The sequence below is a fragment of the Geobacillus sp. 47C-IIb genome (assembly GCF_014679705.1).
In the GTDB taxonomy this organism is placed as follows: domain Bacteria; phylum Bacillota; class Bacilli; order Bacillales; family Anoxybacillaceae; genus Geobacillus; species Geobacillus thermodenitrificans.
On record NZ_CP061473.1, the window covers coordinates 3,403,817 to 3,460,002 of the forward strand.

Below are 56,186 nucleotides of genomic sequence, written 5' to 3' on the forward strand. Positions count from 1 at the left end.
AAATCAGATTCGTTTCTTGGAGCGGCGTTGGCTGAAACGCATGAACAAGTAAGCGATGCGTATATGGAAGGAACCGTTGAGGCAGCAGTTGACCAAGAAAACGGACCGGACATTCCCCTCTCCGGTCAGAGTAAAGCGCCAAAGGACGCGGAAAACGCCAAGGAATGAGTCCTTGGCGTTTTTTGTGCTAACGAAATCTCTGACTTGTTTGTGAAAAGGAAGGGGAAAAAGGAAAGAAAAACAGTTCGTACTTTCTGCCATTGCCGTCTATACTAGTAGTGCGCACGACGATTCACCGATACAAGGGGGATGATCATCGTGAGATGGCAGCGGGCTTTGTTAGCGTTGCTCAAAGAACGGAAAGACCAATCGATCGCATTGGCGATCGATACGTCGAACCGGCCGTCCCGTCCGGTGCTGATTCAAAACATCATCAAGCTGTTTGAGAAATTGCGTCCGGACACGTTGCTCGTCCAAGCGGATTTTAAAATTCGCGATGTATCTCCAGTTGGTATAGCTACACTTAAATATTTCAAGCATGGAAAATCGTCGTACACTGAAGTGCTCGAATGGGCCGCTACGCAAAAAATCGATACGTTATTTTATATCACCGATGTGACTGGATATTTTTACGAAGAATTGGAAGTGAACTATGAGGTATTTTGGCTTGTCCCGGATGATTATATGCCGCGTGTACCGTTTGGCAAGCTCATTCGCGTTGCGTAACATGGCAGGAATGCCCTTCATGATGAGGGGCATTCCTTTTTGTTAGAAAACTTAACAAAGTTTTTATTTATGAAAGCGGATTCTATAAAAATATACGTTGTATTCGTCTTAACCATGTTATATATTATAACATATAAAAGTAACAACAAATAACAAAAAGGGGGATGTACATGGGTGAGAAAACATTGATGTTTGGTCTTGATGCTCTTTGGGTGATGCTCGCGGCGGTGCTCGTCATTGGCATGCAAGCGGGGTTTGCCTTGCTTGAGGCAGGATCGACACGCATGAAAAACTCCGGGCATGTGGCCGGTAAACAAATTTTAAGCTTTGCGCTCGCATCTTTAGCGTTTTGGGCATTTGGCTTTGCTATTACGTTTGGAGCAGGAAACGGCTTCATCGGAACGGAAGGGTGGTTTTTACAAGAAGGGGAAGGGACGTTTGATTCGCTGTCGTGGGCGAATGTGCCATTGGCACTTAAATTTTTATTTCAGCTCGGTTTTGCCGGTGTGTCGCTTGCCATCGCCTGGGGCGGCTTTGCAGAACGGGCGAAACTGTCTGTCTATTTCGTTTTCGGAACGATTTTTACGATCGTTATTTATCCAGTCATCGGCCACTGGGTGTGGGGCGGTGGCTGGCTCGGACAAATGGGAATGCAAGACTTCGCTGGTTCAACAGTTGTCCATTTGCAAGGGGCCATCGCGGCGCTTGTAGCCACTGTATTGCTTGGACCGCGCATCGGCAAGTTCAATAAAGACAAAACACCGAATGTCATTCCTGGGCATAACCAAGTTTATACCGTGATTGGCGGTTTGATTTTATGGATTGGTTGGTTCGGCTTTAACGCTGGGAGTACGATGGCAGTTGGTGATGGGTTTTTCGGCTATGTCGCGCTGACAACGAATTTGGCTGCTGCGGCAGGAGCGATTGCCGCGATCTTGACAGCAAAAGTGTTAGTCGGCAAAGCGGACATCCCGGCGATGGTCAACGGCGTGTTAGCGGCATTGGTTGCGATTACGGCAGCATGCGCGTTCGTTGAACCGTGGGCAGCGGTCATTATCGGGGCTGTCGCGGGATCGTTCACGTTCTGGACGTCCGTTTACTTCGAACGTAAAGGGATTGACGACCCGATTTACGCTTTTTCCGTCCATGGTATTGCTGGCATCATCGGCACCATTTCAACCGGATTTTTCGCTTCGCCACGCTTAGTGGAAATCACCGGTGTCGGCAAAGCCGGTTTAGTATACGGTGGTGGATTCGATCAGTTGATTGTACAAACGGTTGGTGTGGTGGGTGCAGCGATATATGTGGCCGTCGTCTCGTTTGCCATCTTATATGTCATGAAGAAAACGATCGGGCTGCGCGTCACAGCGGAGCAAGAAATTTCCGGGCTTGATATTAGCGAACACGGCGCTTACGGCTATCCGGAACAGCTTGATCCGGCCTATCAGCCGAAGACAGCCACTCAGCGATAAAGATGGAGAAGAAAGCGATGTTGGCAGCGGTAACCGACCGGCTGAAAACGGCCGAGTCGGTTACCGATCTTCGTTTCTGCCATGACGAGTTGGTGCGCGAATTGCGGCGATGGCTGGCGCTTGAGCATATCGAACAGCTGGCGGAAGAGGTGGTCGGCGTGCATGAAGCCGTGTTTCGTCGCGTATTTTTCCTTGCCGAACAGGAGACAGTGAAAGGGGCTGTTGGCATCCGGCCGTCGGCCTGGTGTTGGTATGTGATGGGGAGCATCGGCCGACGCGAGCCGACGGTGTGGACGGATCAAGATCATGGCATCTTATTTACTTGCGTTCGAGAAGAGGAGAAGGGCTGTTACGAGTTTATTCGCCATATGGCGGCCATCGGGACGAAGATGCTGTATGAGATCGGTTATCCGTATTGTTCCGGCTATGTGATGGCAACTAATAAGCGTTGGGCGCAATCGATGAGCGACTGGGAACGGCAGCTATCTTCCTATTTAGATGGCGGATGGCCAAACGACCTTCGCTTTTTGTACATCGCGATGGATATGCGGCCGCTTTATGGTGACGTCGAATTGGCTGATGCAGGGAGGAGGGCGTTGTTTGCGGAGGTTGCTGACCGGCCGCTGCTGTTGGCGCGCATGGGGGAACATGTTCAATTTCCTCGTGTTCCGCTCGGTTGGTTTGGCAATGTGCAAACAGAACGATGGGGTCCGCACAGTGGGGCGATTCATATGAAACAAAGTGGTTATGTGCAGATCGCTAACGCTTTGAAATGGCTTGCTTGTCTAACGCGCGTGCCAGCGGTGACGACGTTAGAGCGGCAGCGGATGCTAGCAGAGTCCGGGGCATTGCCGTCAGCGCTTTCTATTGATGTTCAAGAGGCGCTTACGGTTTACTATTATATTCGCCTTAAATACAGCACCGAGGTGGAAGACGGGCGGGAATATGTATTATGGCAGACGCTCAACCGGGCGGAGCAAAAGCAGCTGAAGCAGGCGATGCGCACCGCGAAGCGGTTGCAGCGCTTCGTTGCTCGCCGGGTGGTCGGGATGTATGAATGACCGGCACCGTTTTTGGCAGCGGGCGCTTCGCTTATTGGCCCTGGGCGTTCCGCGCGGAGCATCGCCCGCCTTATTGGGCAACGATCAGTCACTGCAGCACGAAAGCTGGCTTCGCTCGCTGCAAAAAGAGAAAGACCGTTTCATTGATTGGCATGACCGTTTGACCGATATTCCGTTCGTCATCATCGATATGGAAACGACCGGTTTTTCGCCGCAGCAAGGTGACGAAATTTTAGCCATGGCAGCGGCGAAAACAGCCAATGGTCTCGTCACCGGCGCATATATGACGCTCGTCAAACCGGAAAAACCGATTCCGGAACATATTTCTGATTTGACCGGCATTGAAGCGAAAGACGTTGTGTTCGCCCCACCGCTTGCTGAGGCGTTGCGCACGTTTGTTCCATTTATTTCCGCAGGTGTCTTGGTCGGCTACCATATTGGCCATGATTTATCATTTTTGCGCCATGTGCTTTGGCGTCATTATCGGCAAAAATGGAGCTGGCGCTTTGTCGATATGCAACCAATAGTCAGCCTTGTCCGCCATCCGTGCCCGACGCTTGACGATGCCCTCGCTTGCTATGGCATTGACTGTCCGCGGCGCCATACAGCGGACGGAGATGTGGAAGCGATGGTGAAGCTCTGGGCGATTTTGCTCGGTGAACTGCGTGAGCTCGGCATTGAAACATTGCATGATTTGTATGCCGCCCTCAGCCGCCATTGATCTTCCTCGCAGCATTGGAGGAGCCGACTCTATCAGAATGAAGAAGAGTCCGGTCTTAATAGAAAAAGCGCCGAAGTCGGCGCTTTTTTGTCGATATTAAAGTGGCTTTGTCGGCGTTGGCTCGGCATAGCCTTCTTTATATTTTTCATCGATCATGTGACGGATGTCTTTCACCGATTTTCCGGCTTCATAAGCGGCGATCGACTCAGCGGCGATCTCTAGGCAGACGCCACATTTCGTCCCATGGTCATCCCAAACGATTGATCCATCTTGTTTATTTTCATAGACGAAGCAGTCGTAGTTGTTTTTATGCCCCGCTGCTTCGCCGCAGCCGCAATAGCACGGGATGTTCTCAAGCAGTTCGCGGTGCTCGGCGGCTTGTTGGTACAACACAGCCATGTCTTCCTCAAACACGCTTAAAAAGCTTGGCAAATGCTCAATCGATTTCGTTGTTTCACGAATATCGCCGTTGGCGGTTTTCGTTATATGCGAATGGCTTTGTTCTTGGCTGCTGTCATCGGCACAGCCTGACAGCAGAACGCTGAACGACAACATGCATGCTGCGATCCACGTCGGACGTTTCAATCTTCTTCTTCCTTTCTCTTCGATTCGTTTCATAGTTTGAATGTACCATACTTTGCGCCAGGCGGCAACGGACTTGCCGTCAGGCAGGCGCGCTGCTGTTTCCTTAAAATGGAGTGGGAAGCGGCAAAAGCGAACAAAAAAGCTGCACAAAGGAGCGAGGGGAGTGCTCCGTTTTGTACAGCTTCATGTTGTATCTTTATTGTTGTTCCAAGAAGTATTTCTCAATATCATCCAACATCAAATGAGCCGCGAGCACACCGCCAGCGGTGTTCCAAATTGTGTCGCTCACTTTGTACACTTTGCCTTGTTTCGCAACGTTTAAGTTTTGAAAGAGCGGATCGTTGATCCAGTCTTTTTCTATTTCGTTCGCTTTGCCGTCCCCCGTTTCATATGTAAAGTAGAACAAGATGTCGCCGTCCATAGCCGGGATGCGTTCTTTCGTCACGCCTGTTTCCGCGAAGTCGTTCACGTTTTGCGATTCCGGACGGGCGAAACCGAGTTGGTCCAAAATGACACCGGAGAACGAGTCTTTATGGTAAATGCGGACGTCGCCGGCCAGAAAGCGGACAATCGATACTTCCATCTTCAGTTTGTCGCCAAGTTTCGCTTTTAAGTCTTCAACGCGCTTGTCGTATTCGGCAATGACTTGCTTCCCTTTCTCTTCTTGGTTCACCGCTTTCGCATACAGCATAAAGTTGTCTTTCCAGTTGCCGCGCAGCGTCTCTGCGAACACGGTCGGTGCGATTTGTTTTAACTGCTCATAAATTTTTTCATGACGCATTTTGTTGCCGATGATTAAGTCCGGTTTTAAAGCGGCAATGGCTTCAACGCTCGGTTCCGATTCCAATCCAAGCTCTTTGACGCCGTCCATTTTGTCTTTGATGTGGTCATACCAAGGATCGCCAGTCCACGATTTGACAGCGCCGACCGGTTTTACGCCTAACGCAAGAAGCGCTTCTGTTCCTTCGTTCGTTAAAATGACGACCCGTTTTGGAGTTCCTTTGATTTCTGTCGTGCCCATGGCGTGTTCGATCGTGTAGCTCTCTTCTGCTTTCGGTTCGTTATCTTTCGCTGATTGGCCCGCTTCTTCCTGTTTTCCGCCGCAACCTGCGAGAAGAAGGAGAGAAAGGATGAAAACGGAAAGAAGAGAGCGATGTTTCAATTTCACAGTTACGTCCCCCTTTGGTGTTGATAATGAATTTCATTTACGATAGTATAATAAATAAAAGCGATAATCATTGTCAATATAAAATTAAAAAATATGAGAACATCACAAAAAATTATTGACGATGAGAGTCATTATCAAATAGACTTAACGATAGATATATAATTAATGAAGCAAGGGAGACCTCAGGAGAATGTTAGCAACAAACCGGCAAAAAGCGCTTGGCCTCATTGGGCTATTCATCTTGCTTCTTACTGCGATGTGGATGAGCATTGTATACGGATATACTGATACGAACTGGCGACAGGCGATAACAGCATTGATCGACAATAACGGCTCGAACGCCCATTTAGTTGTGGCGACGGTCCGGTTGCCGCGGGCGCTCATTGCCGCAGCGGTCGGTGCAAGCTTAGCGATGGCCGGGGCGCTCATGCAAGCGCTGACGAGAAATCCGCTCGCTTCGCCGGGCATTTTCGGGATTAATGCAGGGGCCGGTTTTTTCATTGTTGTTATGGTCACGTTTTTTTCCATCTCTTCCATGCAAATGTTGTCATGGGTCGCATTTATTGGGGCGGCGATGGCGGCGGCAATCGTGTTTGTGATCAGCGCCGCAGGAAAAGAAGGACTGACACCGCTGAAGATGACGCTTGCCGGCACAGCCGTCGCTGCCTTATTTGCCTCGCTGACGCAAGGAATGTTGGCGATGAACGAAAAAGCGCTCGAAGAAGTGCTCTTTTGGCTGGCCGGATCGGTCGCCGGCCGGAATTTGGAATTGTTGGTAACCGTCTTTCCGTATTTGGCAGCGGCCTGGCTCGGAGCCATGTTGTTGGCGCGTCATGTCAACATCTTAATGATGGGAGACGATGTAGCGAAAGGACTCGGACAGCGGACGAATGTGATCAAAGCCGCCGCTGCTCTGTTAGTCGTGCTGCTCGCTGGCGGATCGGTTGCTGTCGCTGGTCCGATCGGCTTTATTGGCATCATGGTGCCGCATATGGCGCGGGCGCTGGCCGGTATTGACCATCGCTGGCTGCTTCCGTACTGCGCTTTGCTTGGTGGGATTTTGCTGTTGGCTGCTGATATTGGGGCTCGCTACGTGCTCATGCCGCGTGAAGTGCCTGTCGGCATTGTCACCGCGTTGATCGGTGTTCCGTTTTTCGTCTACATTGCCCGCAGGGGGATCACCACGAAATGAAAAAATACATCACTGTCCGAATGGGAAACTATGTATCATTTTTCTATGACAAAAAAGCTGCTGTTGTGATCGCTGCGCTTGGGGCAGCTGCAGTTTTGCTTTTTCTCGTCAGCGTCGGCAGCGGGGAGATGAGCATTTCGCCAGTCGAAGCTGCCACTGCGCTACTTGGCTATGGTGAGGAAATTCACCAGACGGTCATTTTAACGTTCCGTCTGCCGCGCGTGTTGGTCGCTTGGCTGGCTGGAATGGCGCTTGCGGCAGCAGGTGCGATTTTGCAAGGAATGGTGCGCAATCCGCTCGCTTCACCGGATGTGCTCGGGATCACCGGAGGGGCGGCCGCTGCGGTCGTCGCCTTTTTGGCGCTGTTTAGCGACGAAAACAACTCTCTCACCGTCAGCATTCACTGGTTGCCGCTTGCCGCTTTTCTCGGCGCTACGGCTGCCGCTTGGGTTGTGTATATGTTGGCGTGGAAAAATGGTCTCGTTCCGCTTCGGCTTGTGCTTGTTGGCATTGGCATTTCCGCCTTGATGCAGGCGTTGACAACACTATTGATGATCGTCGGGCCGATTTACCGAGCGAATCAGGCGAACGTTTGGATCACCGGCAGCGTATATGGTGCCTCTTGGCAACATGTCTCGTTCATGGCGCCATTGGTCGTTGGACTGCTTCTTGTGGTTATGCTCGCGGCCCGGCATGTTAATGTGCAGGAATTAGGGGATGAGCTGGCAATCGGGCTTGGCAGCGCGGTTGAACGGCAACGTCTAGGACTTGTTTTGCTGAGCACAGCGCTTACTGGGGGAGCGGTCGCCTTCGCCGGCGGCATCGGATTTGTTGGGCTGATGGCGCCGCATATGGCGCGCCGGCTTGTTGGTTCAGCGTTTGGTGCGCTGCTTCCGACGGCCGCGCTGTTGGGCGGCGTGTTAGTCATGGGAGCAGATCTCGCCGGGCGAATGCTTTTAGCGCCGACAGAAATTCCGGCGGGTGTATTTACAGCTGCACTCGGTGCGCCATATTTTATTTATTTGTTGTATCGAAGCCGGAAAACATAAGGTAGCGTCAAAAGTTTTATGAAAACTCCACATCCGCCATCCCATGGAGCATCGTAAGGCATCCTTGGAGCCGGATTCGCCCTTGACCAACACCCGCCAAAGGTGTGAAAGGGACGTCAAGGGCGACGGGGACAAAAAAGAGGGCATAGGAAAGCCGCCCTTGCCCTTACCGAATTTTACCTTTGACGAGGTTCGGTTGGTCAAGGGTTCGCTTCGCCGAATCCGGCTGTTCTTCTGATCCATGGGCTCCGGCGGACAAAAAAGTTAGGCTGCCTCTTGTTGGAGGAAATCTTGAGCCATGGCGATCAGCTTCGTCCACCGGGCCGGCATATGGGGCAGATCGGCGAGCTCCGGGATGACGACAGGAACCCGGCCTTCGAGTGCACCGTGCGGGCGCAGGAAGTTGAAATACGCCACAAACAGCGTGACAAAGGAGACCGATCCTTCTTCCGCGCCAAATCCGTGAGTCGGCCGATAGTTGCCTTTAAACGTCCGGTTGAATCGCTCGATGATTTGTTTGAGCGCGCGGAACTCTTCGGACACCGGATCCTCATTGGTCAGTCCGATCACTTGGCGGACGTCAAACGGAATCCCGTGCTGGGCAAAAAAGTGCTGCGCCAGCAGGTAAATGGGATTGCCGTCGACGACGAACGACAAATCGTCCGGGATGGACGACAGCTTTCGCAGGACGTCATCGATGGCCCGGATGGCCGACAACGCATCCCGGTGGGGCGAGACGCGATACGACAACACCACTTTTTCACGGCATCAAACATAAAAAACAGGTAATGCCAGCGTCCTTTCACGCGAATATACGTCTCATCCCCACAGAACGAGCCGGACAGCTCGTACGGGAACTGGTCGACAAATGGCTGAATCATGAGCGCGACGCTATTGGCGTAGTTGAGTACCGTCTGATGGGAGATCGACACGCCATGCACATCCTTCATGATTCCGGCTGTCTGTCTGGAGGACATCCCATAGTTAACGTAGTACGTCAACACGAGTCCGAGGGTGTGCGACGACACCGCCAGACGAGACAAATCGACCTTTGGCTTTTTCGGCGACGATGGGGCCAATGGTTGAAAGTCAAACAAAAACTCACGGAACAGATACCGCACCTTGAAGGCTTGAGGGTTCTGCTGGAACCGTTGGCGTTCTTTTTGGCTCATCCGGCGAAGGTTCTTTTGGTAAAACGGGCAGTCGTTGTTCTTGCATTTGTAGATGTAGTAGTCCTTGCGTTCTTTGATTTTCTCAAGCGTTTGGAAGCAGTGCGGGCAACGAAAGACCGCTTGCTTTTTGAACCGATTTCGATGGTTGAACCGGCATTGGCACACTTTGCATTGGTACTGCCCTTTTCCGCCGTTGTTGGTGTACAGGTAGGATGACGGCGCCTGGCAACGGGGACACGTCAACGAATCCGGAACACGGTGTTTAGCGTTGTCCCGGCGTTGGATCGGCGGCAACGGACGGCCGTGCCGGGCTTCGTAGTCGGCTAAAAGCTGCCGGTAGTCGAGTGTTTCTGGGACATCGATGATGGGAAGGTCATCGACTTGAAGTTTTCGGTACGGTTTTCGAACCGGTTCGTCCATGTCTTTGCGGCTTAAGGATTTTCCTAATAAGGCACCAATTAAATAGACAATGATTTGATGTTGGGACTTGATTATTTCGAGCAAATAGGCTAATAATGGAGGTAACAAGCTTGTCACTCCTTTGTTTTGGGTGTTGGGTGTGGGGTTACCTCAATGATGGCCTAAAACAACGGGGGTGGCAAGCTTTTTTTATTCTCACCGTTGAAACTCAATGAAAAACAGTGAGTGTGGAGGATAAACTTTTGACAATACCAAACATAATGAGGGAGGGGCAAGCATGGAAGCGCTGCAGGCGAAAGAGTTGACTTTAGCGTACGGGGAAGCGCTCATTATTGATCGCTTGCATTTAACGATTCCAAAAGGAAAAGTGACGGTGTTGATCGGCGCGAACGGCTGTGGCAAATCGACGCTGCTGCGCGCTTTGGCTCGACTGTTAAAGCCGACAGGCGGCGCCGTTTTGCTCGATGGAAAAGAGATTGCCAAACAGCCGACCAAAGAAATCGCCCGCCGGCTCGCCATTTTGCCGCAGTCGCCTACAGCTCCGGAAGGGCTGACTGTGTTGCAGCTCGTCAAGCAAGGGCGTTACCCATACCAAACGTGGCTAAAGCAATGGAGCGAAGAAGATGAGCGTGCCGTTGCGCGCGCCTTAGCGGCGACCGGGCTTACGGAGCTCGCCGAGCGGCCGGTTGATTCACTTTCCGGCGGACAGCGTCAACGCGCGTGGATCGCCATGACACTGGCGCAAGAAACGGACATTATCTTGCTTGACGAGCCGACGACGTATTTGGATCTGGCACATCAAATTGACATTTTAGATTTATTGTTTGAGTTAAATGAAAAAGAACAACGGACGATCGTCATGGTGCTCCACGATTTAAACTTGGCTTGTCGATATGCGCATCATCTCGTCGCCATTCGCGACAAAACAGTGTATGCAGAAGGGAAGCCAGAACATGTCATTTCTCGCCAACTGGTGAAAGATGTATTTCAGATGGACTGCCAAATTACGTACGACCCGCTCTTTGGCACCCCGCTTTGCATCCCATACGGAAAAGGGCGGCACATTCTACAGAAAGAAGGCGTATCGTGATGAGGTTAAGCGAAGCAGAAATCAAAGCATTGGAAACGTACCGTTTCTCAAGCGGGACCGCTAATGTCTCGTCATCGATGTTGTTTGCTCAGCTGCTTCATGATGACGAGCAGCTCGCTAAGTATGTTGCGCACGTGCGCAACGAGATGGGGGCGGCGAATGACGCCGTCGCGGCATCGATGCTTGTCAAGCGGTTAAGCTTTTTGGCGCCGATGGCCTTATACGCCATGTCGATATGGAACAAGCGGCTTGTGCTCGATCCTAGACGAATTTGGCTGGATACGGATGACGAAGGGGAAATGTGGATGCCGCGTTTTCGCCTTGAGCCGCCGGAAGCGGAAGTGTGCGACATTGAGCGCAGCCGCTGGCGTGAGCAAGCTGTTCATGACGTGTTCGCCAGTTTGTTCGCGCCGCTCATCGCCCAATTGCGGCACCTGACGCGCATATCGCCGCTTGTCTTATGGGAAAATGTCGCGATTTACGTGTACTGGGTATATGAACGTTGGTTGGAGGACGAGTCGCTTGCCCCGGTTGCCGACCGGCTGCGGGACGATTTCCGCTTCCTCATTTATGAAGCTGATGGCCGCCTGTTTGGCCAAAAAGACAACCCGCTCCGCCGCTTCTTTAAAGGAGCGAGCGGTATGCAACGGACGACGTGCTGCTTGTACGTGCAAACAAAAGGAGGAACGTGTTGCCAAACGTGTCCGCTTAAAGCCCGCCAGCGGCAAACTGGATGACCAGTCGGCCGCTAGTGGGCGTTTTTCATTGGATGGAATTGGTTGATTTTTAAAAACGGAAGTGACGGTCATAGTGTATATTTCGATCTATGCCGAGGTAACGATGGTATGAAAAGATTGTAAACACAAGACGTGGCTTCTTACATAAGCTAAGTTGGTCGGTGAGAATCGAGCGGTTTGTCTAGAGGACCAAGCCAAGAACAAACATGGTTAAGAATCGTAATCTAGCCAAATGCCGTGGGATCGTATTGGTAAGTAAAGGAGTTGAAAAATCGATGGGAACACTCTCTTTACATATCGGGGAAATCACCAACAACCAGCCCTTTTGTGCAGGAGTTGTTCTCACTCGTGAAAATTGTCTGCCTGTGACATTGAACATAGATGGATTACCAAAGGATATGGAAAATACCTGCTGGAGAGTGGGCGGAGTTGGAGGAGGACAGGAGCTAGGCGAGTCAGTCTGGGATTGTGCATTACGCGAAGCCAAAGAAGAACTTAGCACAGGAGTAAACCTTCTTCATTCACCAGTTACCTATTTTCACGATAAAGATACTAAACGTCTCTATCAAGTATCCGTCATGGACCGTCCTGCCCCTCTATTATTGGAAAGAGTTGCAAATCCAAATCCTTGTCAACCGTACGCTCCAGGTCTTCCAACAGGCCCGTATATCTATTTTGCTTTGTTTCTGGCTGAACTGGAAGATTGGAGCAAACGTTGTCCAGGAGACGATGTAAAGGGCTTGTTGCTCTGTCCGATCGATCAATGGCATAAGGTGGAAAGTGGAATCGAGTTATCAAAACTGATTGAAGTTGGCGCCCCCGGTTTGGATCTAAATCGCCAACTTTGGTTGCCAAAGGACGAGTCTTTCTCCACAATAACTCGTATATTGAAAGAGAACAAGGAAATCAGAAAAATGAATGAGGAGAATAGACCTCTTGAATGAATTTCGTGATTGGATGAAATCGAATATCAGCCATCGATCGTGTCCAGTTTCAAGTGACAGACAGTTTGCAAATATTTTGGCTTCCGAAGGGAGATTTTTTAAATCGATGTATTTAGCAGTCTATCATGTTTGTTGTGATGTTTTTAAAAAATATTGGATATGTTTTTACTCTATCCAGTCAACATCTCCCTTTTTCCAAACATCTCCGTTTTTTCTTAGGGTAATGCAACAGTACGGGCATGTAAACTTCGTGACTTCTGGCTCAACTTTCAGTTTTCGATCACAATGCAGGCAAGTCATTTTGATAACGGGGTAGCGGGAGTTGCGAACCCATGCGATCATTGCCGCTATGAGAAAGAAAATAGGGGCAATCACAATGCCTACCATCGTGATTGTAAAAAAGATACCTAAGGATGCAAAGCCGGAGACGAAAGAGTTCCATTTGGCACGTTTCGGTTGTCGTTCACCGATAAAATGATCCACATCAAACATGTTCTCCACTCCAAGTTCATGCATGACAGAGAAATTGACAAAAAAGTGATTTATGCTCCATTATGATAATAACAAAAAAGGCGAGGGAAGGGCAGAACAAATTGTGATTGATTTGCCGCCAATTGAACAACAGCTTAAAAAGATTGATGCTGGCTTAAAGATGATTCAGTTTGATGTTGATAAAAAATACGTCATCCCCTAAGAAACATCGAACAACCTATCAATCCTACGATGCAAGATGCTATGTCTGTTTATTGGAGATTTATGTTATTAACATCTAAGGATGTCCATAAAAAATCAACAGTTTTTTGCCGAAAGAGAAAATAACAATCTTCAAAAGGAAAGCATGACAATGTTCACCGCTGGATAGGGGGGGAGTTAGCCAGCATCCTGTCCATATAGACGGGAGTTTCCAACGATTCCACGGCTTTAGCGGTGTGGCTTGTGTCAATAGTGGCATTGTTGAAAATTCAAACGACGCGGACGATCGTGGAGACAACTATTCATTTGGCGAAAAAGCTTGGATATGGAAGTGTTAGCCGAAGAGATCGAGACCGAGCCGCAAGTGTCGCTTCTTTCGAAAATGGATTGCCACTATGGAGTGACTTGAATCCTTCGCATGAGGCGAGAAAGCTGCAGCAATGGCTCGAACCGTACAACCGCGCTGTCTGTGGTGACCGGCCATTGTCACCTTGTCATTTCTGCACATGATTTTCCTCCGCTTATCGCACACTAAAATCGATCACTGTGCAAGAGGAGGAAAAAAGATGGAGTTTGCGCCAAGAAGAGTGATTCTCGAAGAATTTATCGACACACTCGAGCCGATGATGGAGACGTACGGACTTGATCAAGTCGGCATTTTCGAGGAGCGCGGTGAAGGAAACCGTTATTATGTCGGCTATACGATCAATAAAGATGGTGAGATGATCACGATCCATATGCCGTTTATTCAGAACGAACGCGGCGAATTGGCGCTCGAAAAGCAGGAATGGACGGTCAGAAAAGACGGCCAAGAGAAAAAAGGTTACCGTTCGCTGCCGGAAGCGATGGACGAGGTGATTCATTGATGGAACCGCAGGCGGCCTCACTAGGCCGCTTGTTGGGCTAATGGGAGGGGAAAAAGATGATCATGGAACTCAACGTGACGGATCGCGAAACGGCTGTTCAGGTGTTGCGCTTGCAGCAGCGTGCGTACGCGGTCGAAGCGCAAATCATTGGCAACACGGCGCTCCCGCCGCTTCGCGACACCGTTGGTACGCTGCAACAGTGCACCGAACGTTTTTTCGGCTATTTTCGCGACGGACAGTTAGTGGGGGCGATCGCTTACGAGCGGGGTGGACAGACGCTTTTCCTTTGCCGGCTGATGGTTGACCCGGATTGTTTCCGTCAAGGGATCGCGAGCGCATTGCTCGATTTTGCCATCAAGCAAGAGCCATCGGCAAGTAACATCATCGTGACGACCGGAAGCAGCAACGCGCCAGCCATTCGCTTTTATGAGCGACATGGATTTTACGCGACAGAGCGGATACAAACACCGGAGGAGATCGAGTTGATAACATTGGTGAAAGAAATTTGATCATGCGGTGTTTCTATCACTCTTCAAAACTAGCGAAAAAAGGATGCATCGTTCAAGCAGGTCATTTGCGTAGAAACGGAGAAATAACCATAGGGTGCTTTTGGGCTTAAGAGTATGGAGGCAAAACCGTATGCCGAATTACTCGCTTCTTCATATGTAATTGAAATGATGAATAGAGGGACGGAGAGAAGGATGACGACAACGCTGTATTTAACAAGACATGGGGAAACGCAGTGGAACGTGGAAAAGCGGATGCAAGGATGGCAAGACTCGCCGCTTACCGAAAAAGGGCGGCAAGACGCCAAACGGCTTGGGCAACGGCTTGAAGCGGTCGAGTTGACAGCGATTTATGCGAGCACGAGCGGTCGGGCGTTCGAAACAGCGGAACTCGTCCGTGGTGAGCGGCCCATTCCGATTTATCAAGACGAGCAGTTGCGTGAAATGCATCTTGGCGACTGGGAAGGAAAGACGCATGATGAAATTCAGCAAATGGATCCGGTTTTGTTCGACCATTTTTGGAACGCCCCCCATTTGTATGTGCCACAGCGCGGTGAACGATTTTGGGACGTGCAACAGCGGGCGCTTGAAGCGGTGCAGCGCATCATTGCGCGGCATCAAGGGAAGACGGTCTTGGTCGTCACTCACGGTGTCGTGCTGAAAACGCTCATAGCGGCATTCAAAGGTGTGCCGCTCGATGATCTTTGGGCGCCTCCGTATATGTACGGCACGAGCGTGACAATCGTTGAGGCGCATCATGATGAATTTCGTGTTATCGTTGAAGGTGACGCTTCTCATATCAAAGAAATAAAAAAAGTATAGACACATAGCTAGCCCCACTTCCCGTGATTGGAAGCGGGGCTTTGCTGTTTGCAAGATCGTGCGGGAACGCCTCTGTCCCTAAAAATAGAGGGAGCGAACGATCTTCATGGCAGAAGTATATCGTTTCCTTTGTAGCGTGATAGTTTGATTTCTTCGTCACAATAGTCATACGAGTCCAAGCCATCTCGCTAGCCGAGCGGTCGTAAAGGTGACGGCAACAGCAATTGCTGTCGGCAAGGCAAAGGCAACGAACGTCCATTTCGTGCTTTTCGTTTCTTTGTAAATGTTGACAAGCGTCGTGCCGCACGGGTAGTGGAGAAGTGAAAACAGCATCATATTGAGTGCCGTCAGCCACGTCCATCCATGAGCGAGAAAAATATGTTTGAGCGAATGGAGGCTATCGATTTCCGTTAACGCTCCGGCCGATAAATACCCCATCAACAAAACCGGCAAGACGATTTCGTTGGCTGGAAGCCCTAAGAGAAAAGCCATCAAAATATAGCCGTCAAGTCCGATGGTCTTCGCAAACGGATCGAGCCAACCAGCGAAAGCGGAAAGCGCGGTTGTGTCGCCGATGGGGACGTTGCCGAGCACCCAAGTGATGACACCAGCTGGGGCGGCAACGGTGACGGCGCGTTTGAGTACGTACCACGTTTTATCCAGTGTGGCGCGAATGACGGTCTCAGCGATTTTCGGGCGCCGATATGGCGGCAGTTCCAAAGTGTAATGGGTTGGGATGCCGCGCAAGGCTGTCTTGGATAAGACCCATGAAACGGTTAACGTGACGATGATGCCAAACAGTACCATGGCGACGACCACCGCGGCAGTGACGAGTGTGTTCCAGCTCCCTGTATAACCAGCTGCCATAAATAAGGAAGAGAGCAAAATCAACGTCGGCCATCGCCCGTTGCAAGGAACGAAACTGTTCGTCAAAATGGCGAGCGTCCGCTCACGCGGCGATTCGATAATGCGTGTTGAGATGACGGCGGCGGCGTTGCATCCAAAGCCCATAGCCATCGTCAGCGCCTGTTTGCCGTGTGCGCCCGCCTTTTTAAACAGGCGGTCAAGATTGAAGGCGACGCGTGGCAAATAGCCATAATTCTCGAGCAAGGCGAACACTGGAAAGAAAATGGCCATCGGCGGCAACATCACGCTGACGACCCACGCGGTGCCGCGGTATAAGCCAAGCACAAGGAGGCCGTACAACCAGTGAGGTGCATGAACGGCTTGAAACAACAGGGTCAAATATTGTTCTACCCATCCGAACAGGTGGGCAAGCGATTCAGACAATACGTTTGCTCCAGCGATCGTCATGTAAAGGACAGCGGCGAGCATCGCCAGCATGATGACGAATCCCCAGCGCCGCGATGTGACGATCCGATCGATTTGCAAAGTGTGGTCTTTTGCGGCCTTAGGCGCATTTGTGACCGTTTCCCGGCAAAGCGCGGCTGATGTTTGAAAGATGGCGGTGACGATTTGTTCGCGCGTATCGGCTGGTGCCAACGATTGTGCTTCTTCCATTAAACGATCAAACAGATTTGACCGATCCGCAACATGCATACGGAGCTTCCTCCTTTGTGAGCCGTGGCGGCTGCTGGTTCAAAGCGCTAAGAAGTGAGGTATCACCGTCAAGCAGCCGGAGTGCGACCCAGCGAGCCGGATAGTCATCCCCCACGATTTCTTTGACGAGCGGAAGCAGTTTGGCAATGCTTTGTTCAATTTCTACGCTGTATGGAACGGCGATCGGAGTAGGGTGAAGCTGGCCATGGACGAAAGCATCTACGGTTTTTAACAGCTCATCGATTCCTTCCTTGTTGCGGGCAGACATCGGCACAACCGGCACGCCAAGTTTGGTTGCCAGTTTTTTGGTGTTGATGCGAATGCCTTTCTTTTTTGCTTCATCTATGAGATTGATAGCGACAATAACGCGGTCGGTCATTTCCAATACTTGAAGCACCAAGTTCAAGTTGCGCTCGAGTGCTGTGGCATCAACAACAACGATTGTTATATTAGGACGTTCAAACAGAAGGAAATCGCGTGCCACTTCTTCATCGGCCGAATTGGAATAGAGAGAGTATGTGCCCGGCAAATCCACGATCCGATACGCTATGCCGCGATAGACAAATTCTCCTTCTGCATGGGTGACGGTTTTTCCAGGCCAGTTGCCAGTATGTTGGCGCAGTCCCGTCAGAACGTTAAACAACGTGCTTTTTCCGGTATTCGGATTCCCCATCAAGGCAATCGTGTATGTCGCATTAATCATGACCGATCTTCTCCCCATAAATGTAATTACTTTCTTCTTTTCTTAATGCAATCGTTGTTCCACATACATAATAAGCGGTCGGGTCGCCAAGTGGGCTTCTCTGCCCGACTTCGACTTCCCCGCCGGGTACAAAACCTAAATCAAGCAGTCTTCGTCTTAGCACAGCGTCAGGAATGGCCACTTTCTCAATGCGGAATCGCTCCCCCGGTTTCATCTCGGAGAGACACCGATTATTTCGTTTAGCCATAAAAGTTTCCCTCCCGTCAACATTTTTGACAAGGGACATTTTTTTTACCAAGACCAACTTTTGTGTTTATCTTATTCCAGTGTCGGCTTTTTGTCAATGGATTTGTTCCGTTCTTTTCCGACAAGGATGTCGAAGAAACATATATTCAAAATAATATGAAAGAATGTTATCATATAAATAGTCTGAATAAAAAACAGAAGGAAGGCGGTGACGGCGTCCATTGACGCACGACAAAATGAAAGCGATTACGGAAGGGACAATCCTTTGGCAACCGACGGACGAACAAATCAAACATTCCAATATACAGCGGTATATGGACTGGCTGAAAGAAAACAAGGGGCTATCGTTCGCCTCGTACCGCCAATTGTGGACATGGTCGGTCGAACAGCTTGAACAGTTTTGGGAAACGGTTTGGGAATACACTGGTGTGCAGGCAGAGACACCGTATGAATGTGTGCTGCGGGAGCGAAAGATGCCAGGGGCGGAGTGGTTTCCAGGCGCCACGCTCAACTATGCGAAACATATTTTCCGCCATGCGCGTGCTGACCGCCCGGCGCTGATTTTCCGTTCCGAACGTGTCCCATACCGGGAAGTATCATGGCAAGAGCTGACCGAAAAGACAGCAGCGATCGCTCAGGCACTGCGGGAAATGGGAGTGAAGCGCGGCGATCGTGTGGTAGCTTATATGCCGAATATTCCCGAGACGGTGATGGCGTTTTTGGCTTGCGCCTCGATTGGCGCCATTTGGTCAAGCTGTTCGCCGGACTTTGGCGCCGGCAGCGTCATCGACCGGTTCGTGCAAATCGAGCCGACCGTATTGTTTGCCGTCGACGGTTGCCAATACAACGGCAAAGAGTTTGATAAAATGCCCGTCGTTTCTGAGTTGCGCGCCAAGCTGCCGTCATTGAAAAAGACGGTGCTGCTTCCGTATTGGCGTGAACAAATGGAGGCACCTGATGACGGAGTGGTGCTGTGGGACGATGTGGTGGCCAATAAGGCGGAGCTTGTTTATGAAAACGTTCCGTTTAATCATCCGCTCTGGATTTTGTATTCTTCGGGAACGACTGGTTTGCCAAAGCCAATTGTCCAAGGGCATGGCGGCATTTTGCTTGAACATTTGAAAGCGCTGTCGATCTCTGATAATTTGACGCCGGAGAGCACGTTTTTCTGGTTTACGACGACCGGATGGATGATGTGGAATTATTTAGTCGGTGGATTGCTTACTGGGGCGACCGTAGTTCTTTATGATGGCAGTCCGACATATCCGGACGGCAACGTTTTATGGGAGCTCGCGGAGAAAGCGGGAATCACCCATTTTGGCACAAGCGCAGCGTTTATTAACGTCTGCATGAAGCACGGTCTCAAACCGAAGGAGCACTATGATTTATCAAAGCTTGAGGAGGTGCTTTCGACCGGCTCGCCGCTGACGGTCGAAGGGTTCGCCTGGGTGTATGAAAACGTGAAGGACGACATTTGTCTGGCATCGTGCAGCGGTGGAACAGATGTGTGCACCGCGTTTGTCGTCGGTTCGCCGATTTTGCCGGTGCGTGCCGGTGTCCTCTCATGCCGTGCGCTAGGAGCCGATGTGCAGGCGTTTGATGAAAACGGCCAACCGCTTGTCAATGAAGTCGGTGAGCTCGTCATTACGAAGCCGATGCCGTCGATGCCGCTCTTTTTCTGGAATGACCCGGACGGGGAGAGGTACCGGAACAGCTATTTCGACACGTATCCGGGTGTCTGGAAGCACGGTGATTGGATTAAAATTGACGAACAAGGCGGCTGCGTCATTTACGGCCGCTCCGACTCAACGATCAACCGCGCCGGCGTCCGCATGGGCACGAGTGAAATTTACCGCGCCGTTGAAGCGGTTGACGGGGTGCTCGAGAGCCTTGTTGTTGACTTGGAAATGATGGGCAAGCAATCGTTCATGCCGCTATTTGTCGTTCTTAAGTCGGGCGTGGAGCTCGATGATGAGCTGAAAGACCGCATTCGCCAGTCGATCCGGCAACATGTCTCGCCGCGCTTCGTTCCGGATGACATTTATGAGGTGAAGCAAATTCCAAAGACGTTAAACGGAAAGAAAATGGAAATCCCGATTCGCAAACTACTCTTAGGCTTCCCGCTCGAAAAAGCGGTCAACCCAGGTTCAATGGCCAATCCGGAGGCACTCGACTTTTTCCTTGAGCTGGCGAAGACGATGGCGGTGAAATGGAAAACGAGTGAACATTTTTCCTAAAGCAAGAGAAAGACTGGTAGGACGAATGGGATAACCAAGTCAAAAACAAGTGTTTGCTGTTGAGTTCTTATTACTAATCGCTAGAAGACCGGCAAAAACATGAGGCTGACTCAAAAGGTCGTTAAACCGACCTTTTGGGGACAGCCTCTGTTTCTTTTCTTTACTATTTGGTTATTTATTCCTTTTTTGAAACGAGAATTTCTCCTTATTTCTGAATTTTATCCTGTTTTTTCTTTGTTGGATCGGTTGTGGCCGCCCACTTTCTCAAATTGTGAGCAGCACAAATAAGCCCCCATTCCAAGGTAATTTTTGGGAGCCCTCTTAACAAAAAGCGCTGAAATTGCTGGTTGTGCTTGATTTGCCCAAACACCGGCTCGTTTTCGATTTGTCGTTTTCGGTACGTCGCCGCCCCTTCTTCCGTGGACAGCCGTTTACGGATCTCTTGCCGTTGTTGTTGATTTCTCAAGGAAACGCGGATGGTTTTCGTGTCTTTGCCTTTGGCGCATGTCGCCTGAAACGGGCATCCGGCACAAGCCGTACAACGATACGTCCGTTTGACGGTAACGTACCCGTTGTCGGTCGTTTCCTTCCGTTCATACACAAACACCAACCGTTCCCCTTTGACGCAAATCCACTCATCCAGCTCCTCATCATACGTCATGTTCTCGATTCGGCCGATCTCCTTCGCCCACGCTTTCGTTTGTTCCCGATCCAACGTGTTGTACTTGATCAGGGCGACTATCTCCTTTTTCTCACAGTACGTGTAGTTCTCCTCACTCCCATAGGCGGAATCCGCAATGGCTTGTTTAGGCATTGGACGCCCATAGGCGGCCAATTGCTCCAAATGCGGAATGAAACATCCGGCATCCCCTGCCCGTTGATGCACGCTAAATCCAGTGATGAATTGGTTCTCTGTCCCAATCTGCACATTGTACCCCGGTTTGAGCTGGCCGTTTTTCATATGGTCGTCCTTCATCCGCATAAACGTGGCATCCGGATCCGTTTTCGAAAAACTGTTCCGTTCGCCTAATCTTTCTTTGTATTCTTCATATTTTTTCTTACGGGGGAGAAGATCTTGTTCCAATTGCCGTTTGGCTTTCTTTAACGTACGATTCTTCGGCTCTTTCTTTAGGCGCTCTTCCACTTGTTCGATGACGGCTTCGATCCTTTCGGACGTGATCGGTGAAGCTTCCAGCTTTTCTTGAAAATCCCCCTCTTGTTCCGCCTCTTCATCTTCTTTCGTCACCTGTTCGATCGAGGCAACGATTTTCCGGAATTTCTCCTCCAGTTTCTGATCGTACTTTTCCGTTGATTTGCGCCAAACGAATGTATATCGGTTGGCATTGGCTTCGATTTTCGTTCCATCCAGAAAATAATCCTCTAACTTGACCAGCCCTTCTTGACGCAGAAGATCGACAATGGAGAAAAACGTTTCGTAAATGATGTCCTTCATCCGTTCCGACCGAAATCGGTTGATCGTGCGAAAATCCGGTGTTTGATGGCCGGATAGCCACATAAAGTAAATGTTTTCTTTCAACTGCTTGGCGATTTGGCGAGAGGAGTAGATCCGATTGGCGTAGGCATACAGGATGACTTTCAACATCATTTTCGGATGATAGGCTGGACGCCCTCCGCCAAGATAGAGGGAAACGAACAGAGCCGGATCCATTTTTTCCACTGCCAGATCCACAATCCGGCAAAGATGATGTTTGGGAATGAAAATTTCAAGATCCATTGGCAAAATGAGTTGATCTCGGTTATAATAAATGTACATAAGAAAACCGTCCTTTCTTTGGTAGGGTTGTGGTGACTCTATTATACCAAAAGAGGAACGGTTTTCTTCTTTTTTATCCAAAAAAGTGTCCCAAAAGCGAACGCTATGCGAACACTTTTGGGACATCCTCATGTTTTCAAAAAGAGCATGGAATGGACTGTAAGTGTTCCTGAAAGCTTCGACCTTCGTCTGATTTCCAATCGTCTACTCGACAAAGGGGAGTGCTCTGCTATCTCCACAAACGGATGGAAAACTTCTAGACAGGAGAAATGTTCTGCGGCGACACTTTTTCCTAGCGGGAGTCGCTAGACCCGTTTTGGCGACGCTAGGGCGATGAAGGCGGCTCATCTTAGACAATAAAAGGGCGCTCCATCCCGCTCCGCTAGTCTTTTAACACCCGAAACGCTTCCCGCACTTTACGGGCAAACTCAAGCGGGGGCTCGATCGACTGAAAGTGCATATACATCGCCCGCGGCCGTTCGAATAACCAATGGTTGTGGACCGCGGTGACGGTAATGCCCCGTTTTTTCAACTCCCGCAGCAGCGGGTTGACTTCTTCTTGAAGCAACACTGTTTCCCCAAGATTTAAGGCGTTTCCTTGACTGTCTAAACTTTCAAAGGAAAATAGTTGCGGGTTGACGAGCGGAGAATTTGTTCGTCTGCCCATGATGGTAAACGGAATATCCCGAAACTTCTGCACAAAACAGACCCCGTTTATCAAGCTCCCTGTTCCACCGAGAATACTAGCAAACTCCCGGCATAAATCTCTTCTCGATTCCCAATTCATCCTATCCTCTTCCCTTCGTTCAAAATGAAAGGGGTGCTTTGTCCCCTTGTTCTTATTGTATGGTCGGGGATGGAGAAGGAGAGGGACAGGCATCCACGGTGGGAGCGGAATTTGCGGCAGACGCCAATCAAACGGGATAGGCTCATGAAGCCATGGACATGTGTCCAGCGTGTTTCGCTATGTGCTAGAAAGGCTGTAAAAAACAACCCTTTTCATTAAACCGTTTTTAGATGCGTTAGAAGTTGGAGTTCGAAAGGTTCTTTTGAGAAATGCGTCTTTTCCACCGTAGTTGTAGCTCAATTGCCGGTCTTTTAGCCAAAAAGAAAAACTCCGTTCGATGAGTGAAGCGAAGATGAGAAATCAATCGAGGGGAACCTGTTGAAATGGTGAACAGCGCCGGCTTTAATACAGATTGAACGCCGTTTTGACGCGCTTCATCTCTTTTTTGTTTTCAAACAGTTCTTCAACCAAAATGTTTTGGCCGTTGGCGACATCGGTGAGCCGTTCGTTCATATCGGACACTTGCTCGCTTAATTGGTTGAGTTGTTCATTCGTTTGTTGCGTTTGTTGGGAGAGTTGCTGTACTTGTTTGCCGATCCGCTGTACTTGCTCATTCGTTTGCAGCACTTGTTTGCCGAGTTGCTCGACTTGCCTGTTTGTTTGTTGAAGCTGACCGGCAAGTTCTTTGATGGCTTGCCAAATCATTTCATTCGTAATGTTCGCCATTCGACAATCTCCTTTCTCGTTCGCTTCTTTTTTCATTATACAAGACGAAAGAAGGGAACCATAGAGGAAAGATGCCGAAACATTTTTCTTTGCAGCATATCCTTCGAATGTGATATAATAAAAGAATGTCAACAGCATGCGCATATTGGGGGATGAACATGGTAATCCGTGTCAGCCATTTGCATAAATCGTTCCGTGTCCATCGCCGCGAAGCCGGATGGCTCGAGGCGGTGCGCAGTTTATGGCGCCGTGACTACCGGATTGTCGAGGCGGTCAAAGATGTTTCGTTTACGATCGAAAAAGGGGAGATCGTCGGTTTTTTAGGCCCGAACGGAGCGGGGAAAACGACGACGATGAAGATGCTTGCCGGCCTGTTGCACCCGACGTCAGGGGAAATCACGGTCGGCGGTTTTGTGCCGTTTGAACAAAAGGCGGAGTTTAAAAAGATGATGAGCTTGGTGATGGGGCAAAAAAGCCAGCTCATTTGGGACATTCCGCCGATGGAGACGTTTTTGGTCAATAAAGCGATTTATGACATCGACGATCGATCATTCCGCCAGACGTTAGAAGAGCTTACTGAGCTGCTCGATTTAGCGCCGTTGTTGGACAAACCGACGCGCAGCTTGTCGCTTGGACAGCGGATGCGCTGCGAGTTGGCGGCGGCGCTTTTGCATCGACCGCAAGTGTTGTTTTTAGATGAGCCGACGATCGGGCTTGACGTTCATACGCAAGAAAACGTGCGCCGCTTTATTGTCGATTACAACCGAGAGCATGAGACGACCATTTTGTTGACATCGCATTACATGGGCGATGTCGCGGCCCTTTGTGACCGGGTGATGATCATCAACTATGGGCGGCTCATTTACGATGGGGAGCTCTCGGTGTTGACGGAGAAGCTGGCGCCGTACAAGCGGCTTGAAGTCCGGTTTTCGCGGCTCCCAAACATCAGCTGGGACGAGTATGGCGAAGTAGCGGAAATGGAAGAGGGAACGGTCGTGCTCAGAGTGGCACGTGAGACGGCGGCGGGGACGGCGGCGCGGTTATTGGAGCGGTTTGATGTCCGTGATATTAATATTGAAGACCCACCGCTTGAGGAAGTGATTACGCGCGCGTTTCAGGAGGGTGTATATGGTTCGTAAATATATCGCCCTGCTGCGTATGAAGTATATCGAAATGCTCGCGTACCGCTTGGCGACGTTCGTTTGGATGACGGGTGCCATCACCCAGCCACTCATTACGATGTTCGTTTGGATGAACATTCATCCGGAAGAGAGCGAGTCGTTTCTCTTTTATTTTATGGCCGTTATTTTTGTCGAACGGATGACGAGCGCATGGGATGTATGGGAGCTTGACCGTGAAATCCGCGAAGGGACGTTTTCAAACTTGTTGCTGCGGCCGCTTCATCCGATTCATTGGGCGATTGCGGAAAATATCGTCTATAAATGGTTGTTTCTCGTCATTTTAGTGCCGGTTTGGATGGTAGGAGCGGTGTATTGGCCAGCGCTTCGCCCGCATATGACAGGAAGCCAAATCGGGTGGTTTTTGGGGGCCGTCGTGCTTGGTGCCGCCCTTCGCTTTTTGCTGAGTTACTCGTGTGGGTTGCTTGCGTTTTGGGTGACCAAAGTGGCGGCCGTGTACGGCGTCATCGATGTCATTTCATTGTTTTTGTCGGGAAGAATCGCGCCGCTTGAAATGCTTCCGCCGCAGCTTCGGGAATGGAGCGAATGGCTGCCGTTCCGCTATATGATCAGCTTCCCGATTGAAATCGCCACCGGAGCGGTGAGAGCGGAGGAATTGGTGCGCGGCTTTGCCATCGCGGCAGGGTGGCTGTTTGTGTTGGCCGCTGTTTTACAATGGCTGTGGAAGGCGGGAATGAAAAAAAATCAAGCGGTAGGTGGATGACTATGCGGCGATACGGGCGGGTGTTCCGCGAATTTTTCCGTGCCTGTTTTGTGGAAGAAATGGAGTATCGAAGCGAATTTTTTGGCAATTTTGCAGCTAGTTTTTTTGGCGTTGGCATGGCGCTGCTCACCGTCCATATCTTTTTTTACCAGACGGATGATTTAGGAGGCTGGACGTATGCAGAAATGCTTGTGTTGCTCGGCATCTTTAATATGCTGCGCGGGTTCATTGACTTCGCCCTTCGTCCGAACATGCCGCGTCTGCTTGAACACGTCAGGCGTGGCACGCTCGATTACATTTTGACAAAACCGGTCGATAGCATGTTTTACGTCAGCTTCCGCCATCTTGTCTTTTGGCGGCTCATTGATGTGGCACTCGGCCTCGGCGTCATCGGCTATGGCTTGTATATCGAGCGCTATGTTCCGTCGGCGGTCGATGTACTTATGTTTCTTGTCGTTATGGCTGCTTCGCTTTTGTTGATTTATTCGCTATGGATGATGCTGATGACGACGTCGTTTTGGGTCGTGCGCATCGATGACTTGTCGTTTATTTTCGATTCATTTTTTGAAACGGCTCGCTTTCCTGGCAGCATGTACCGCGGCGCGGTCCGGATGGTGATCACTTACGTGTTGCCGGCTGTATTAATTACGAATACACCTGCGCTGGCGCTGCTTGGAAAATGGAGTGTTTCGACAGTGCTTGCCGCTTTGGCTGTGGCCATTCTCTTTTTATGGCTTGCCCGCCGCTTTTGGCGCTTTGCTTTGCGCTTTTACACAGGAGCGGGCGGGTGAGGTTTTATCCGTCTTCATGCAAAGGGTGTCTCGTTTCTGTTGAGACACCTTTTTTCTTTGATGAGAAAGCAGGAGGTTGATTGACTTTTACGTCAACGTCAATTAAAATAAAATTCAGAATATTAAATCTACAGAAAGGATTACGATGGGCTATTTTACCATTTCTGATTTGGCGCAGGAGTTTCATGTAAGCACACGGACGATCCGCTATTATGAAGAGCGCGGGCTGCTTACCCCGATTCGGACGGAGTCAGGGCAACGGCTGTATACGAAAAAGGAGCGGGCAAAGCTCAAGCTCATTTTGCGCGGCAAACGGTTCGGCTTTTCGCTTGAGGAAATTCATGAGATGATTGCGCTGTTTGATGAGGATCGCACCGGAAAGAAACAACTCGAAAAAACGGTCGAATATGGACGTAAAAAAATTAAGGAGGTGAGCGAGCGGATTGACGATTTGCTGAAGCTGAAGGCGGAGATGGAGGCGTTGCTTTCCGATTTTGAAAAGCGATTGCGAGAATGGGAGGATAGAGCTGAATGAACATTTCTGAACTTCTCGCCCGTCATGCGAGGAAGTTTCCTGAAAAAACGGCGGTCATTGATGGGGAAACGGAGCTTTCGTATGCTGAAGTGAACCGAACGGTCAACCGTTTGGCGTCATCGCTCGCTCGGCTCGGGTTGGGGTGCGGTGATAAAATCGCGTTGTATATGCCCAACACAAAAGAGTTTGTGTTTTCGTACTTTGCCGTTTTGCGCCTTGGCGCGGTTGTCGTGCCGATCAACGCCCGTCTTACGGCATCGGAAGTACAGTATATTTTGGATCATAGCGATGCGAAGGCGCTCATCGCCCACGATTCAGTGCATCAGGCGCTCGTTCCGCTTGTTGGTAAAAGCGATGTCATTTGGATCAAGACAGGAAAGGAGGAAGATGGCTGGCGGTTGCTTGAGGAGTTGATCGGTTCGGGGGATCCAAAGGAGATCGTCTGTTCGGCTAAAGAAGAGGATGAAGCGACGATTTTGTATACATCGGGAACAACCGGGCGACCGAAAGGTGTGTTGTTCACTCATCGCAATATTATCACGGTTGCGGACATGATCGTGATCGAAACGAAAATCGATCGCCATAGCCGCTTGCTGCACCTGATGCCGCTTAGTCATTCGGCACCGCTTCATCTGTTTTTCGTCGGTGGTATGTATGTCGGCGCCACTCACGTCGTAGCGCCCGCGTTCTCCCCTGAGGCGTTGCTTGAATTGGTGGAGCGGCATAAGATTACTCACTTTTTCGGCGCACCAGTGGCGTATTTGTTAACGGCAAAACACCCTCGGTTTATGGATTACGACCTGTCTTCCGTCCGTTATTGGATGTACGGAGGGGCTCCGCTGTCGCGCGAGGAAGTGCGGTTTGTTGCCAGCCGTTTTGGCGCTGAGCGGGTGATGTGCCTATACGGATTAACGGAGGCCGGCCCGAACGGTACGTATTTAGCTCCTGAGGAACATGAAGAAAAAGCAGGAAGTGTCGGTAAATATGCCGCCCTCCATTGTGAAGTGGCGATCGTCGATGAACAAGGAAATGAAGTTGCGCCTGGTGAAGTCGGCGAGATCGTGTTGCGCGGCGAAAGCGTGATGAAAGGATACTACAAAGATGAGGAAAAAACGAATGATGTGATCCGAAACGGCTGGCTGTACACGGGGGACTTGGCGCGCCGTGATGAGGACGGCTACATTTGGATCGTCGATCGGAAGAAAGATGTCATTATTTCTGGAGGAGTTAACATTTATCCGAAGGAAGTCGAAGATGTGCTGCGGACGCATCCAGCGATCGCTGATGTCGCCGTGATCGGTGTGCCTCATCCGGAGTGGGGCGAAACAGCGAAAGCGTTCGTTGTGCTGAGTGCGCCGCTTGAGTCGCTTGCTGATGATTGTAAGCGCTTCCTATCTGGTAAGCTGGCTGACTATAAAATTCCCCGCTTGTATGAGGCGATTGCTGAATTGCCGCGCAACGCGACGGGAAAAGTGTTGAAACAAGTGCTCCGGGCGCGGGAGGCGGCGCAGGAAGTACAGGGATGATGAGAAAAGAGGAAAGGGGAGGGACGATGAAACCGCTTCGTGAAGCCGATCCGAATTTGCTTGCCAATTTGAAACGGTATTTGGATGATGAATTGTACCAGTATGCTGAAGAAAAACTTGAATCGTTTTACGAATTTTGCTTGACGGAGGTCGACCGCCGCGCTGTGCATACCGACCGTGAAGGGCAACCGCGTCTAATGAAGTACGACCGTTTTGGAAACGACATTTCCGAAGTGTGGGTGAATGAAGGATACGAACAGACGGCGAAACAGACGTATGAAACGGGAATCGTCGGCTATGTGCATAAACCGATTCCCGAGCTCGGGAAACAAGGAAACTATATTTACTCGTACGCCCAAGGATACATCTTATCGCAAGCCGAGCCCGGGTTTTATTGCCCGGTGACACTGACGATGGCGACGGCGTATGTGCTTGAACATTTCGCTGATCATGAGTTAAAAACTCGGTACTTGCCTCATGTCATTTCCACCGGTGAGATCGAGCTGTATGAAGGGGCGACATTTTTAACTGAGCGGCAAGGCGGGTCGGATGTTGGGGCCAATGCAGTGCGCGCTGTACCGTGCGGGGATCATTATAAACTGTACGGAGAAAAATATTTTGCCAGCAATGCCGGGCGCTGCGGCGTAGCGCTCGTGTTGGCGCGCATCGACGGGAGCGGGCCAGGGACGAAAGGGTTGAGCTTGTTTCTCGTTCCATGGCGCAACGAGGATGGGACGTTAAACGGCATCACCATCCGCCGTTTAAAGGATAAATTAGGTGTGCGCGCCGTGCCGTCCGCCGAAGTTGTGTTTGATGGAGCCAAGGCTTATGTCGTCGGCGATCCGCGAAAAGGTTTTTATTATATGATGGAAGCGCTCAATTTGTCTCGTGTTTGCAATGCGATCGCCTCAGTCGGTATCATGAAGCGGGCGCTCGAGGAAGCGAAACAATACGCCGAGCGGCGCACGGCGTTTGGCCATCAACTGACCGATTACCCAATGGTGCGCGGGACGCTCGCCGACTTGACGGCGCGTCAAGAAGTGGAAACGAGCGCCTGCTTTGAGATGGTCGCCTTGTTTGACCGCGTCATGACCGCGCCACATGAGGCAGATGAATCGGAGAAAGCATGGCTCAGGCTTCTGATTGCCCTTCTTAAGATGCGTACGGCCGAAGAGGCGATCGCGTTTAGCCATGAAGCGATTGAAATGCACGGTGGCAACGGGTACATTGAGGATTTTGTCACCCCGCGTCTGCTTCGTGACGCCCAAGTGCTGACCGTCTGGGAAGGGACAGCCAACATTTTGGCGCTCGAGGTGCTGCGGCTCATGCGCAAATACCGTATCCACGAGCGGTTTGCCGCCGAGATGAAGGCACGGCTCGAGAGGGTGGCGGACGAGATGAAGCTGCTCGCTCGTCCCGTGGCAGAGGGGCTTAAGGAATTGGTGGCAGCACTCGCACGTCTTGGCGGCCAGGCGGAGGAAGTGCAGACATTTCATGCGAAAACGGTGGCCAACCGGATGTGCGATGTGTATTTGAGCATCATTGCTCTCGAGCGCGGGCAAGAAAATGAGCGAAATCGATTGATCGCTGAGCTGTTTTTGCAACGTGTCTGGGAGCGGGGGCTTGTCGATGAACGGATGACATCGGTGCGTGAGTTTGACTTGATTGTTCAAGCGAAAGGAGCAGCGCCGCTTTCGCATTCATGAGCGGATGGCACGCAAGGGATGATGAGCGAAAGAGATGCACGCTCTTTTGCGGGCATCTCTTTTTGCTAGATGGATAGCTGCCTAAACGAACAAGTGGGTCAAGTGACAAAATTTCAAGCAAATATCCTATACAACAAAGGAAGGAATCGTTTCCCGACTCAATGTCATCTTGTCGTGTGTCTACAAAAACGATGACTGCTTAAAATCGGCCGAGGTGGAAACAGCGATTCAGTTGCACCGCGCCTTAAAATTCGTTAAGATGAAAAGTCTAGAAGGCCGTAAATTGATTTTGGCGGTGGCTGCCGCTAAACACGGATGAGCCGCTCTGTTCTCGTTTGGCAGGAACACGGCTCCGACGGCCTTTTAGGAATGTTCGTTTGGAAAGGGGAAAGTTATGGCCGAACAGTCATCGCTCACTTCGTTATTGATTGTTGTTGTTGCGGCGTTTTTAACGCCTATCGCATTAAATCGGCTTCGGTTGCAAATCATTCCGGTCGTGGTGGCGGAAATTCTCGTTGGCATTGTGATCGGAAAAACAGGGTTTGATCTTGTACAACCGGACATGTGGATTGAGACGTTGTCTACGCTTGGTTTTTTGTTTTTAATGTTTTTAAGTGGGCTGGAAATTGACTTTTCGATGTTTGCCAATCAACCGAAAACAACCGGCAAACAAAGAAAAGAACCAAATCCGTTTGGAGTTGCTCCACTCATTTTTGTGGCGATTTTTGCTTTGTCGTACGGTCTTTCCTATTTATTTGTCGTCTTTGGTTATATAGACAACGCGTTTTTCATGACACTCATCATTTCGACCATTTCCCTCGGGGTCGTTGTGCCAACGTTAAAAGATACAAACTTGATGGAGACAACCATTGGACAGACAATTTTACTTGTTGCGGTGATTGCTGATTTAGCGACAATGATTTTGCTGGCTGTGTTCGTTTCGCTTTATGAGCCTGAACATGGAAGTACATGGCTGTTGCTTGGCTTATTTGCTTGCGGGGTCGTGTTTTATTTTGTCGGAAAACATTTCAAGAGACGGTCGTTTGTCGAGACAATGGCGAAGGGAACAGTTCAAATCGGAACCCGCGCGGTATTTACTTTGATGATTGTGCTCGTCGCATTGTCCGAGACATTTGGAGCGGAAAACATTTTAGGAGCATTTTTAGCCGGGGTGCTCGTTTCGCTGTTGTCGCCGAATAAAGAGTTGCGCCATCAGCTTGATTCGTTTGGCTACGGTTTTCTCATTCCCATCTTCTTTGTCATGGTCGGTGTTGATTTAAATTTACGTTCGCTCATCACTGAACCAACGATTTTAATGATGATTCCGTTTCTTTTTTTGGCGCTGATCGTATCGAAAGTCGTCCCGGTGTTTTTGCTCCGCATTTGGTATGATACGAAAATGACGTTGGCCGCCTCGTTTTTGCTTGTGTCGACATTGTCGCTTGTCATTGCGGCAGCTGCCATCGCCAAACGGATCGGGATGATCGATGAGACGATGGAAGGGGCGCTCGTTTTAGTAGCTGTTTTGTCTAGCATTGTGGCACCGACTTTGTTTAAAAAATTGTTTGTTCGCCCGAAAGACGAAGGAAAAATCACCGTATCACTCATCGGAGTGAATCAGTTTACCTTGGCGGCTGCCCGGGAGCTTGATTTGCATCGATACGACGTAAGGCTTTTTCATGCTCAGCGGGAAGACATGGAGCGAACAGGAGCGGGCGATGTTTTCTCCATCGTTCGTATCGCTGATTACACAAAAGAGGCGTTGGAAGAGCAGGGAGCTTTTGCGGCTGACATTGTTGTCGCTTGGACTGGGAATGAGAAGGTGAACGCTGATGTGGCGCTAGCGGCGAAGGAACAAGGGGTTGGGCGAGTTTTGGTGCTTGCAGAAAGCCCGAAACAAGTGGAGCGGTTGAACGACGAGGGGATTGAAGTGTTATCTGTGCTCCGCTCAACCAGTTCCATGCTGCGGGCGTCCATCGAATCACCAAGGGTGGCGCGGATGATGATCAACAAAGATACAACACTGCATGAAGTGGCCATGAACAATCCGGATTATGACGGGATCACGCTTCGTCGTTTTCCATTTATGGGCGACTGTATTATCGTCCGTATTTTCCGCGAGAACGAGTTTATCGTGCCTCATGGCGATACGGAATTGCAAAAAGGCGATCGGCTGATTGTGACGGGTTCGGGCGAATATGTTGAACAGTTGCGCCATCGGCTTGAGAAAGCATAAAAATGATAGAGGAGAGAAGAGGGTCACGTGTAGTGGATAGAATGAAAAAACGAATGAGGAGAGGAAGCGATGGAATTAGGCCGCGCATCACATCGTCCTATACGGCGTGTTTGGATTCCGTTGTCGCTTGCCATTGTTGCGCTCGGGGTGCTGGCTTGCATCGGTTTGTCCGTTTATGTCGGCTGGCAGCTGACTCATAAAGAGCGCCAGCCGATTACCGAGGCGCCGAACGACTACGGGATGGTGTATGAAAATGTCATCTTTACAAGCAAAGACGGGGAGACAGCGCTCAAAGGCTGGGTCATTTCGCCGCAGAAACCGGCGCGCATGACAGTCGTTTTTGCCCATGGGTACGGCGGCAACCGCATTCAGAAGAACGTTCCGTTTTTGCTGCTTGCCAAGCGGTTGGCGGCGGAAGGCTACCGCGTCATTTTATTTGATTTCCGTGCCAGCGGCGAGTCGGACGGAGAGATGATTACGATCGGTGTGAAAGAGAAAGAGGATTTGCTTGGCGTCATTGATTACGCAAAACAACATTACCGCGAGCCGGTCGCTTTGTATGGCATCTCGATGGGAGCGGCGACGTCGATTTTGGCAGCAGCAGAGGATCGTGATGTTCGTGGGGTGATTGCTGATAGCCCGTTCAGTGACTTGGAATCGTATTTGCGCGCCAACATGCCCGTATGGACGCATTTGCCTGATGTGCCGTTTACGTATTTAATTTTGGCGATTGTGCCGGCGTTGGCTGATTTGGATTTAAGATTATCTTCGCCGATTCACGCGGTTAACGATGTGGCACCAAGGCCGGTGTTGTTCATCCACAGTAAAGATGACCGTTCGATCCCGTACGAAGAAAGTATGAAGTTGTATGATACCCATCCAGATATTTTTCAACTATGGCTGACGGAAAAAGCAGATCATGTGAAAAGCTTCTCGTTATATAGAGAAGAATATACAAAACGGGTATTGGCATTTTTGCGTTCATTGGAATCGCCATCTCCTTAAGGTGGCCGAGGTTTGCTCTCGGTCGCTTTTTTATACCTGAAACAACATCATAAAAAGGAGCGAAGAACATGTGCGGCCGGTTTACACTTATTGCGGATTTAACGACATTGCAAGCCCTATTTCGTTTTCGTTATCAGGGCTCGCTCGCCCCGCGCTTTAACATCGCTCCCAGCCAGGAAGTGTTGACGGTTGTGGCCGAAGAAGGGGAGCGAGTCGGCAAAATGATGCGCTGGGGGCTTATCCCGTTTTGGGCGAAAGATGCTCGCATCGGGGCGAAAATGATCAACGCGCGAGCGGAAACGGTCGATGAGAAAGCGAGCTTCCGCCATGCGTTCAAGCGGCGACGCTGTTTGATTTTAGCCGATGGATTTTATGAATGGAAAAAAGAGGGGACAAAAAAAGTGCCGTATCGGTTCACGCTCGCAACGGACGAACCGTTTGCGTTCGCTGGGCTGTGGGAGCGCTGGGACGGGCCAAGCGGGCCACTGGAAACGTGCACGATCATTACAACGAAGGCGAATAAACTCGTTGCGGCCATTCACGATCGGATGCCGGTCATTTTGCCTTTCGAGCGGCATGAAGACTGGCTTGATCCAAGCTTTGATGACAGCGAGTATTTGAAATCGTTCCTGCAGCCGTATCCGAGTGAACAAATGCGAATGTACGAAGTGGCGCCGCTTGTCAATTCACCGAAAAATGATATTAGCGCCTGCATTGAGCCGGTCAATAGCCGATAAGGGGGGAGTGAGGTGTCTCCCATCATTCTTTTTGATGGCGACTGCTTGTTTTGCCATGACAGTGTGTGGTGGATCGCTGCGCGTGACCGGAAGGCGGTGTTCCGCTTTGCTGCGCAACAAAGCACCGTCGGTCGGGCGTTGTTGGAAAAGGGAAATGTACTAGGAAGAGATACGGTCGTCCTCATCGAAGACGGTTGTTATTATATCAAGTCGGATGCCGTTTTGCGCATCGGCCGTCACCTTGCCTGGCCATGGAATGGGCTGGCGGCGGCTGGACTTCTCGTTCCGCGGCTGCTCCGCGACTTCGTGTATGACCAAATTGCCGCCCGCCGTCACCGCCTCATCCGCAAGCAAGACCGTTGTCAGCTGCCGCCCCCTGAGTTGCGCGCCCGTTTTCTAGATGAATCGCTGCAGTGAGGAAGGAAAATGTGCCTGTTTGTCGTATTAGAAAGGAAAAATATAAGGAGGGGGAGTATGACAAACGGGACAACACGGTGGCTGGATGAATGCACGGCCGCGGCGCTTGAGCGGTTTGCCGATGATGTGGCTGCGATGGCCGAACAGAGCGGGGACGAAGCTCGCCGTCGATTTTACGAAGGGATGGCGGTGGCGGCGAAATTGACAGCACTGCGTTGGGAAGGCAAATGTGCTTATATTGATAGCCATTTGCTTGATAACGTGTATGAAGCGCTCTCCGTCTTCCCTCTTGAAAAGCTGGAAGAGGCCTTGGCGTTGGAAGCGCAAGAAGCGTGCGACGGTCGCTGTTCGTTTTGTTTGAAAGAAAAGCCGCGGCTCATTAACGGACCGCTGGCATCAATTTGTGAAGATTGCCTGCAATTTGGGCTGCAAGTCATTACGAAGCAACCGTAATGGAAGCGGCGGTCATCTTACGTGTGATGGCCGCCGTTTTTCCGCAAACAGGATGAGTGGGTAAGATAAGGAGAGTAATGCCAAAATAAAGGCGATGACGCCGATCCAATGAAAGTGAACCCAAACGTAACCGCCCGCCGTTCCGGCGAGGCTTGACCCTAAATAATAGAAAAGAAGATATAAGGAGGACGCTTGCGTTTTATGAATGTGCGTCCGTTCCCCAATCCAAGCGCTTGCAATCGAATGGCAGCCGAAAAAGCCAAACGTAAACAGCGCCAGACCGGCTATTTTTACGAGTGCCGAAGGAGCGAGCGTGACAAACGCTCCAAGTGCTGTTACAGCCACCGAAAGGCGAAGGGTGCGCGCATGGCCGTACTCATCTGCCTTCCGCCCCATATACACAGAGCTGAAGCTGCCAAAGATATATACAATAAATAAAAACCCGAGCACCGACTGGCGGAACGAATACGGCGGTTCGCTTAACAAAAAGCTGATGTAATTGTAGAGCGTCACAAAGCCGCCCATAAACAAAAAGCCAAGGACAACGAGCGCCATTAGCGGCTTGTTGCGAAGATGGACAGCGTACGTCCGCCATGCTGCTTCGTCGCTGTTTCGCCGCTGGGGTGCCTGTCTTGGAGCAGGCAGAAGGGCGGTGAAGGCGAGGCAAAGCGCTAGGGAAAGAAGGCCGATGATCCCAAGTGCCCATCGCCATGAAAAAAGATCGGTAAGCACCCCAGTCAAAATTCGTCCGGCCATGCCGCCGATCGATGTGCCGCTAATATAAAGCCCCATCGCTTTGCCGACGCTTGCCGGGTGGAATTCTTCAGCGACATAGGCCATCGCCAATGAAGGAATGCCTGCTGCTGAGATGCCAATGAAGGTACGCGCTGCAAGCAGCACCGCAAAGTTTGGGCTGAACGCCATTGCGATGGCAAGGAGCGAGGTCAGCCACATCGATACTGTCATCACGCGTTTTTTGCCGATTCGATCTGACAAGTTGGCGGCGATCAGCATCATAACCGCAAGCGTACCGGTCGATGCCGATACGGTTAAGCTCGCTGCTGCGGCGGAAACGTCAAACTGTTTAGCGAAAATCGGCAGCAGCGGTTGGGTCGTGTACAGGACGGCAAATGTCACAAAGCCGCCAAAAAATAATGATGCGCTTGCTTTGATGTATTCGCTGCTTCCTTTTTCAATGTATGTCAACATTGATCGCCTCTTTTGGAACGAAATGAAACGGAACACTTCTACTATACTGCTTTTTTATCCCCATCGTCTACAGAAGAAAATGCCGCCCATGCAGAGCGGCGTATCGTTGTGTTATTTGTTTCGTTCTAGCATCCATTTCGGTTTGCCGAACCCTCGAAACTCTTGATCAATGACTTTCTCAAATTCTTTTGACTCGACTGCTTCTTTGAGATCTTTGACAAACGGTTGGTTCAAATCTTTTGTATTGACAACAATGCGATTCCGGTAGTCATCCGGCATGTTTTCCAACGCTAAGGCGTCGGTTAAATCCATTTTCGCCGCTAAGGCGAAGTTGCCGGGGACAGCTGCCAAATCAACACTTTCCACCGTGCGCGGCAGCTGGCCAGCTTCAATCGGCTTGAATTGGAGATGTTTCACATTTTCTTTGACATCTTTTTCTGACACCGTGAGCGGGTTTACGGCTGAGTCGAGTTTAATTAAGCCGTGATCTTGCAAAATTAACAACGTCCGCGCCAAGTTCGTCGGGTCGTTCGGGATGGCGATTTCGCTCCCGGCGGCCACTTCATCAAGTGATTTGAATTTGTTTGAATAAATGCCCATTGGGGCGGTCGGTACAACGATGACTTCCGAAAGGTCCAAGTTGTGCTCTTTTGCGAAATTTTCCATATAAATTTTGTGCTGGAACAAGTTTGCATCTAGGTCGCCGTTGGCTAAAGCCAAGTTTGGTTGGATATAATCGCTGAATTCGACGACGTTTACTTCATACCCTTTTTTCTCCAAAATCGGCTTGATCGCCTTATTCACCATATCACTGTACGGACCGGAAGTCGCTCCGATTGTCAACTCTTTTTTCTCTTTCGATTCAGCGCTGCTCTCAGATGAGGAGCTGCTGTTGCCGCAGGCGGCAAGAGTGCCGAACACGAGAAGCAATGTGAGCGCCATCAACCATTTTTTCATCATGAAGTCCTCCCTATGAGTGAGTTTAATAGTAAGCGGCCTATCGCTTGTCAACAAGACGAGCGATGCGGTCGCCGGCAAACTGGATGACTTGGACAAGGCAAATTAAAATAACAATAGTGGTGATCATGACCGTATTGTCATAGCGGTAATAGCCGAAACGAATGGCTAAATCGCCGACACCGCCGCCGCCCACGATTCCGGCCATTGCGGAATAGCCGACTAAACTGATTGTTGTAATTGTTATTCCTTGTACAATGCCCGGTCGGGCTTCTGGGAGCAGCACGTCTTTAATGATCATCCACGGCGTCGCCCCAACCGCCACCGCTGCTTCAATAACGTCTTTTTCAATCTCGCGCAACGAGGTTTCCACGATTCGTGCGAAAAAGGGAATAGCCGCCACCGATAAAGAAACAGAGGCTGCTGTCGGTCCGATCGTAGTTCCCGTGAGGAGCTTTGTCAGCGGTAAGAGACCGACAAGCAAAATGATAAACGGAATCGATCGAACCATGTTAACGAGAAAGCCGAGAACGGATTTTAAAATGGCATGTTCCAAAAACAAGCCGCGGTCGGTGACGAACAGCAAAACGCCAAGCGGCAATCCAACAATGATCGCGACAAACAAGGAAATAGCCACCATATAAATCGTTTCGAAAAACGCCTTATTCAACTCCGGAAGCAGGCCTAGTAATGTATCAAGCAGCATGCGAAACAACCTCCAATCTGTTCGTCCGTTTAGCGATATAATCCATCGCCCGTTGAATTTCATCCTCTTTCCCGATCAGCTCCATCACAAAAATACCGAGCGGTTTGTCTTGGATATACTCGATTTTGGCATGCAAAATATTTCCTTTTACTTCAAATTGTTGCAACATATCGGAAACGATTGTTTCCGTCGCGCTTTTGCCTTCAAACTGAATTTTCACGATCGTCCCCGTATGCGTTTCCCGTAAATGTGCAGGCAAGTCAACATGCATGACGCTATGGACGAACGATCTCGTTAATTCTTCTTTCGGATGGGTAAACAGCTCATAAACGGTGCCGAGTTCAATCACTTTGCCGTTTTGCATGACGGCAACGCGGTCACATATATGTTTGACCACTTCCATTTCGTGAGTAATGAAGACGATCGTAATACCGAGCTCACGGTTAATTTTTTTCAGCAGTTCTAAAATCGATTTGGTCGTGCTCGGATCGAGCGCCGATGTGGCTTCATCGCATAACAGGACGGTCGGATTGTTAGCGAGTGCCCGGGCGATGCCGACGCGCTGTTTTTGCCCGCCACTCAGCTGCGCCGGATAGGCGTCCCGCTTGTCGGATAGACCGACCATGTCGAGCAGCTCATTGACCCGTTTTTCGATGTCCGGTTTCGGTTTTTTAGCTGCTTTTAAGGCGAAGGCGATATTTTCAAATACTGTTTTCGAGCTAACTAAAGAAAAGTGTTGGAAAATCATTCCGATTTTTTGGCGCACTTGCCGCAGTTCTTTGGCATCTAATGCTGTTACATCGATCCCATCGATGAGAATGCGGCCGGATGTGGGACGTTCTAGGGCGTTTAAGCAGCGCAGCAGCGTGCTTTTTCCAGCGCCGCTGTAGCCGATGATGCCAAAAATTTCACCATCGCGAATCGTAAGTGATACGTTGTCTACCGCAACGGTTTGTTTCTTTTTCGTTGTATACACCTTTGTAACGTTTTGAATATCGATCATGTCCATCCTCCTTGTGTTGATAGGTAGAATTTGGTAAACAAAAATGCCTCTTTCATTCGGAAAGAGGCATCGGTGGTATGTAAACTCCCGACTTATCTTTCAGAATGAAAGCCATTCTGCAGGAATTAGCACCGTTCCCTCAAGGGGAGGTTGCCGGACGTCATTGGGCCTGTTCCCTCAGTCACTCTTGATAAGCGGTTTGCTGTATGTAATTTTTATGAAATTCATGATAATGCGACAGCTATTTGTTGTCAATATGTATTTTCCATTCGGATTCTTCAGGAAACGTTTACATCGTTGCGCTTCTAGAGAAAATATTTGTGCTCGTCTTTCGCTTGGAAAAATTGTACACTAAACAATAGGGATGGAAATGGAAAGGGGAATGGGCAATGATTCCGATCGTAACGGCTGATGAAATGTACGCTATTGACCGAGAAGTGACCGAGCGGATCGGCATTCGTGATGACTCGTTGATGGAAAACGCTGGGCAGGCGCTGTTTCGGGTGTTGAAAGAGCGAATTCCACACACGGCTAGGGTGGCGGTGCTCGTCGGGACGGGCAATAACGGCGGCGACGGATTGGTCATTGCACGCATGTTGAAAAGTTATGGTTATGACGCCGATGTATGGCTCGTGCCGCCGCAAGAGAAGGTGAAAGGCGCGGCGCGCACGGCGCTTGAGGTGTACGAGCGGTCGGGGTATTCTTGGATAGCTTATGAGGGGAATGAACGAGCGTTTGCGGCACGCGTGCCACATTACGACGTCATCATTGACTCGCTCCTTGGCATTGGCATCAAAGGAGACGTGCGCCCGCCGTATAAAGAAATCATTGAGCAAGTGAACCGCACGTCCGCAACGGTATACGCGATCGATGTGCCAAGCGGGGTGCCGGCTGATGGAGGCGATGTCAGCACCGCCATTCGTGCTGATGTGACGCTTACCGTCCAATGTCCGAAGCTTGGGGCGTATACGTTTCCTGCGGCGGATTATTACGGAGAGATCGCTGTGGTCGATATCGGCATCCCGCCGCTAGCGGTGCAGGTGAAGACAGATGTCCGGTTTTTGTGGGAACATAGCGATGTGGTGCAGACAATGCCGAAGCGAAAACGGTCATCGCATAAAGGAACGCACGGTAAGCTGCTCATTGTCGGCGGATCTAAGGAGATGAGCGGGGCGGTAACGATGACAGCGAAAGCGGCACTTCGCAGCGGGGCCGGGCTTGTGACGATGGCCGTTCCGGAAACGGTGTACGAGGCAGTTGCCAGCTGTGTGCCGGAGGCGATGTACCGGTTATGGCCGGCAGAGGGAGGCGCATTTGCTGGCGTGGCTGATTGGGCCGGGCTTGATATTGACGCGATGGCCATCGGCCCGGGAATGGGGCGAACGGAAGGAGTGCGCCGCTTAGTGAGCGAACTTGTGCGCCAGCCAGTGCCGCTTGTCATTGATGCAGACGCTTTGTTTTTTTGGGATGACTACGCCGAACGAGTGCGCGAACGGAGCGCCCCGACGGTGATTACCCCGCACCCGGGAGAGATGGCGCGCATTGTCCATCGTTCCATTCGCGAGGTGGAGCATGACCGCTTTGGCGTATCGAAGCGGCTGGCTATGGAATATGGTGTGTATGTCGTCTTAAAAGGGCCGTATACGATTGTCACCACGCCAGACGGGGCGCAATATGTGAACGCGACCGGCAACCCGGCGTTGGCTAAGGGGGGAAGCGGCGATGTGTTGACTGGCATCGTGGCGGCGTTTTTGTTGCAGCATGAGGCGGTGCAGCCGGCGGTGAATAATGCTGTGTTCGTCCACGGCCAAGCAGCTGATTGGCTTGTGCAAAACGGTCATTCACTGTGGGACGTCTTGGCTTCTGACGTCATTGACGCATTGCCGGCTGTGTTGGCTAGGCTGGGCGATGGTGCGCAAGTGTGAACGTGATGGGAGTGGCCGGCCGTTTTACTAGGAAGAAGGTCTTGGCTGCTCAACGTTTACGGATAAAGAAAAGAAAGGAAGCGTCTTCAAAGCGCGCTTCCTTGTTTGCTTTTGGCAACAAGCGATTCAATGTGCCCAACCCGTCCCGCGGTTCGTTATGCTTTTTACGTACGAGAAGGACGATCCGCTTTCCGGGGAAGCGGTCTTGTTCTTCCATTTTTGGAAAACATAGATATAATTAATTGCATAAATAGAGAAGGGGGATGGAAACCGTGCCACAATTCGTTTGGCTTGAAACTGAAGAGGAAGTGAGAAGCGCTTTTCCAGTCATGCGTGAGCTGCGCACTCACTTAGATGAGGAAACGTATGTCGCGCTTGTGCGTGAAGCGAAAGAAAAAGAAGGGTACAAGCTAGTGGCCTTATATGATCAAGATAAAATGGTTGCTGTCATCGGATTCATGCCGATGATCACACTCTATAATGGTCGTTTTATTTGGGTGTGTGATTTGGTCACCGCTTCGAGCGAGCGGTCGAAAGGGTACGGGAAAGCGTTGTTGTCGTATGTACACGATTGGGCGAAAGCGCATGGCTACAGGATCGTTTCGTTATCGTCCGGTTTGCAGCGAACCGATGCCCATCGTTTTTACGAGCAAAAGATGGAATATCAAAAAGTGAGTTATGTGTTTTTGAAACGTTTATCTTGAAACCAACAGCGTCCATCTATCGGACGCTGTTGGTTTTTTGTAGAAAATAATTAGACTTTTCGTTATAATTGAAATAAAATTCATATTTCGGAATTATCATTCCGATATTCGGAACAAGGAGAGGCCATGAATAAAACGGTTTTGAAAACAAAAGAGCTGCTAGATTTGTTTCTTGATTGCGAGCGGTTAACGCTGCCGGAGATGGTTGCGCGGCTTCGGATGCCGAAAACGTCGGTGTACCGGATGGCGCAGTCGCTTGTGGCGCTAGGCTTTTTGCAAAAACAAGGCGACCAGTATGAACTCGGCTTGTCGCTATTGACGTTCGGAGCGCTTGTCGCCGAGCGGCTCGATATTCGTCGAGTGGCGCTGCCGGTCATGGAGCGGCTGAAAGAGGAGACGAAGGAAGCAGTGAATTTAGTCATCCGCGACGGCGATGAAGCGCTGTATATCGAAAAAGTGGAGACGTCCGAACCGGTGCGCGTCTATACGAAAGTTGGGCGGCGTGCACCGCTGTATGCTGGGGCGTGCCCGCGCGTCTTGCTTGCGTTTATGGATGAAGTTGACCGGGAACGGTATTTAGAACAAGTGGAACTAGTGAAAATCGCTAAATGTACGGTGACAGACAAACAAGTGTTGCGCCGATTGGTAGAAGAAGGCCGAAATCAAGGCTATACGGTTAGTTGTTCTGAGCTGGAAAACTACTCTGCTGCTGTTGCTGTGCCGATTTTCAACCATGAAGGGGCAGCGGTTGCTGGGTTGAGCGTCGCCGGTCCGGAACCACGTTTTTCGCCCGATGATGTGGTGCGCATCGTTCCGCTATTAAAGCAGGCGGCGATGGATATCTCACGTGAACTTGGTTTTCAAGGGAAGGGGTAACGATGGAATACACGTTGTTTCCGTTATGCGAATACGCGGTGACCGTTCGATTTGCCAGTTACATTGACGAAGCCGTAAACGATATCGTTCACGAAACAGCAGCCCGGCTTCAGGGAGAGAGAAAAGAAGGCATCAAGGAAATCGTGCCGGCGTTTTCCTCACTGACCGTCTATTATGATCCGGTGGTGGCCGGAAATTATGCTGACGTATGTGCCTGGCTGCGCGAGAATATCGGATCGACCGGACAGGCCACCCGCCATTCGACGCGAACCATCGTCATTCCCGTTTGTTACGGCGGCGAGTTCGGGCCGGATTTAGCGGATGTCGCCCGCTTTCATGGGATGACGGAAGATGAAGTGGTGGCGCTTCATTCCTCGGGCCGTTACCGCGTCTATATGATCGGTTTTTCACCCGGGTTTGCCTATTTAGGGGGCTTATCACCGCGTTTGGCGACGCCGAGGAGGCCGGTGCCGCGCACAACGGTGCCTGCCGGTTCGGTCGGCATCGCCGGCGGACAGACGGGTGTTTATCCGCTCGCGACGCCAGGTGGTTGGCAATTGATTGGCCGGACACCGCTTCGGCTGTTTGATCCGCATCGGGAGAAACCAAGCTTGCTTTCAGCGGGTGACATCGTTGAGTTTCGCCGGATTACCGCTGAGGAATTTGCACGTTGGAGAGAGGAACATGATGATGGACGTCATTGATGGTGGATTTTTTACAACTGTCCAAGATGGCGGGCGCATCGGCTATCGAAATGCCGGTGTGCCGGTTGGTGGGGTGATGGACGCTTGGGCGTATCGCCTTGCCAATGCGCTTGTTGGCAATGAGGGAGATGAGGCGGTGCTCGAAGCAACGATGTCCGGTCCGACCCTTCGTTTTCACGTCGAGACGGTCATCGCCGTATGCGGCGGCGATTTCCCATGCACGCTCAATGGAGAACCGATGGCCATGTGGAAACCGGTGATTATTCGGCCGGGAGATGTCCTAAAGGTTGGGGTGTGCCAGGCAGGGTGGCGCGCCTATATCGCAGTGTCAGGAGGCATCGGTGTTCCGTCTGTTATGGGTAGTCGCTCCACATACGTTCCAGCGCAGCTAGGTGGTTTGTCGGGCCGCCCGCTCCAGCCTGGAGATGTGCTTCCAATTGGCACTGCACGTGAGCATAACATTCGTAAGCCATTTCGTTGGGGACTTTCTTCAGATGCCGGTCGATATATCGACGGAAAAACGAAAACGGTGCGTGCTGTCCCAGGACCGGAATATAGCGAGTTTACGCCAGAAAGCCGCAGGCAGTTTTTTGCCGCCCGCTATCATGTGACGCCGCAGTCCGACCGGATTGGTTACAGGCTTTCTGGACCGGCGTTGGTGCTTGGGCGCGAGCGGGAGATGGTGTCGGAAGCGGTTGTGTTCGGCACGGTGCAAGTGCCGACATCCGGCCAGCCGATCGTGTTGATGGCTGACAGTCAGACAACAGGGGGCTATCCGCGCATCGCCCAAGTGGCGGCAGCTGATTTGCCAGTGTTGGCACAGGCGCGCCCAGGCGACCGCATTCAATTTCAGCCGGTTGCGCCGGAGGAAGCGGTGCAGCTTTATATCGAACAACAGCGGCGGCTGGGCCGCTGGATTGCGGCCATTCGCCGCCAATGGGGGGAGAAAGATGAAAACGATTGATTTGAACTGTGATTTTGGTGAAAGTTTTGGTGTGTATCGGCTTGGAAAGGAAGAGATTTTGCCGTATATCACTTCTGTCAATATTGCCTGTGGATTTCATGCTGGCGATCCGCTTGTCATGCGGCAAACGGTACAGCTTGCCATCCGTCATGGAGTCGCCATCGGTGCCCACCCGGGGTTTCCCGATTTGCTCGGCTTTGGACGTCGGATGATGGCTGTGTCACCGGAGGAGGTGTATGCGTACGTCGTGTACCAAATCGGCGCGTTGGCCGCGTTCGTCAAGGCGGAAGGGGGAGTGATGACGCACGTCAAGCCGCACGGCGCCTTGTACAATATGGCGGCGAAAGATGCGAGGATTTCAGAAGCGATCGCCAAAGCGGTATATGATGTCGATCCGACGCTCATCTTGTACGGCCTGGCGGGTAGCGAGCTCATCCGCGCTGGACAGGCGCAAGGCTTGCAGACGGCGAGTGAAGTGTTCGCCGACCGCACATATCAAGCTGACGGTTCGCTCACACCACGAAGCGACCCGCAGGCCATCATCGCCGATGAAGATGAAGCGGTCAAGCAAGTGCTCATGATGGTTTGTGACCGGCATGTCCGCTCAGTGCAAGGGACGGCGGTGGCGATTGAAGCCGATACGGTTTGTCTTCACGGCGACAATGAACAGGCGGTGCGGTTTGCTAAGCGGCTGCATGAAGCGTTACAAAATGAAGGCATCGCTATTCAGGCGATGCGGAAGGAGACGAGACGATGAACAAAAAAGAAAGCAGGCTCAGCGTGCTGATCGGAGCGGTCTTTCTCATGGCGACATCGGCCATCGGCCCGGGATTTTTGACGCAAACGACCGTATTTACCGTCGAGCTGGCGGCCAGTTTCGGGTTTGTCATTTTGCTTTCCATTTTGCTTGATATCGGCGTCCAAGCGAACATTTGGCGCATTATTGCTGTCTCCGAGCGACGGGCGCAAGATATTGCCAACGCAGTGCTGCCCGGCCTCGGGTATGTGTTGGCGGCGTTTGTGCTCCTTGGCGGACTCGCCTTTAACATCGGCAACATCGGCGGAGCTGGGCTCGGATTCAACGTGTTGTTTGGCATGTCTCCAAAGACTGGGGCAATCGTGAGTGCCATCATCGCCATCGCCATTTTTCTCGTCCGCGAAGCTGGCAAGGCAATGGACCGTTTTACTCAATTACTCGGATTTGTCATGATTGCGCTGACGCTGTATGTTGTGTTCACAGCTAAGCCGCCACTTGGCGAGGCGGCCGTTCGGGCGGTCGTTCCCGAAAAAATCGACTTTTTAGCCATTGTGACGCTTGTCGGCGGTACGGTTGGCGGATATATTACGTTCGCTGGAGGGCATCGGTTGCTCGATGCCGGCATCAAGGGGAAGGGAAGTTTGGCGGAAGTGACAAAAAGTGCAGTCTCAGCGATCGGTGTTGCCTCGCTTATGCGCATGTTGCTGTTTTTGGCCGCGTTAGGCGTTGTTGCCAAAGGATTGACGCTTGATCAAACCAATCCGCCAGCTTCGGTGTTCCGACTGGCCGCTGGGGAAATCGGTTACCGGCTGTTCGGTGTCGTTATGTGGGCTGCCGCCATTACGTCGGTTGTCGGATCGGCCTACACATCGGTATCGTTCATCCGCACGTTCCATCATGTTTTGGATCGGTTTCACCGCTGGATCATTATGCTATTTATTCTGATTTCGACAGTCGTATTTGTCTTGATCGGCCGTCCAGTGAAAACATTGATTTTAGCCGGAACACTAAACGGACTGATTCTCCCGTTGTCACTTGGGGTTATGCTTGTCGCTGCCTATAAGCGAAACATCGTCGGCGACTATCGCCATCCGCTTTGGCTTACCGTATTTGGAGCCATTGTGGTCGCCTTGATGGCTTATATGGGAATATATACAGCCGTGCAGCAACTGCCGCAGCTGTTTCAGTGAAATGGAAAACGTGATGTCTGTCGTTCATTTCCAACATTTGCATTTCCTCGCCGCCCTTTTGTAATATAGAAACGGGCCTGCGGCAACCGCATTGCAGTCTTTATGGCTCAATGCATCAAGGCCACAGGAGCGGGGAAAGGAGACAAACAGAACGATGAACGGGGCAAATATTAAAGCGGTCGTGTTTGATCTAGATGGAACGTTATACGAGGAAACAGGGCATTTTGATTATTACGCCGAACAAGTGGCGAAACGGCTTGGTGAAACGGATCGGGCGCACTTTTGGAATGATTACCGGGCAGTGCTTGCCGGGCGTCATCCGCTTCGCATCGGCAGTGTGTATGATACAAAAGAAGATTTGATTTTATGGATGGAGAGAGGAACTATTCAAGAGGTGTGCAGCTGGAGCGGCGAACGGCTGGAAACCCGTGATGCCGAAGCGCTCTATCAGGGGGCGGTAACGATTGATTTGGACCGATTTTTCAGCATCGGTGACCTTTGGTGGGTGCCAAGTTCCATCGGCCGCCATTACGGACTAACGAACGAGGACACATATGCCGCGTTTTTAGAGACGCGCGAATGGATGATGAGCCCGGAGTTTGAAATGAACAGGACGCCGGAGCTTGTTGAGACGCTAGCCAAGCTGCGCGAGAAAATGACACTCATCTTGATGACGAACAGTCCAGAACCGGATAGTGAAGCGATTTTGCGGAAGCTTGGGTTGGCGGATGTATTCGATTATAAAATTTTCCAAGCGGCTAAGCCGCTTAAAACGGCTGTTCATTTGGAAGCCATCCACATGCGCTTTGATGTTGATTATAGGCAAATGCTTTGCGTCGGCGACAATATCGGCAATGATATTGCTCCAGCCCGCGAGCTCGGCTGCCGGACAATGTTGATCGACGCGCATGGTTTGGCGAAGCCAGATGATGCCGATGTCATTGTTGCTTCGACATCAGCGTGTGTGCCGGTGCTGCGCCAACTATTGTAGTTGGCGTACTTTTTATTTGGATTTGTCTGAATGTTATTGAAATTATCTCTATGACTGATTACAATAAAAAGTAACAGTTTACATACTAACCGGTTAGTAAGCGGTGTAGTTAAGGTCTAGGTGTATCGGTAGTTTTGTTCATCGATTTCTGAAAACGGCGGTTGCCCTCGTGGGGCCGTCGTTTGAAAAGGGGGAGGGGTTTCATGAATACACGTCACTACCCATACTGGCCGAAGCGTCTGTCGAAAACGTTAACCGTTCCGGAAACGACGTTGGTCGATCATTTGGCAACAACGGCGAAGCGCTACCCAAACAAAACGGCGATTTATTACTATGGAGCCGCGTATTCGTACAAACGGCTGCTCGATGATGTGAATGCACTTGCCGGCTGCTTGCAGCAAAAGTTGTCCGTCGAACCGGGCGACCGCGTTTTGTTGTATATGCAAAATTCTCCGCAGTTTATCATCTCCTACTATGCCATTTTGCGCGCCGAAGCGATTGTCGTACCGATCAATCCGATGAACACCTCAGAAGAACTTTCCTTTTACATCAACGATTGTGAAACGAAAGTGGGGATTGTTGGACAGGAACTGCTTGACAAAGTCGTTCCTCTTTTCGGCCGGACGCCGCTTGAGCACGTCATTGTGGCTGCGTACGCCGATTATGCGTCCGATGAGTCGCCGGTTGCCTTGCCCGTTGAAGTGGCAGCGCCGCGGCAGATGATTAGGGATGAGCGCCTTTTGTTATGGACTGATTGTCTTGATGCTGGCTTGCCGCCACTTCCATATCACGGTCATGTCGATGATATCGCAGTCTTGCCGTACACATCCGGAACAACTGGGGTGCCAAAAGGCTGCATCCATCCGCATCGAACGGTGAACGCTAACACAGTTGGCGCCTATTATTGGAGCAATGTGACGAGCGATTCCGTCGCATTAGCCACATTGCCGTTTTTCCACGTCACCGGGATGGTGCATAGCATGCATGTGCCGATTTTTGCTGGCTCGTCGATCGTGCTCATGACGCGTTGGGATCGGGAGGCGGCTGCGCAGCTCATCGAGCGGTACCGATGCACTCATTGGGTGAATATTAGTACGATGCTCATCGACTTTTTAGCCAACCCAGCGCTCGGCCGTTACGATATCTCATCGCTTGCGAGCATTTCCGGCGGCGGGGCGGCGCTACCAGAAGCGGTGGGAGAAAAGCTGTTTGAGCTCACCGGCGTCCGCTACTTTGAAGGCTATGGGTTAACCGAGACGATTTCACAGACACATTTCAACCCGCCAGACCGGCCGAAGTTGCAATGCCTCGGTGTTCCAGCGTTTGATGTTGACGCACGCATCATCGACCCAGTAACTGGCCGGGAGCTTGGCGTTGGTGAAGTCGGCGAAATCGTCGTCCATGGCCCGCAAGTGTTCCTCGGCTATTATCGGCGCGAAAAGGAAACGGAAGAAGCATTCATGGAATTAGACGGAAAACGGTTTTTCCGCACCGGTGACATCGGGCGGATGGACGAGGAAGGCTATTTCTTCATTGTCGACCGCGTCAAACGGATGATCAACGCCTCTGGGTATAAAGTGTGGCCGACCGAAGTCGAGTCGCTCCTTTATAAACATCCAGCCGTCCAACAAGCTTGCGTCGTCGGCGTGCCGGATCCGCGCCGTGGTGAAACGGTCAAAGCGTTTATCGTTCTTCATGACGATTACGTTGGCAACGTGACAGAAGAAGAGATCATCGAGTGGGCCAAAACGCAAATGGCGGCGTACAAATATCCGCGCCTCGTCGAGTTCCGCACATCGCTGCCGATGACATCAAGTGGCAAGCTGCTTTGGCGGAAATTGCAGGAAGAAGAATATGAAAAAGCGGGGAAAGGGGCGAACACCTAATGGCAAGGATGGTGGAGACGGTCGTTGGCCCTGTGGCGGCGGATCAGCTTGGCAAAACGCTCATCCATGAACATTTTCTTTTCGGCTATCCGGGATTTCAAGGCGATGTGACACATGGCCCATTCCGCGAGAACGAAGCACTTTGCGTGGCGATAGAAGTGGCGGAGAAAATGAAACGGCACGGCATCCAAACGGTCGTCGACCCAACGCCGAACGACTGCGGGCGCAACCCGGCGTTTTTGCGACGTGTCGCTGAAGAAACTGGACTGAACATCATTTGCGCCACCGGCTATTACTATCAAGGGGAAGGGGCGCCTCCGTATTTCAAATTTCGCCAGCTGCTCGGGACGGCCGAGGACGATATTTATGGCATGTTTATGACCGAATTGACAGAAGGGATTGCCGATACGGGAATCAAAGCCGGTGTCATCAAGCTAGCCTCGAGCAAAGGGCGCATTACCGAGTATGAGAAACTGTTTTTCCGCGCCGCCGCCCGCGCGCAAAAAGAAACGGGTGCGGTCATCATCACCCACACGCAAGAAGGAACGATGGGGCCGGAACAAGCCGCCTATCTGCTTGAGCATGGCGCCGATCCGAAAAAAATTGTCATCGGCCATATGTGTGGCAATACCGACTTAGATTACCACCGTCAGACGCTTGCTTACGGCGTATACATTGCTTTTGACCGTTTCGGCATTCAAGGGATGGTCGGCGCTCCGATGGATGAAGAACGGGTTCGTACTTTGCTTGCTTTGCTGCGCGATGGGTATGCTCATCAAATCATGCTGTCACACGATACGGTCAATCTTTGGCTCGGTCGACCGTTTGCGCTGCCGGAGCCGTTTGCCGAGATGATGAAAAACTGGCATGTGGAGCATTTGTTTGTGAACATCCTCCCTATATTGAAAAAAGAAGGAATCCGTGACGAAGAGCTTGAGCAAATGTTTGTCCGCAATCCGGCTGCCTTGTTCTCCGCTTAGATGGTCAAAAAGCGCTGCTTTTAATCATGCGGCGGCACAGCTGAACTAACAGTTCGTCTGTCTTCAACAGAGATACAAAGGGAACCCTCATACGGTCGTTCCGTGCGTATATAGAGTGATGAAAGGGGGCGTTGCTTGTAAGTCCCCTTCTTCCTTGTGCGGGTTTGGTGAATGGATGAATGTGAAACCGCTGTTGCTTGGCTTGGACGGGCAATAGCGGCTTTTTATTTAGCATCCGCTTTTTTCCATCATCATGAATAATTTTCCTAAGGCGTTGAAAAATAAGGAAAGACATGAGCCGGGCGAAAGGAGGAGAAAAGGTGCCGGCGATCGAAAAGCGACTCCTGTTCTTCTCGCTGCTTGCCATCGCCTTGTACGTGTCGCCGTATTTTGTGCTCGGTGAAGATGCACATATGCGCGTCCATGACAATTTGGATTCGAACATTGCTTGGTATAAAGTGCTCACCCGCAGCGGTGAGTTGTTTGGACCGATCGATGGAGTTATCCCGCAAATCATTAACGGGCTGCCGCGCAATGCGTTCGGCACAGAATTCAGCGGCATCGTGTGGCTTCATGCCTTGTTTCCGTCCGTTTACGCCTATGGTCTCAGCCAAGCGATCACTCGCGTTTTTGCGTTCATCGGCATGTATTTGCTGTTGAAAACACATGTCCTGCCCGGCCAGCGTTGGCTATGGATCCGTATCGGTGCTGCCTTGACGTTTGCGTTGACGCCGTTTTGGCCGTCGGGAATGTTAAGCACGCTCGGCATGCCGCTCGCGCTTTGGGCGTTTTTAAACATCCGCAACGGTGAGCGCTCATGGGTGAACTGGGCGGTATTGACGCTATTGCCGCTTTATTCGAGTTTTGTTCTAGGCTTTTTCTTTTTCTTAAGCGCACTTGGTGTTTGGTGGCTTATTGATGTCATCCGCGGAAAAGGGTGGAACTGGCGGTTTTTTGCCGCGATCGCCTATATGACAATGCTTTATTTGGCGGTTGATTACCGGCTTGTTCATTCGCTTTTGTTTGCCGATGAACCGACAAGCCGCGACGAGTATTTCCATGCTCGCCTGCCGCTTTGGCGCGTCATTCGTTTGACATTCAAAAACTATGTGCTCGGACATACACATGTGATGACCGTGCACGGGCTCGTCATCTTGCCGTTGACGTTGCTCGCCTTATATTTGGTATGGAAGCGGAAGCGTTGGCGGCAGGAAACGCCGTTTGTTGTGCTACATGTGCTGAATTTTGCCTTGTCCACATGGTATGCGTTTTGGTTTTACAAAGGATGGCTGCCGCTAACCGAACGATTCGATTTACTCGATAAGTTCAATTTTGCTCGCTATCATTTTTTGCGGCCGATGGTCATTTATGTCTTGTTTGCGATGGCACTGAAAATTGTTTGGCAGGAAGGACGGAGATGGCGGGCGGTCGGCGCAGCGGCGATAGCCCTGCAGCTGTTGGTGCTCATCTCGTACAATGAGGAAATCGTCTATCGCAATAAACCGTCGTTCCGGGAATTTTACGCCGAGAAGCAGTTTGCCGTCATCCGTGAGTATATTGGCCGTCCTGTGCATACATACCGTGTCGCCAGCATTGGCATCCATCCGGCGATCGCTCAATACAACGGTTTTTACACACTTGATACGTACAACAATTTCTACCCGTTGGAATACAAACATCGCTTCCGCCGCATCATTGCTAAAGAGCTCGAAAAAAACAAAAAGCTGCGCGAGTATTTCGATGAGTGGGGCGGACGCTGCTACTTGTTTGTCGATGAGCTTGGCAAACATTATATGTTTAAGAAAAACTCAAAACGAACGATCCGCCATCTTGAATTAAACACGAGGGCGTTTTACGAGATGGGTGGGCGCTATATTTTTTCGGCGTTGCCGATTGAAAACGCAGCAGAAAATGCCCTTCGCCTTGAACGAGTGTTCCGATCTGATGAATCGGCATGGACGATTTATTTATACAAGGTGATGCGGGAAGGAGGAAAATGACATGTCCGATCCGGTATTGGCTATAGTCGTACCGTGCTATAACGAGGAAGAAGTGCTGCCCGAGACAATCGGCCGCTTGCGGTCGTTGCGTGAAGAACTGATCGAAGAGCGACTCATTTCACCAAAAAGCGCGCTCCTGTTCGTCGATGACGGCAGCCGTGACAGCACATGGAAGCTCATTTACAAGGCGAGCTTGCGGTATCCGGAAGTGAAGGGATTGAAACTGGCGCGCAATGCCGGCCACCAAAACGCGCTATTGGCTGGGCTGTTTGCAGCTAAAGCGCATGCGGACTGCTTCATCTCGATCGACGCTGATTTGCAAGACGATTTGTCAGCCATTCGCGCGTTTGTACAAAAGTTTCGCGAAGGCTATGATATCGTTTACGGCGTGCGCCGGCGGCGCGACACGGACACGTGGTTTAAACGTCATACCGCCCAAGGATTTTATCGGTTAATGAAGATGTTTGGCGTCGATCTCGTTTATAATCATGCCGACTATCGACTGATGAGCCGGCGCGCTGTTGAAGCGTTGGAACAGTTTGGAGAAGTGAATTTGTTTTTGCGCGGCATCGTCCCACTTATAGGTTTCCGGTCGACATCCGTTTATTACGATCGGAAGGAGCGGTTGGCGGGGAAAACGAAATACCCGTTAAAAAAGATGATCGCTTTTGCGCTCGATGGTGTGACATCGTTCAGCATCACTCCGATCCGTTTCATTTCGCTCATCGGGTTCGTCTCTTTTGTCATCAGTCTGATGTTCGGCGCTTACTTTCTTTTTTTAAAGTGGGCCGGGCATACAGAGACGGGCTGGACATCGCTGATTACGTCGATTTGGCTGTTAGGGGGATTGCAGCTCATTGCACTAGGGCTGATCGGTGAGTATATTGGTAAAATTTACAAGGAAACAAAACGGCGGCCGCGCTATATCGTTGATTTGGATTTATGGAATTGGCCGCTGCCGCAGCGGCTGTCGCCAGCATCGACGTCTGAAGAGCCGGACGCGGCAGAATTGACGCGGCCGTAGCAGGAGAAAAGGCAGGTGGCGTTCGGCACTGCCTTTTTTTTCTTTTCTTGCAATTGAAAAAAAGAAAGAGTAGACTGATGAATGGGACAAATTCATCATTCTGTAAGACGGAAGTATGGCGGTCGTACCTAACACCGCCAAGGCAGAGGCATCGATAGGAAAGGGGAGAATCGGAGATGGGCAACTGGCACGAATGGGCGGAACTGCTCGAGCGGGTGCGAGGGACGAAACCGCTCGTCCATAATATTACGAATGTCGTCGTGACGAATTTTACGGCGAACGGGCTGTTGGCGCTCGGCGCTTCGCCGGTGATGGCGTACGCGAAAGAGGAAGTGGCCGAGATGGCGAAGCTTGCAGGAGCGCTTGTGTTAAATATTGGAACGTTGAATGCAACGGAAGTCGAGGCGATGCTTATTGCCGGCCGGGCGGCTAATGAGGCCGGGGTACCGGTGATTTTCGATCCGGTCGGTGCCGGGGCGACCAGCTACCGAACAGAGACGGCGCACCGCATCGCCGAACAGATTCAACTCGCGGTTGTGCGCGGCAATGCGGCGGAAATCGCCAATATGATCGGTGAATCGTGGATGATTAAAGGAGTCGACGCCGGTGAAGGAAGCGGGGATGTGGTCGCTTTGGCCAAACGGGCGGCAGCCAAGCTCGGCACCGTCGTGGCAATTACCGGAAAAGAGGATGTCGTCACAGATGGACAGGCAGCATATTTGATTCACAACGGCCATCCGCTGTTGACAAAAGTGACCGGGGCAGGTTGTTTGTTAACGTCCGTCGTTGGAGCGTTTGCGGCTGTTGAGCAGGATGCTGTGAAGGCAGCGGTTGCGGCGTTAACCTATTACGGAGTCGCAGCTGAACAGGCAGCCGCCGAAGCCGGACAACGCGGCCCAGGCAGTTTTCAGGTGGCGTTTTTGGACGCCTTGGCTCGCATTGGCGTTGATGATGTGAAGCGTGAGGGACGGGTTGAACAACGGTAAAAGGGGAGGAGAACCATGACGGTGTATAAAGCGTTGACGATTGCTGGGTCGGACAGCGGCGGTGGCGCCGGCATTCAAGCGGATTTAAAAACATTTCAAGAGCTTGGCGTCTTTGGCATGTCAGCGATTACGGCGGTGACAGCACAAAACACGCTCGGCGTGCAAGGCGTCTATCCGCTTTCGGCTGAAGCGGTGGCTGCACAAATCGAATCGGTTGCGGTTGACTTGGGCGTGGATGCGCTCAAAACCGGGATGTTGTTTAGCGCTGATATTATCCGCACCGTTGCAGAGCAAGTGAAAAAACATGGCTGGGAGCGGCTTGTCGTCGACCCGGTGATGATTGCCAAAGGCGGTGCCCCGCTGTTGCAGGAAGAAGCGGTTGCGGCGTTGAAAGAAGCGCTGTTGCCGCTGGCGTTTGTCATTACACCAAACATTCCGGAAGCGGAAGTATTGACTGGCATTGCCATTCGCACGATGGATGACCGCCGTGAAGCGGCGCGCCTTCTCCATCGCATGGGCGCCCGCTATGTCGTCATTAAAGGCGGCCATGACGATGATGGCGAAGAAACAGTCGACTTATTGTATAACGGCAGCGAATTTTCTTACTTCAAAAGCAAGCGGATTGATACGCGTCATACGCATGGAACCGGCTGTACGTTCGCCGCAGCGGTTGCGGCCGAGCTCGCGAAAGGAAGACATCCGGTGGATGCTGTCGGGACGGCGAAATCGTTCGTACAGGCGGCGATCTCTCATTCGCTCGGCATCGGCCAAGGCCACGGGCCGACCAACCATTGGGCATACCGTCAATACGGGGAGTGAGAACGATGGCACGCATTACGAGCGAAGAGATGAAAGAACGGCTTGCTGTTTACTTTATTATGGGAAGCCAAAACAGCGAACGGCCGGCAGAGGATGTGCTCAAAGAAGCGCTTGACGGCGGTGTGACGCTGTTTCAATTTCGCGAAAAAGGAAGTGCTGCCTTAGAAGGGGAGGAAAAAGAAGCGCTCGCCCGGCAGTTGCAGCGTCTTTGCCGCACTTACGGCGTGCCGTTTATCGTCAACGATGATGTTGAGCTGGCCATCGCCATTGATGCGGACGGCGTCCACGTTGGTCAAGATGACGAAGACGCACGGCGCGTGCGGGAAAAAATTGGCGATAAAATTCTTGGTGTTTCGGCGCATAATGTGGAAGAGGCGAGAGCGGCCATCGAAGCGGGTGCCGACTACATCGGCGTCGGTCCGATTTATCCGACACGTTCAAAAGACGATGCGAATGAAGCGCAAGGTCCGGGAATTCTCCGCCACTTGCGCGAACAAGGAATCACGATCCCGATTGTTGCTATCGGTGGAATTACGGCTGATAATACGAGAGCGGTCATTGAAGCTGGAGCAGATGGGGTGTCAGTCATTAGCGCCATCGCTTCCGCCCCGGAGCCAAAAGCGGCGGCTGCAGCGTTGGCGACGGCGGTGCGGGAGGCCAACCTGCGCTAAACGACAGTGAAACCGTCAAAAAAAGGGTGTCCTCAATGGGACACCCTTTTTTCGTGCTACGATGTTGTTTGCCTCCATTTCGGCAGCCGCCATTCCAAAAGCGGCCGAACAAGCCGGATGACCGGTTTGCTCCCGAGAACGAGCATTACGGCGACCGATAGCACAAGCAGAAGTGGATAGCCGTGCACGTCCATAATAAAATCGGGGAACGATGTTTCGTGCAAATATTTTAAAATAAACCCGTGCAAGATATAGATGTAAAACGTGCGCGCTCCCAGCACGGAAAAGGAGAAGCGTCGGCTTGGGATGAGCGATAGAAAGCTGAACATCATCAGCAGGCTCGCGACGTAAATGGCGAGACGGCTCATCATGCCAGCCGGCTCGGAGACGCCAAGCGTATCGTACGATTTCGAGCCGTACAGCCAATCTTGTGGCAAATCTGGAAAGCCAAAGCGAATGAGCAAAAACATGCCGGCAAGCACGATCAGTGAAACAATGCGCACCCGTACGGCAAACAAGCGCTCGATTGTCGGCTTTTCAAAGAAAAACCCGAGCAAAAAGAAAGGGAAAAACGTGAGCGTTCTTGACAAGCTCAGCCATTTTTCCGCTTCGAGCATGCCGCCCGTAAGCCCAAGCAAAAGCGCCAGCGGCAGTGCCATTCGTTTTGGCAGCCGGCCGAACCATAACAACAAGACGTTCCAGCTGAATAGGCTAAGCAAAAACCATAAGCTCCAATGCGGGGTCAATAACTCAAACTCGAGCGACTGCTTGTCATACAAAAAGAAATAGTAGACGGAATATAGCAGTTGGAACAAAATATATGGAAGTAATAACTTTTTTGTGATTTTTTGCAAGTAGCCTCGTTCATAAAATTTTTTGGAAAAATAGCCAGAGATAAAAATGAACGCTGGCATATGGAAAAAGAAAATCCACGTATACAAGCTGTGCACCCATAGGACACTGTCGATGTATGGGCGTAGAAAGTGGCCAAACACGACAAGGAGCATGAGCGCGCACTTCGCGTTGTCAAAATAATAGTCCCGCTCCTTCACGGTGTTTCCTCCTTTCTATATACACCATTCGAATCATACTCCCTTTTTTTGGGGGAGTCAACTGTTGCCACAAGGCAGCTGGGGACGGCTGACCGTGATATTAGTTTATCCAAGAAAGGTGATGATTTAGTGAAAAACGACCGGCATGAAGCAGAGGATATGACGCCGTTATTGCAACTCATTAACGCTAAAGGGGACAAAGGAGAACTGCGTGAGC

58 protein-coding genes, 2 pseudogenes and 1 riboswitch (2 of these 61 running past the window's edge) are annotated in these 56,186 nt (G+C 51.0%); of the genes and pseudogenes, 44 read left to right on the forward strand and 16 right to left on the reverse strand.

Annotation, left to right across the window (positions count from 1 at the left end):
• From IC804_RS17070 to IC804_RS17090, 5 genes are all read left to right on the forward strand, one after another.
• Nucleotides 1–168, forward strand: partial view of a YozQ family protein gene (locus tag IC804_RS17070; RefSeq protein WP_008879409.1) — the 3' portion only. 60 nt of this gene lie to the left of the window's left edge; the window shows 168 of its 228 coding nt (coding positions 61–228); its start codon lies beyond the left edge, outside the window; it ends in the stop codon at nucleotides 166–168.
• A 150-nt stretch (nucleotides 169–318) separates the two neighbouring features.
• Nucleotides 319–726 carry a vWA domain-containing protein gene (locus IC804_RS17075; RefSeq protein ID WP_081157538.1) on the forward strand — a complete coding sequence of 136 codons (408 nt, stop codon included), beginning with the start codon at nucleotides 319–321 and terminating at the stop codon, nucleotides 724–726.
• 170 nt (nucleotides 727–896) lie between these two features.
• Nucleotides 897–2,198 carry an ammonium transporter gene (locus IC804_RS17080; RefSeq protein WP_008879407.1) on the forward strand — a complete coding sequence of 434 codons (1,302 nt, stop codon included), beginning with the start codon at nucleotides 897–899 and terminating at the stop codon, nucleotides 2,196–2,198.
• A 17-nt stretch (nucleotides 2,199–2,215) separates the two neighbouring features.
• A complete protein-coding gene (locus tag IC804_RS17085; protein ID WP_081157534.1) occupies nucleotides 2,216–3,259 on the forward strand; it encodes a DUF294 nucleotidyltransferase-like domain-containing protein in 1,044 nt (347 codons plus the stop codon).
• Complete coding sequence (locus IC804_RS17090) at nucleotides 3,252–3,980, forward strand: 3'-5' exonuclease (protein ID WP_081157535.1); 729 nt, start codon at nucleotides 3,252–3,254, stop codon at nucleotides 3,978–3,980. The genes IC804_RS17085 and IC804_RS17090 overlap by 8 nt, the downstream gene beginning before the upstream one ends.
• 96 nt (nucleotides 3,981–4,076) lie before the next feature.
• On the opposite strand, the gene IC804_RS17095 is transcribed toward IC804_RS17090, so the two are convergent.
• Nucleotides 4,077–4,598: a PCYCGC domain-containing protein gene (locus IC804_RS17095; protein ID WP_370543778.1), complete on the reverse strand. Its 522-nt coding sequence runs from the start codon at nucleotides 4,596–4,598 to the stop codon at nucleotides 4,077–4,079.
• A gap of 163 nt (nucleotides 4,599–4,761) precedes the next feature.
• The gene (locus IC804_RS17100) at nucleotides 4,762–5,733 is read right to left on the reverse strand and encodes an ABC transporter substrate-binding protein (RefSeq protein WP_008879402.1); all 972 of its coding nucleotides are present in this window, start codon (nucleotides 5,731–5,733) and stop codon (nucleotides 4,762–4,764) included.
• 190 nt (nucleotides 5,734–5,923) lie between these two features.
• On the opposite strand from IC804_RS17100, the gene IC804_RS17105 reads away from it, so the two are divergent.
• Together IC804_RS17105 and IC804_RS17110 are read left to right on the forward strand one after the other, a co-directional pair.
• Nucleotides 5,924–6,925, forward strand: a complete 1,002-nt coding sequence (locus tag IC804_RS17105; RefSeq protein WP_081157537.1) for a FecCD family ABC transporter permease — start codon at nucleotides 5,924–5,926, stop codon at nucleotides 6,923–6,925.
• On the forward strand, nucleotides 6,922–7,974 hold the full coding sequence (locus IC804_RS17110; protein ID WP_008879400.1) for a FecCD family ABC transporter permease: 1,053 nt from the start codon (nucleotides 6,922–6,924) through the stop codon (nucleotides 7,972–7,974). The genes IC804_RS17105 and IC804_RS17110 overlap by 4 nt, the downstream gene beginning before the upstream one ends.
• 264 nt (nucleotides 7,975–8,238) lie before the next feature.
• Here the strand turns inward: IC804_RS17110 and IC804_RS17115 are convergent.
• A pseudogene (locus IC804_RS17115) lies at nucleotides 8,239–9,674 on the reverse strand (transposase).
• Nucleotides 9,675–9,843: 169 nt separating this feature from the next.
• Between IC804_RS17115 and IC804_RS17120 the strand changes: the two are divergent.
• From IC804_RS17120 to IC804_RS17130, 3 genes are all read left to right on the forward strand, one after another.
• Nucleotides 9,844–10,656 (forward strand): ABC transporter ATP-binding protein, encoded by an 813-nt coding sequence (locus tag IC804_RS17120; RefSeq protein ID WP_008879399.1) that lies wholly within the window; start codon nucleotides 9,844–9,846, stop codon nucleotides 10,654–10,656.
• Nucleotides 10,656–11,393, forward strand: coding sequence for an IucA/IucC family C-terminal-domain containing protein (locus IC804_RS17125; protein ID WP_008879398.1), 738 nt, complete (start codon nucleotides 10,656–10,658; stop codon nucleotides 11,391–11,393). Before IC804_RS17120 ends, IC804_RS17125 begins: the two co-directional genes overlap by 1 nt.
• 275 nt (nucleotides 11,394–11,668) lie before the next feature.
• Complete coding sequence (locus IC804_RS17130) at nucleotides 11,669–12,337, forward strand: NUDIX hydrolase (RefSeq protein WP_008879397.1); 669 nt, start codon at nucleotides 11,669–11,671, stop codon at nucleotides 12,335–12,337.
• Nucleotides 12,338–12,502: 165 nt separating this feature from the next.
• Here IC804_RS17130 and IC804_RS17135 read toward each other — a convergent pair whose 3' ends face one another.
• Nucleotides 12,503–12,853, reverse strand: coding sequence for a hypothetical protein (locus tag IC804_RS17135; protein WP_035499172.1), 351 nt, complete (start codon nucleotides 12,851–12,853; stop codon nucleotides 12,503–12,505).
• 28 nt (nucleotides 12,854–12,881) lie between these two features.
• Between IC804_RS17135 and IC804_RS17140 the strand changes: the two genes are divergently transcribed.
• The 5 genes and pseudogenes from IC804_RS17140 to IC804_RS17155 all read left to right on the forward strand — a co-directional run bounded on the left by IC804_RS17140 (nucleotide 12,882) and on the right by IC804_RS17155 (nucleotide 15,224).
• Nucleotides 12,882–13,031 (forward strand): hypothetical protein, encoded by a 150-nt coding sequence (locus tag IC804_RS17140; RefSeq protein ID WP_155121003.1) that lies wholly within the window; start codon nucleotides 12,882–12,884, stop codon nucleotides 13,029–13,031.
• Nucleotides 13,032–13,284: 253 nt separating this feature from the next.
• Nucleotides 13,285–13,540, forward strand: a pseudogene (locus tag IC804_RS19150) (EAL domain-containing protein); the annotation flags it as partial.
• A gap of 56 nt (nucleotides 13,541–13,596) precedes the next feature.
• Complete coding sequence (locus IC804_RS17145) at nucleotides 13,597–13,896, forward strand: DUF5634 family protein (protein WP_008879395.1); 300 nt, start codon at nucleotides 13,597–13,599, stop codon at nucleotides 13,894–13,896.
• Between the two features lie 56 nt (nucleotides 13,897–13,952).
• Nucleotides 13,953–14,405: a GNAT family N-acetyltransferase gene (locus IC804_RS17150; protein WP_008879394.1), complete on the forward strand. Its 453-nt coding sequence runs from the start codon at nucleotides 13,953–13,955 to the stop codon at nucleotides 14,403–14,405.
• A gap of 192 nt (nucleotides 14,406–14,597) precedes the next feature.
• Complete coding sequence (locus IC804_RS17155) at nucleotides 14,598–15,224, forward strand: histidine phosphatase family protein (RefSeq protein WP_008879393.1); 627 nt, start codon at nucleotides 14,598–14,600, stop codon at nucleotides 15,222–15,224.
• Between the two features lie 165 nt (nucleotides 15,225–15,389).
• On the opposite strand, the gene IC804_RS17160 is transcribed toward IC804_RS17155, so the two are convergent.
• Genes IC804_RS17160 through IC804_RS17170 form a run of 3 tightly spaced genes read right to left on the reverse strand, consistent with a single transcriptional unit; the run spans nucleotide 15,390 to nucleotide 17,734 of the window.
• Nucleotides 15,390–16,784 (reverse strand): nucleoside recognition domain-containing protein, encoded by a 1,395-nt coding sequence (locus tag IC804_RS17160; protein ID WP_008879391.1) that lies wholly within the window; start codon nucleotides 16,782–16,784, stop codon nucleotides 15,390–15,392.
• The gene (locus tag IC804_RS17165; protein ID WP_008879390.1) at nucleotides 16,753–17,487 is read right to left on the reverse strand and encodes a FeoB small GTPase domain-containing protein; all 735 of its coding nucleotides are present in this window, start codon (nucleotides 17,485–17,487) and stop codon (nucleotides 16,753–16,755) included. The genes IC804_RS17160 and IC804_RS17165 overlap by 32 nt, the downstream gene beginning before the upstream one ends.
• Nucleotides 17,480–17,734, reverse strand: coding sequence for a FeoA family protein (locus IC804_RS17170; protein ID WP_011887275.1), 255 nt, complete (start codon nucleotides 17,732–17,734; stop codon nucleotides 17,480–17,482). Before IC804_RS17170 ends, IC804_RS17165 begins: the two co-directional genes overlap by 8 nt.
• A gap of 235 nt (nucleotides 17,735–17,969) precedes the next feature.
• Between IC804_RS17170 and IC804_RS17175 the strand changes: the two genes are divergently transcribed.
• Nucleotides 17,970–19,970, forward strand: a complete 2,001-nt coding sequence (locus IC804_RS17175) for an acetoacetate--CoA ligase (RefSeq protein ID WP_035499170.1) — start codon at nucleotides 17,970–17,972, stop codon at nucleotides 19,968–19,970.
• Between the two features lie 205 nt (nucleotides 19,971–20,175).
• Here IC804_RS17175 and IC804_RS17180 read toward each other — a convergent pair whose 3' ends face one another.
• From IC804_RS17180 to IC804_RS17190, 3 genes are all read right to left on the reverse strand, one after another.
• A complete protein-coding gene (locus IC804_RS17180) occupies nucleotides 20,176–21,744 on the reverse strand; it encodes an IS1182 family transposase (RefSeq protein ID WP_087959916.1) in 1,569 nt (522 codons plus the stop codon).
• A 382-nt stretch (nucleotides 21,745–22,126) separates the two neighbouring features.
• The gene (locus tag IC804_RS17185; RefSeq protein ID WP_008879387.1) at nucleotides 22,127–22,531 is read right to left on the reverse strand and encodes a DUF1259 domain-containing protein; all 405 of its coding nucleotides are present in this window, start codon (nucleotides 22,529–22,531) and stop codon (nucleotides 22,127–22,129) included.
• 402 nt (nucleotides 22,532–22,933) lie between these two features.
• Nucleotides 22,934–23,257, reverse strand: a complete 324-nt coding sequence (locus IC804_RS17190; RefSeq protein WP_008879386.1) for a hypothetical protein — start codon at nucleotides 23,255–23,257, stop codon at nucleotides 22,934–22,936.
• Between the two features lie 158 nt (nucleotides 23,258–23,415).
• Between IC804_RS17190 and IC804_RS17195 the strand changes: the two genes are divergently transcribed.
• From IC804_RS17195 to IC804_RS17250, 12 genes are all read left to right on the forward strand, one after another.
• Nucleotides 23,416–24,396, forward strand: coding sequence for an ABC transporter ATP-binding protein (locus IC804_RS17195; RefSeq protein WP_008879385.1), 981 nt, complete (start codon nucleotides 23,416–23,418; stop codon nucleotides 24,394–24,396).
• Nucleotides 24,386–25,159 carry an ABC transporter permease gene (locus IC804_RS17200; protein ID WP_008879384.1) on the forward strand — a complete coding sequence of 258 codons (774 nt, stop codon included), beginning with the start codon at nucleotides 24,386–24,388 and terminating at the stop codon, nucleotides 25,157–25,159. The genes IC804_RS17195 and IC804_RS17200 overlap by 11 nt, the downstream gene beginning before the upstream one ends.
• Before the next feature lie 2 nt (nucleotides 25,160–25,161).
• Nucleotides 25,162–25,950: an ABC transporter permease gene (locus IC804_RS17205; protein ID WP_008879383.1), complete on the forward strand. Its 789-nt coding sequence runs from the start codon at nucleotides 25,162–25,164 to the stop codon at nucleotides 25,948–25,950.
• A 145-nt stretch (nucleotides 25,951–26,095) separates the two neighbouring features.
• Complete coding sequence (locus tag IC804_RS17210; protein WP_029760903.1) at nucleotides 26,096–26,485, forward strand: MerR family transcriptional regulator; 390 nt, start codon at nucleotides 26,096–26,098, stop codon at nucleotides 26,483–26,485.
• On the forward strand, nucleotides 26,482–28,011 hold the full coding sequence (locus IC804_RS17215; RefSeq protein ID WP_081157360.1) for a class I adenylate-forming enzyme family protein: 1,530 nt from the start codon (nucleotides 26,482–26,484) through the stop codon (nucleotides 28,009–28,011). Before IC804_RS17210 ends, IC804_RS17215 begins: the two co-directional genes overlap by 4 nt.
• 26 nt (nucleotides 28,012–28,037) lie before the next feature.
• Entirely contained in the window at nucleotides 28,038–29,717 is a 1,680-nt protein-coding gene (locus IC804_RS17220) for an acyl-CoA dehydrogenase family protein (protein WP_035499168.1), read from the forward strand.
• Between the two features lie 169 nt (nucleotides 29,718–29,886).
• Nucleotides 29,887–30,036: a hypothetical protein gene (locus IC804_RS17225; protein ID WP_190300632.1), complete on the forward strand. Its 150-nt coding sequence runs from the start codon at nucleotides 29,887–29,889 to the stop codon at nucleotides 30,034–30,036.
• A gap of 75 nt (nucleotides 30,037–30,111) precedes the next feature.
• Nucleotides 30,112–31,953, forward strand: coding sequence for a monovalent cation:proton antiporter family protein (locus IC804_RS17230; RefSeq protein WP_029760899.1), 1,842 nt, complete (start codon nucleotides 30,112–30,114; stop codon nucleotides 31,951–31,953).
• A gap of 69 nt (nucleotides 31,954–32,022) precedes the next feature.
• Entirely contained in the window at nucleotides 32,023–32,958 is a 936-nt protein-coding gene (locus IC804_RS17235; protein ID WP_029760898.1) for an alpha/beta hydrolase, read from the forward strand.
• A 68-nt stretch (nucleotides 32,959–33,026) separates the two neighbouring features.
• Entirely contained in the window at nucleotides 33,027–33,695 is a 669-nt protein-coding gene (locus IC804_RS17240) for an SOS response-associated peptidase (RefSeq protein WP_029760897.1), read from the forward strand.
• Nucleotides 33,696–33,707: 12 nt separating this feature from the next.
• A complete protein-coding gene (locus tag IC804_RS17245) occupies nucleotides 33,708–34,112 on the forward strand; it encodes a thiol-disulfide oxidoreductase DCC family protein (protein ID WP_060475810.1) in 405 nt (134 codons plus the stop codon).
• 57 nt (nucleotides 34,113–34,169) lie between these two features.
• Nucleotides 34,170–34,565, forward strand: a complete 396-nt coding sequence (locus tag IC804_RS17250) for a ClpX C4-type zinc finger protein (protein WP_008879374.1) — start codon at nucleotides 34,170–34,172, stop codon at nucleotides 34,563–34,565.
• Nucleotides 34,566–34,577: 12 nt separating this feature from the next.
• Here the strand turns inward: IC804_RS17250 and IC804_RS17255 are convergent, their stop codons facing one another.
• From IC804_RS17255 to IC804_RS17270, 4 genes are all read right to left on the reverse strand, one after another.
• On the reverse strand, nucleotides 34,578–35,774 hold the full coding sequence (locus IC804_RS17255) for an MFS transporter (protein WP_011887283.1): 1,197 nt from the start codon (nucleotides 35,772–35,774) through the stop codon (nucleotides 34,578–34,580).
• A gap of 111 nt (nucleotides 35,775–35,885) precedes the next feature.
• A complete protein-coding gene (locus IC804_RS17260; protein ID WP_172437897.1) occupies nucleotides 35,886–36,731 on the reverse strand; it encodes a MetQ/NlpA family ABC transporter substrate-binding protein in 846 nt (281 codons plus the stop codon).
• A gap of 40 nt (nucleotides 36,732–36,771) precedes the next feature.
• Nucleotides 36,772–37,437, reverse strand: coding sequence for a methionine ABC transporter permease (locus IC804_RS17265; RefSeq protein WP_011887284.1), 666 nt, complete (start codon nucleotides 37,435–37,437; stop codon nucleotides 36,772–36,774).
• Entirely contained in the window at nucleotides 37,427–38,440 is a 1,014-nt protein-coding gene (locus IC804_RS17270) for a methionine ABC transporter ATP-binding protein (protein ID WP_011887285.1), read from the reverse strand. The genes IC804_RS17265 and IC804_RS17270 overlap by 11 nt, the downstream gene beginning before the upstream one ends.
• Before the next feature lie 89 nt (nucleotides 38,441–38,529).
• A riboswitch (SAM riboswitch) is annotated at nucleotides 38,530–38,637 on the reverse strand.
• 192 nt (nucleotides 38,638–38,829) lie between these two features.
• Between IC804_RS17270 and IC804_RS17275 the strand changes: the two genes are divergently transcribed.
• Nucleotides 38,830–40,365, forward strand: coding sequence for an NAD(P)H-hydrate dehydratase (locus IC804_RS17275; RefSeq protein WP_081157361.1), 1,536 nt, complete (start codon nucleotides 38,830–38,832; stop codon nucleotides 40,363–40,365).
• Between the two features lie 49 nt (nucleotides 40,366–40,414).
• Here the strand turns inward: IC804_RS17275 and IC804_RS17280 are convergent, their stop codons facing one another.
• Nucleotides 40,415–40,582 carry a hypothetical protein gene (locus IC804_RS17280; protein WP_190300633.1) on the reverse strand — a complete coding sequence of 56 codons (168 nt, stop codon included), beginning with the start codon at nucleotides 40,580–40,582 and terminating at the stop codon, nucleotides 40,415–40,417.
• Between the two features lie 46 nt (nucleotides 40,583–40,628).
• Here IC804_RS17280 and IC804_RS17285 point away from each other — a divergent pair, with 46 nt between their 5' ends.
• The 14 genes from IC804_RS17285 (at nucleotide 40,629) to thiE (ending at nucleotide 54,917) form a co-directional block, all read left to right on the forward strand.
• Complete coding sequence (locus tag IC804_RS17285) at nucleotides 40,629–41,069, forward strand: GNAT family N-acetyltransferase (protein WP_172437873.1); 441 nt, start codon at nucleotides 40,629–40,631, stop codon at nucleotides 41,067–41,069.
• 126 nt (nucleotides 41,070–41,195) lie between these two features.
• The gene (locus tag IC804_RS17290) at nucleotides 41,196–41,945 is read left to right on the forward strand and encodes an IclR family transcriptional regulator (protein ID WP_008879365.1); all 750 of its coding nucleotides are present in this window, start codon (nucleotides 41,196–41,198) and stop codon (nucleotides 41,943–41,945) included.
• 2 nt (nucleotides 41,946–41,947) lie between these two features.
• A complete protein-coding gene (gene pxpB, locus IC804_RS17295; RefSeq protein WP_081157362.1) occupies nucleotides 41,948–42,649 on the forward strand; it encodes a 5-oxoprolinase subunit PxpB in 702 nt (233 codons plus the stop codon).
• Complete coding sequence (locus tag IC804_RS17300; protein WP_081157368.1) at nucleotides 42,633–43,613, forward strand: 5-oxoprolinase subunit C family protein; 981 nt, start codon at nucleotides 42,633–42,635, stop codon at nucleotides 43,611–43,613. Before pxpB ends, IC804_RS17300 begins: the two co-directional genes overlap by 17 nt.
• On the forward strand, nucleotides 43,600–44,370 hold the full coding sequence (locus IC804_RS17305; RefSeq protein WP_029760888.1) for a LamB/YcsF family protein: 771 nt from the start codon (nucleotides 43,600–43,602) through the stop codon (nucleotides 44,368–44,370). The genes IC804_RS17300 and IC804_RS17305 overlap by 14 nt, the downstream gene beginning before the upstream one ends.
• A complete protein-coding gene (locus IC804_RS17310) occupies nucleotides 44,367–45,560 on the forward strand; it encodes an NRAMP family divalent metal transporter (protein WP_081157363.1) in 1,194 nt (397 codons plus the stop codon). Before IC804_RS17305 ends, IC804_RS17310 begins: the two co-directional genes overlap by 4 nt.
• A 154-nt stretch (nucleotides 45,561–45,714) precedes the next feature.
• Complete coding sequence (locus IC804_RS17315; protein WP_060475812.1) at nucleotides 45,715–46,551, forward strand: HAD family hydrolase; 837 nt, start codon at nucleotides 45,715–45,717, stop codon at nucleotides 46,549–46,551.
• 203 nt (nucleotides 46,552–46,754) lie between these two features.
• Nucleotides 46,755–48,437 (forward strand): long-chain fatty acid--CoA ligase, encoded by a 1,683-nt coding sequence (locus tag IC804_RS17320; protein WP_008879359.1) that lies wholly within the window; start codon nucleotides 46,755–46,757, stop codon nucleotides 48,435–48,437.
• Nucleotides 48,437–49,417 (forward strand): phosphotriesterase family protein, encoded by a 981-nt coding sequence (locus IC804_RS17325; RefSeq protein WP_008879358.1) that lies wholly within the window; start codon nucleotides 48,437–48,439, stop codon nucleotides 49,415–49,417. The genes IC804_RS17320 and IC804_RS17325 overlap by 1 nt, the downstream gene beginning before the upstream one ends.
• Before the next feature lie 320 nt (nucleotides 49,418–49,737).
• Nucleotides 49,738–51,417 carry a DUF6044 family protein gene (locus tag IC804_RS17330; protein ID WP_172825304.1) on the forward strand — a complete coding sequence of 560 codons (1,680 nt, stop codon included), beginning with the start codon at nucleotides 49,738–49,740 and terminating at the stop codon, nucleotides 51,415–51,417.
• A 1-nt stretch (nucleotide 51,418) separates the two neighbouring features.
• Entirely contained in the window at nucleotides 51,419–52,441 is a 1,023-nt protein-coding gene (locus IC804_RS17335; protein ID WP_081157365.1) for a glycosyltransferase family 2 protein, read from the forward strand.
• Nucleotides 52,442–52,617: 176 nt separating this feature from the next.
• Nucleotides 52,618–53,427: a hydroxyethylthiazole kinase gene (gene thiM, locus IC804_RS17340; protein ID WP_008879355.1), complete on the forward strand. Its 810-nt coding sequence runs from the start codon at nucleotides 52,618–52,620 to the stop codon at nucleotides 53,425–53,427.
• A gap of 15 nt (nucleotides 53,428–53,442) precedes the next feature.
• Nucleotides 53,443–54,246, forward strand: coding sequence for a bifunctional hydroxymethylpyrimidine kinase/phosphomethylpyrimidine kinase (gene thiD, locus IC804_RS17345; protein WP_008879354.1), 804 nt, complete (start codon nucleotides 53,443–53,445; stop codon nucleotides 54,244–54,246).
• Nucleotides 54,247–54,251: 5 nt separating this feature from the next.
• Nucleotides 54,252–54,917 carry a thiamine phosphate synthase gene (gene thiE / locus IC804_RS17350; RefSeq protein ID WP_011887289.1) on the forward strand — a complete coding sequence of 222 codons (666 nt, stop codon included), beginning with the start codon at nucleotides 54,252–54,254 and terminating at the stop codon, nucleotides 54,915–54,917.
• A 56-nt stretch (nucleotides 54,918–54,973) separates the two neighbouring features.
• Here the strand turns inward: thiE and IC804_RS17355 are convergent, their stop codons facing one another.
• On the reverse strand, nucleotides 54,974–55,969 hold the full coding sequence (locus IC804_RS17355; protein WP_008879352.1) for an acyltransferase family protein: 996 nt from the start codon (nucleotides 55,967–55,969) through the stop codon (nucleotides 54,974–54,976).
• 48 nt (nucleotides 55,970–56,017) lie between these two features.
• Between IC804_RS17355 and IC804_RS17360 the strand changes: the two genes are divergently transcribed.
• Nucleotides 56,018–56,186: the 5' portion of a hypothetical protein gene (locus tag IC804_RS17360; RefSeq protein WP_223812841.1), read on the forward strand. 74 nt of this gene lie beyond the right edge of the window; only the first 169 of its 243 coding nucleotides appear in the window; it begins with the start codon at nucleotides 56,018–56,020; the stop codon falls past the right edge of the window.

Bases quoted from the DNA above. Each gene is read 5' to 3' on its own strand.
- IC804_RS17240 (WP_029760897.1), top strand. From the start codon at position 33,027: ATGTGCGGCCGGTTTACACTTATTGCGGATTTAACGACATTGCAAGCC.
- IC804_RS17105 (WP_081157537.1), top strand. From the start codon at position 5,924: ATGTTAGCAACAAACCGGCAAAAAGCGCTTGGCCTCATTGGGCTATTC.
- IC804_RS17215 (WP_081157360.1), top strand. From the start codon at position 26,482: ATGAACATTTCTGAACTTCTCGCCCGTCATGCGAGGAAGTTTCCTGAA.
- IC804_RS17160 (WP_008879391.1), bottom strand. From the start codon at position 16,784: ATGCATGTTGCGGATCGGTCAAATCTGTTTGATCGTTTAATGGAAGAA.
- IC804_RS17210 (WP_029760903.1), top strand. From the start codon at position 26,096: ATGGGCTATTTTACCATTTCTGATTTGGCGCAGGAGTTTCATGTAAGC.
- IC804_RS17300 (WP_081157368.1), top strand. From the start codon at position 42,633: ATGATGGACGTCATTGATGGTGGATTTTTTACAACTGTCCAAGATGGC.
- IC804_RS17155 (WP_008879393.1), top strand. From the start codon at position 14,598: ATGACGACAACGCTGTATTTAACAAGACATGGGGAAACGCAGTGGAAC.
- IC804_RS17165 (WP_008879390.1), bottom strand. From the start codon at position 17,487: ATGATTAATGCGACATACACGATTGCCTTGATGGGGAATCCGAATACC.
- IC804_RS17290 (WP_008879365.1), top strand. From the start codon at position 41,196: ATGAATAAAACGGTTTTGAAAACAAAAGAGCTGCTAGATTTGTTTCTT.
- thiE (WP_011887289.1), top strand. From the start codon at position 54,252: ATGGCACGCATTACGAGCGAAGAGATGAAAGAACGGCTTGCTGTTTAC.
- thiD (WP_008879354.1), top strand. From the start codon at position 53,443: ATGACGGTGTATAAAGCGTTGACGATTGCTGGGTCGGACAGCGGCGGT.
- IC804_RS17250 (WP_008879374.1), top strand. From the start codon at position 34,170: ATGACAAACGGGACAACACGGTGGCTGGATGAATGCACGGCCGCGGCG.
- IC804_RS17140 (WP_155121003.1), top strand. From the start codon at position 12,882: ATGCTCCATTATGATAATAACAAAAAAGGCGAGGGAAGGGCAGAACAA.
- IC804_RS17200 (WP_008879384.1), top strand. From the start codon at position 24,386: ATGGTTCGTAAATATATCGCCCTGCTGCGTATGAAGTATATCGAAATG.
- IC804_RS17190 (WP_008879386.1), bottom strand. From the start codon at position 23,257: ATGGCGAACATTACGAATGAAATGATTTGGCAAGCCATCAAAGAACTT.
- IC804_RS17175 (WP_035499170.1), top strand. From the start codon at position 17,970: ATGAAAGCGATTACGGAAGGGACAATCCTTTGGCAACCGACGGACGAA.
- IC804_RS17235 (WP_029760898.1), top strand. From the start codon at position 32,023: ATGGAATTAGGCCGCGCATCACATCGTCCTATACGGCGTGTTTGGATT.
- IC804_RS17085 (WP_081157534.1), top strand. From the start codon at position 2,216: ATGTTGGCAGCGGTAACCGACCGGCTGAAAACGGCCGAGTCGGTTACC.
- IC804_RS17135 (WP_035499172.1), bottom strand. From the start codon at position 12,853: ATGCATGAACTTGGAGTGGAGAACATGTTTGATGTGGATCATTTTATC.
- IC804_RS17280 (WP_190300633.1), bottom strand. From the start codon at position 40,582: ATGGAAGAACAAGACCGCTTCCCCGGAAAGCGGATCGTCCTTCTCGTA.
- IC804_RS17145 (WP_008879395.1), top strand. From the start codon at position 13,597: ATGGAGTTTGCGCCAAGAAGAGTGATTCTCGAAGAATTTATCGACACA.
- pxpB (WP_081157362.1), top strand. From the start codon at position 41,948: ATGGAATACACGTTGTTTCCGTTATGCGAATACGCGGTGACCGTTCGA.
- IC804_RS17195 (WP_008879385.1), top strand. From the start codon at position 23,416: ATGGTAATCCGTGTCAGCCATTTGCATAAATCGTTCCGTGTCCATCGC.
- IC804_RS17325 (WP_008879358.1), top strand. From the start codon at position 48,437: ATGGCAAGGATGGTGGAGACGGTCGTTGGCCCTGTGGCGGCGGATCAG.
- thiM (WP_008879355.1), top strand. From the start codon at position 52,618: ATGGGCAACTGGCACGAATGGGCGGAACTGCTCGAGCGGGTGCGAGGG.
- IC804_RS17285 (WP_172437873.1), top strand. From the start codon at position 40,629: ATGGAAACCGTGCCACAATTCGTTTGGCTTGAAACTGAAGAGGAAGTG.
- IC804_RS17335 (WP_081157365.1), top strand. From the start codon at position 51,419: ATGTCCGATCCGGTATTGGCTATAGTCGTACCGTGCTATAACGAGGAA.
- IC804_RS17260 (WP_172437897.1), bottom strand. From the start codon at position 36,731: ATGAAAAAATGGTTGATGGCGCTCACATTGCTTCTCGTGTTCGGCACT.
- IC804_RS17320 (WP_008879359.1), top strand. From the start codon at position 46,755: ATGAATACACGTCACTACCCATACTGGCCGAAGCGTCTGTCGAAAACG.
- IC804_RS17095 (WP_370543778.1), bottom strand. From the start codon at position 4,598: ATGAAACGAATCGAAGAGAAAGGAAGAAGAAGATTGAAACGTCCGACG.
- IC804_RS17230 (WP_029760899.1), top strand. From the start codon at position 30,112: ATGGCCGAACAGTCATCGCTCACTTCGTTATTGATTGTTGTTGTTGCG.
- IC804_RS17150 (WP_008879394.1), top strand. From the start codon at position 13,953: ATGATCATGGAACTCAACGTGACGGATCGCGAAACGGCTGTTCAGGTG.
- IC804_RS17090 (WP_081157535.1), top strand. From the start codon at position 3,252: ATGAATGACCGGCACCGTTTTTGGCAGCGGGCGCTTCGCTTATTGGCC.
- IC804_RS17310 (WP_081157363.1), top strand. From the start codon at position 44,367: ATGAACAAAAAAGAAAGCAGGCTCAGCGTGCTGATCGGAGCGGTCTTT.
- IC804_RS17305 (WP_029760888.1), top strand. From the start codon at position 43,600: ATGAAAACGATTGATTTGAACTGTGATTTTGGTGAAAGTTTTGGTGTG.
- IC804_RS17255 (WP_011887283.1), bottom strand. From the start codon at position 35,774: ATGTTGACATACATTGAAAAAGGAAGCAGCGAATACATCAAAGCAAGC.
- IC804_RS17185 (WP_008879387.1), bottom strand. From the start codon at position 22,531: ATGAATTGGGAATCGAGAAGAGATTTATGCCGGGAGTTTGCTAGTATT.
- IC804_RS17120 (WP_008879399.1), top strand. From the start codon at position 9,844: ATGGAAGCGCTGCAGGCGAAAGAGTTGACTTTAGCGTACGGGGAAGCG.
- IC804_RS17220 (WP_035499168.1), top strand. From the start codon at position 28,038: ATGAAACCGCTTCGTGAAGCCGATCCGAATTTGCTTGCCAATTTGAAA.
- IC804_RS17180 (WP_087959916.1), bottom strand. From the start codon at position 21,744: ATGTACATTTATTATAACCGAGATCAACTCATTTTGCCAATGGATCTT.
- IC804_RS17080 (WP_008879407.1), top strand. From the start codon at position 897: ATGGGTGAGAAAACATTGATGTTTGGTCTTGATGCTCTTTGGGTGATG.
- IC804_RS17130 (WP_008879397.1), top strand. From the start codon at position 11,669: ATGGGAACACTCTCTTTACATATCGGGGAAATCACCAACAACCAGCCC.
- IC804_RS17270 (WP_011887285.1), bottom strand. From the start codon at position 38,440: ATGATCGATATTCAAAACGTTACAAAGGTGTATACAACGAAAAAGAAA.
- IC804_RS17205 (WP_008879383.1), top strand. From the start codon at position 25,162: ATGCGGCGATACGGGCGGGTGTTCCGCGAATTTTTCCGTGCCTGTTTT.
- IC804_RS17315 (WP_060475812.1), top strand. From the start codon at position 45,715: ATGAACGGGGCAAATATTAAAGCGGTCGTGTTTGATCTAGATGGAACG.
- IC804_RS17170 (WP_011887275.1), bottom strand. From the start codon at position 17,734: ATGGCTAAACGAAATAATCGGTGTCTCTCCGAGATGAAACCGGGGGAG.
- IC804_RS17110 (WP_008879400.1), top strand. From the start codon at position 6,922: ATGAAAAAATACATCACTGTCCGAATGGGAAACTATGTATCATTTTTC.
- IC804_RS17125 (WP_008879398.1), top strand. From the start codon at position 10,656: ATGAGGTTAAGCGAAGCAGAAATCAAAGCATTGGAAACGTACCGTTTC.
- IC804_RS17275 (WP_081157361.1), top strand. From the start codon at position 38,830: ATGATTCCGATCGTAACGGCTGATGAAATGTACGCTATTGACCGAGAA.
- IC804_RS17265 (WP_011887284.1), bottom strand. From the start codon at position 37,437: ATGCTGCTTGATACATTACTAGGCCTGCTTCCGGAGTTGAATAAGGCG.